Origin of the sequence: Sporosarcina siberiensis (assembly GCF_042681925.1) — a bacterium.
Lineage (GTDB): Bacteria > Bacillota > Bacilli > Bacillales_A > Planococcaceae > Sporosarcina > Sporosarcina siberiensis.
This window is the reverse complement of record NZ_JBHUGI010000014.1, coordinates 82,017-125,502: the sequence shown is the minus strand read 5'-3', so window position 1 is coordinate 125,502 and position 43,486 is coordinate 82,017. Positions and strand designations below refer to the sequence as shown.

38 protein-coding genes, 6 tRNA genes, 1 rRNA gene and 1 pseudogene are annotated in these 43,486 nt (G+C 39.5%); 7 read left to right on the top strand and 39 right to left on the bottom strand.

The window, feature by feature from the left end:
• From ACFSFY_RS06560 to acpS, 22 genes are all read right to left on the bottom strand, one after another.
• Window positions 1–102, bottom strand: a 16S ribosomal RNA gene (locus tag ACFSFY_RS06560); the annotation flags it as partial.
• Between the two features lie 380 nt (window positions 103–482).
• Window positions 483–556 (bottom strand) — tRNA-Gly (locus ACFSFY_RS06555).
• A gap of 7 nt (window positions 557–563) precedes the next feature.
• Window positions 564–640, bottom strand: a tRNA-Arg gene (locus ACFSFY_RS06550).
• A 29-nt stretch (window positions 641–669) separates the two neighbouring features.
• Window positions 670–756 (bottom strand) — tRNA-Leu (locus tag ACFSFY_RS06545).
• Window positions 757–821: 65 nt separating this feature from the next.
• Window positions 822–897 (bottom strand) — tRNA-Lys (locus ACFSFY_RS06540).
• A gap of 19 nt (window positions 898–916) precedes the next feature.
• Window positions 917–987: transfer RNA gene (locus tag ACFSFY_RS06535), tRNA-Gln, on the bottom strand.
• 260 nt (window positions 988–1,247) lie between these two features.
• Window positions 1,248–1,319, bottom strand: a tRNA-Glu gene (locus tag ACFSFY_RS06530).
• Window positions 1,320–1,497: 178 nt separating this feature from the next.
• Complete coding sequence (locus ACFSFY_RS06525; protein ID WP_381536417.1) at window positions 1,498–1,962, bottom strand: SprT family protein; 465 nt, start codon at window positions 1,960–1,962, stop codon at window positions 1,498–1,500.
• A gap of 25 nt (window positions 1,963–1,987) precedes the next feature.
• Window positions 1,988–4,147 (bottom strand): Tex family protein, encoded by a 2,160-nt coding sequence (locus tag ACFSFY_RS06520; protein ID WP_381536415.1) that lies wholly within the window; start codon window positions 4,145–4,147, stop codon window positions 1,988–1,990.
• Between the two features lie 104 nt (window positions 4,148–4,251).
• Window positions 4,252–4,848, bottom strand: a complete 597-nt coding sequence (locus tag ACFSFY_RS06515; protein WP_381536413.1) for a PP2C family serine/threonine-protein phosphatase — start codon at window positions 4,846–4,848, stop codon at window positions 4,252–4,254.
• Window positions 4,845–5,630 carry an RNA polymerase sigma factor SigB gene (gene sigB / locus ACFSFY_RS06510; protein WP_381536410.1) on the bottom strand — a complete coding sequence of 262 codons (786 nt, stop codon included), beginning with the start codon at window positions 5,628–5,630 and terminating at the stop codon, window positions 4,845–4,847. The genes ACFSFY_RS06515 and sigB overlap by 4 nt, the downstream gene beginning before the upstream one ends.
• A complete protein-coding gene (gene rsbW / locus ACFSFY_RS06505) occupies window positions 5,608–6,078 on the bottom strand; it encodes an anti-sigma B factor RsbW (protein WP_381536408.1) in 471 nt (156 codons plus the stop codon). Before rsbW ends, sigB begins: the two co-directional genes overlap by 23 nt.
• Window positions 6,065–6,406 (bottom strand): STAS domain-containing protein, encoded by a 342-nt coding sequence (locus tag ACFSFY_RS06500; protein WP_381536406.1) that lies wholly within the window; start codon window positions 6,404–6,406, stop codon window positions 6,065–6,067. Before ACFSFY_RS06500 ends, rsbW begins: the two co-directional genes overlap by 14 nt.
• 68 nt (window positions 6,407–6,474) lie before the next feature.
• Entirely contained in the window at window positions 6,475–7,485 is a 1,011-nt protein-coding gene (locus tag ACFSFY_RS06495) for a PP2C family protein-serine/threonine phosphatase (RefSeq protein ID WP_381536404.1), read from the bottom strand.
• A 14-nt stretch (window positions 7,486–7,499) separates the two neighbouring features.
• Window positions 7,500–7,901 carry an anti-sigma regulatory factor gene (locus ACFSFY_RS06490; protein WP_381536402.1) on the bottom strand — a complete coding sequence of 134 codons (402 nt, stop codon included), beginning with the start codon at window positions 7,899–7,901 and terminating at the stop codon, window positions 7,500–7,502.
• Between the two features lie 2 nt (window positions 7,902–7,903).
• The gene (locus tag ACFSFY_RS06485; RefSeq protein ID WP_381536400.1) at window positions 7,904–8,269 is read right to left on the bottom strand and encodes an STAS domain-containing protein; all 366 of its coding nucleotides are present in this window, start codon (window positions 8,267–8,269) and stop codon (window positions 7,904–7,906) included.
• Window positions 8,269–9,093, bottom strand: a complete 825-nt coding sequence (locus ACFSFY_RS06480; RefSeq protein WP_381536398.1) for an STAS domain-containing protein — start codon at window positions 9,091–9,093, stop codon at window positions 8,269–8,271. The genes ACFSFY_RS06485 and ACFSFY_RS06480 overlap by 1 nt, the downstream gene beginning before the upstream one ends.
• Before the next feature lie 137 nt (window positions 9,094–9,230).
• Complete coding sequence (locus ACFSFY_RS06475; protein ID WP_381536396.1) at window positions 9,231–9,581, bottom strand: type II toxin-antitoxin system PemK/MazF family toxin; 351 nt, start codon at window positions 9,579–9,581, stop codon at window positions 9,231–9,233.
• A 4-nt stretch (window positions 9,582–9,585) separates the two neighbouring features.
• Window positions 9,586–9,876, bottom strand: a complete 291-nt coding sequence (locus tag ACFSFY_RS06470) for a transcriptional regulator (RefSeq protein ID WP_381536426.1) — start codon at window positions 9,874–9,876, stop codon at window positions 9,586–9,588.
• 154 nt (window positions 9,877–10,030) lie between these two features.
• Complete coding sequence (gene alr / locus ACFSFY_RS06465) at window positions 10,031–11,149, bottom strand: alanine racemase (protein WP_381536394.1); 1,119 nt, start codon at window positions 11,147–11,149, stop codon at window positions 10,031–10,033.
• Window positions 11,150–11,214: 65 nt separating this feature from the next.
• Entirely contained in the window at window positions 11,215–12,225 is a 1,011-nt protein-coding gene (locus ACFSFY_RS06460) for a LolA family protein (protein ID WP_381536392.1), read from the bottom strand.
• Between the two features lie 58 nt (window positions 12,226–12,283).
• Complete coding sequence (gene acpS, locus ACFSFY_RS06455; protein WP_381536390.1) at window positions 12,284–12,637, bottom strand: holo-ACP synthase; 354 nt, start codon at window positions 12,635–12,637, stop codon at window positions 12,284–12,286.
• A gap of 64 nt (window positions 12,638–12,701) precedes the next feature.
• Between acpS and ACFSFY_RS06450 the strand changes: the two genes are divergently transcribed.
• A complete protein-coding gene (locus tag ACFSFY_RS06450; RefSeq protein ID WP_381536388.1) occupies window positions 12,702–13,316 on the top strand; it encodes a rhomboid family intramembrane serine protease in 615 nt (204 codons plus the stop codon).
• A gap of 609 nt (window positions 13,317–13,925) precedes the next feature.
• Here the strand turns inward: ACFSFY_RS06450 and ACFSFY_RS06445 are convergent.
• The 6 genes from ACFSFY_RS06445 to ACFSFY_RS06420 form a co-directional block, all read right to left on the bottom strand.
• Window positions 13,926–15,431, bottom strand: a complete 1,506-nt coding sequence (locus ACFSFY_RS06445; RefSeq protein WP_381536386.1) for a PH domain-containing protein — start codon at window positions 15,429–15,431, stop codon at window positions 13,926–13,928.
• A complete protein-coding gene (locus tag ACFSFY_RS06440; RefSeq protein ID WP_381536384.1) occupies window positions 15,424–15,903 on the bottom strand; it encodes a PH domain-containing protein in 480 nt (159 codons plus the stop codon). The genes ACFSFY_RS06445 and ACFSFY_RS06440 overlap by 8 nt, the downstream gene beginning before the upstream one ends.
• Window positions 15,904–16,064: 161 nt before the next feature.
• The gene (cshA, locus tag ACFSFY_RS06435; RefSeq protein ID WP_381536382.1) at window positions 16,065–17,609 is read right to left on the bottom strand and encodes a degradosome RNA helicase CshA; all 1,545 of its coding nucleotides are present in this window, start codon (window positions 17,607–17,609) and stop codon (window positions 16,065–16,067) included.
• Between the two features lie 341 nt (window positions 17,610–17,950).
• Window positions 17,951–18,643 carry an alpha/beta hydrolase gene (locus tag ACFSFY_RS06430; protein ID WP_381536380.1) on the bottom strand — a complete coding sequence of 231 codons (693 nt, stop codon included), beginning with the start codon at window positions 18,641–18,643 and terminating at the stop codon, window positions 17,951–17,953.
• Window positions 18,640–20,025, bottom strand: a complete 1,386-nt coding sequence (locus ACFSFY_RS06425; protein WP_381536378.1) for a UDP-N-acetylmuramoyl-tripeptide--D-alanyl-D-alanine ligase — start codon at window positions 20,023–20,025, stop codon at window positions 18,640–18,642. The genes ACFSFY_RS06430 and ACFSFY_RS06425 overlap by 4 nt, the downstream gene beginning before the upstream one ends.
• Before the next feature lie 12 nt (window positions 20,026–20,037).
• Window positions 20,038–21,108, bottom strand: coding sequence for a D-alanine--D-alanine ligase (locus tag ACFSFY_RS06420; RefSeq protein WP_381536376.1), 1,071 nt, complete (start codon window positions 21,106–21,108; stop codon window positions 20,038–20,040).
• 201 nt (window positions 21,109–21,309) lie between these two features.
• On the opposite strand from ACFSFY_RS06420, the gene ACFSFY_RS06415 reads away from it, so the two are divergent.
• Complete coding sequence (locus ACFSFY_RS06415) at window positions 21,310–22,494, top strand: FtsW/RodA/SpoVE family cell cycle protein (protein ID WP_381536374.1); 1,185 nt, start codon at window positions 21,310–21,312, stop codon at window positions 22,492–22,494.
• 161 nt (window positions 22,495–22,655) lie between these two features.
• On the opposite strand, the gene ACFSFY_RS06410 is transcribed toward ACFSFY_RS06415, so the two are convergent.
• The gene (locus tag ACFSFY_RS06410; RefSeq protein WP_381536372.1) at window positions 22,656–22,793 is read right to left on the bottom strand and encodes an Lmo0850 family protein; all 138 of its coding nucleotides are present in this window, start codon (window positions 22,791–22,793) and stop codon (window positions 22,656–22,658) included.
• 579 nt (window positions 22,794–23,372) lie between these two features.
• On the opposite strand from ACFSFY_RS06410, the gene ACFSFY_RS06405 reads away from it, so the two are divergent.
• Complete coding sequence (locus tag ACFSFY_RS06405; protein ID WP_381536370.1) at window positions 23,373–24,548, top strand: MFS transporter; 1,176 nt, start codon at window positions 23,373–23,375, stop codon at window positions 24,546–24,548.
• An 86-nt stretch (window positions 24,549–24,634) separates the two neighbouring features.
• Here ACFSFY_RS06405 and ACFSFY_RS06400 read toward each other — a convergent pair whose 3' ends face one another.
• The 4 genes from ACFSFY_RS06400 to ACFSFY_RS06385 form a co-directional block, all read right to left on the bottom strand.
• Entirely contained in the window at window positions 24,635–27,172 is a 2,538-nt protein-coding gene (locus ACFSFY_RS06400; RefSeq protein WP_381536368.1) for a winged helix-turn-helix domain-containing protein, read from the bottom strand.
• A 94-nt stretch (window positions 27,173–27,266) separates the two neighbouring features.
• Complete coding sequence (locus tag ACFSFY_RS06395) at window positions 27,267–29,816, bottom strand: winged helix-turn-helix domain-containing protein (protein ID WP_381536366.1); 2,550 nt, start codon at window positions 29,814–29,816, stop codon at window positions 27,267–27,269.
• 962 nt (window positions 29,817–30,778) lie between these two features.
• Complete coding sequence (locus ACFSFY_RS06390; protein ID WP_381536364.1) at window positions 30,779–32,056, bottom strand: S41 family peptidase; 1,278 nt, start codon at window positions 32,054–32,056, stop codon at window positions 30,779–30,781.
• 16 nt (window positions 32,057–32,072) lie between these two features.
• The gene (locus ACFSFY_RS06385) at window positions 32,073–33,359 is read right to left on the bottom strand and encodes an MFS transporter (protein WP_381536362.1); all 1,287 of its coding nucleotides are present in this window, start codon (window positions 33,357–33,359) and stop codon (window positions 32,073–32,075) included.
• A gap of 111 nt (window positions 33,360–33,470) precedes the next feature.
• Between ACFSFY_RS06385 and ACFSFY_RS06380 the strand changes: the two genes are divergently transcribed.
• Window positions 33,471–34,703 carry a helix-turn-helix domain-containing protein gene (locus ACFSFY_RS06380; RefSeq protein ID WP_381536360.1) on the top strand — a complete coding sequence of 411 codons (1,233 nt, stop codon included), beginning with the start codon at window positions 33,471–33,473 and terminating at the stop codon, window positions 34,701–34,703.
• A 55-nt stretch (window positions 34,704–34,758) separates the two neighbouring features.
• Here ACFSFY_RS06380 and ACFSFY_RS06375 read toward each other — a convergent pair whose 3' ends face one another.
• Complete coding sequence (locus ACFSFY_RS06375; RefSeq protein ID WP_381536358.1) at window positions 34,759–36,150, bottom strand: L-cystine transporter; 1,392 nt, start codon at window positions 36,148–36,150, stop codon at window positions 34,759–34,761.
• 162 nt (window positions 36,151–36,312) lie between these two features.
• Between ACFSFY_RS06375 and cls the strand changes: the two genes are divergently transcribed.
• Entirely contained in the window at window positions 36,313–37,764 is a 1,452-nt protein-coding gene (cls, locus tag ACFSFY_RS06370) for a cardiolipin synthase (protein WP_381536356.1), read from the top strand.
• A 55-nt stretch (window positions 37,765–37,819) separates the two neighbouring features.
• Here the strand turns inward: cls and ACFSFY_RS06365 are convergent, their stop codons facing one another.
• The gene (locus ACFSFY_RS06365) at window positions 37,820–38,707 is read right to left on the bottom strand and encodes a M15 family metallopeptidase (RefSeq protein WP_381536354.1); all 888 of its coding nucleotides are present in this window, start codon (window positions 38,705–38,707) and stop codon (window positions 37,820–37,822) included.
• A gap of 132 nt (window positions 38,708–38,839) precedes the next feature.
• Between ACFSFY_RS06365 and ACFSFY_RS06360 the strand changes: the two genes are divergently transcribed.
• The gene (locus tag ACFSFY_RS06360; RefSeq protein WP_381536351.1) at window positions 38,840–39,994 is read left to right on the top strand and encodes an MFS transporter; all 1,155 of its coding nucleotides are present in this window, start codon (window positions 38,840–38,842) and stop codon (window positions 39,992–39,994) included.
• Between the two features lie 99 nt (window positions 39,995–40,093).
• On the opposite strand, the gene yidC is transcribed toward ACFSFY_RS06360, so the two are convergent.
• From yidC to ACFSFY_RS06345, 3 genes are all read right to left on the bottom strand, one after another.
• On the bottom strand, window positions 40,094–40,978 hold the full coding sequence (gene yidC, locus ACFSFY_RS06355) for a membrane protein insertase YidC (RefSeq protein ID WP_381536350.1): 885 nt from the start codon (window positions 40,976–40,978) through the stop codon (window positions 40,094–40,096).
• Window positions 40,979–41,060: 82 nt separating this feature from the next.
• Window positions 41,061–41,846 (bottom strand): helix-turn-helix domain-containing protein, encoded by a 786-nt coding sequence (locus tag ACFSFY_RS06350; protein WP_381536348.1) that lies wholly within the window; start codon window positions 41,844–41,846, stop codon window positions 41,061–41,063.
• A gap of 164 nt (window positions 41,847–42,010) precedes the next feature.
• Window positions 42,011–42,343 (bottom strand): hypothetical protein, encoded by a 333-nt coding sequence (locus tag ACFSFY_RS06345; protein WP_381536346.1) that lies wholly within the window; start codon window positions 42,341–42,343, stop codon window positions 42,011–42,013.
• Between the two features lie 195 nt (window positions 42,344–42,538).
• On the opposite strand from ACFSFY_RS06345, the gene ACFSFY_RS06340 reads away from it, so the two are divergent.
• A complete protein-coding gene (locus ACFSFY_RS06340) occupies window positions 42,539–43,036 on the top strand; it encodes a GNAT family N-acetyltransferase (RefSeq protein ID WP_381536343.1) in 498 nt (165 codons plus the stop codon).
• Between the two features lie 260 nt (window positions 43,037–43,296).
• Here the strand turns inward: ACFSFY_RS06340 and ACFSFY_RS06335 are convergent.
• Window positions 43,297–43,486 (bottom strand): annotated as a pseudogene (locus ACFSFY_RS06335) (helix-turn-helix domain-containing protein); the annotation flags it as partial.

Sequence of the window (43,486 nt, the reverse complement as noted above, 5' to 3'; positions counted from 1 at the left end):
GCCGCTAATCTAAAGGAGCAAGCTCCAATAGATTCGCTCGACTTGCATGTATTAGGCATGCCGCCAGCGTTCGTCCTGAGCCAGGATCAAACTCTCCATAATACCAGCAATCGATAGACAGTAAACTGAATATCGATTGCTGGTGAATACAGAAACTTGAATAGCTCTAGTTTCTATGCTGGCATTAAAGAAGAATGTTGCCATTCTCCGATGATGTCATGTCGAAGGATTTAAATTCAATCCTTCTGGTTGTTTCTGTTCTTCTGACGGAAATCAGCTTACTTAGAAACGTTTATACTCTCTACACCGAAGTGTAACGAGTTTAAAAATTCTATCGACGTTTTGCTGTTCAGTTTTCAAGGTTCATTTCATAATTTGTTTTGTCGTTGCCGTAACAGCAACTTTATTAATATAACATCTTGTTTTGTAGAAGTCAACTCTTATTTTCAAAAGCTATTTCGACTAACAAGTTTGAAATAAAGTGGAGCGAGTGAAGGGAATCGAACCCTCATTATCAGCTTGGAAGGCTGAAGTTTTGCCATTAAACTACACTCGCGAAATATTGGCGCGCCCGGCAGAAGTCGAATCCACAACCTTCTGATCCGTAGTCAGACGCTCTATCCAATTGAGCTACGGGCGCTCTATAGTGTTACAAACGGAATATCTATTTGGTGCGGTAAAGAGGATTTGAACCTCCACGGGGTTAACCCCCACTAGGCCCTCAACCTAGCGCGTCTGCCGTTCCGCCACTACCGCGTGCTTTAAGCGACATACTTCAGTATACACGATTGTACTTATTTGTCAATGTGTTTCTGAAAAAGTGGTGAGCCATGCAGGATTCGAACCTGCGACCCTCTGATTAAAAGTCAGATGCTCTACCAACTGAGCTAATGGCTCGATATTTTATAAAATTAAGCTGGGGTAGCTGGATTCGAACCAACGATGACGGAGTCAAAGTCCGATGCCTTACCGCTTGGCTATACCCCAAAGTATGAATAACCCAATTGGTTTGACGTGATCGCCTTAGTAAATTGGTTACTATTTTGAAACTACTCGCTAAAGATTTATCCAACACAGGTGCCTGTTGAAAAATCTCCTTAAGTTCTAGAGATGTTATAGATAAAATATTGAAACTTCGCTTTAAAGATTTATCCAACACAAGTACCTGTTGGAAAATCTCCTTTAAGTTTTGGGCATGCTTTGCATGCTTGGTAACTATTTTGAAACTTCGTTTCAAAATAGTTTAATGACCCGTACGGGATTCGAACCCGTGATACCGCCGTGAAAGGGCGGTGTCTTAACCGCTTGACCAACGGGCCAAAGAAAGATGATTAAATCGCATGTAAAAACAACTGCTTGACCGTTTTTTTCATTTGTTTTAATCGACCTTTCTTATTATAGAGAGAAGTATACCATTCGTCAACACTTATTATTATTCTTTTTTCAAAACTCTCGTAAACGTTGTCGCAATTGATTTTATCCAATCAACATTTCTACTTATTCGTTACCAACCGGACAATACATAATCTTCCCCGCACATTTTCCGCACTTATACTTCCGTACATCCATTCTTCTTTTCCGATTATACTTTTGCTCACATGAAATGCATTTGTATATGTGATTCACTCTAACTTTTTCATTCCCTGTCGAAAGGGGTTGGCAAAACCTCGGTGAGGATGTTTGTTTCAGCAGTTTTCTAAAGTCAGCATCCCGATGTCGATATCCCTTTCCTTCTATATGAAGATGATAATGACAGAGCTCGTGCTTAATTACGCCAATAAGTTCTTCCATACCATGGACTTTAAGGATTAAAGGATTGATTTCGATGGAATGATCGACAAGCATATACCGTCCTCCCGTTGTTCGAAGTCTTCCGTTAAACCTCGCTTCATGTATGAATGGTTTATGAAAAAATTCGATTGAGGTTTTTTCGATAAGTAACTGTAGTTCATTGTCGATCATTGCCACCTCACCTCCGTTTAATACGTTATTTTTTTGCTGGCGATAACATAGTTAACGAAATCCGCCCTTTTGCTTTATCCACACCTTCAATCCAAACAGTAACGATATCACCCGAAGCAACAACGTCTAGGGGGTGTTTTACAAACCCCTTTTTCAGTTTAGATATATGAACAAGCCCATCCTCGGATACGCCTATATCGATAAAAGCACCAAAGTCTACAACGTTACGGACTGTTCCTTGCATCTCAAGGCCTTCATATAAATCTTTAATATCGAGTACATCTGCTTTTAGAAGCGGTTGTGGATAGTCGTCGCGTGGATCTCGGTTAGGTCTTTGCAAAGTTTCAATAATATCTCGCAGTGTTACTTCACCGACTTCTAATTTATTAGATAATGCTTTAATATCCAGAACGGATAGTGCATCGGTCGTTTCTTTTTTACCGAGCTCACTCTTTTTCAGTCCCGCTTCGCCCAGAATTAGTTCCGCGGTTTTATAGCTTTCCGGATGAATCCCGGTAGAATCAAATGGATCTGCAGCATTCGGTACGCGTAAAAACCCAATCGCTTGTTCATATGTTTTCGCGCCAAGACGTGGAACTTTTTTCAATTGGTTCCGTTTCGTGTATAAACCATTTTCTTCGCGTGTTTTAACAATATTTTCTGCTACAGTTTTCGAAAGTCCGGCAACATATTGAAGAAGTGATGAAGAAGCGGTGTTTACATTTACCCCTACTCTGTTTACTGCCGTCTCTACAACAAATGTTAAAGACTCAGACAGCCTCTTTTTCGCAACATCATGTTGGTATTGTCCAACCCCTACAGAACCCGGATCGATTTTAACAAGTTCAGACAAGGGATCCTGAAGTCTTCTTGCAATGGATACCGCACTTCTTTCTTCTACCAATAGATCCGGAAACTCTTCCCTTGCTTGTGCAGATGCTGAATAAACACTTGCTCCCGCCTCATTTACGATGACATAAGAAACATCGGTCTCTGCATCCTTAATGCAATCCACAATAAACAACTCGGTTTCACGGGATGCTGTACCATTTCCGATTGCAATAATGGAAACATCATATTCTTTTAGTAAGTGCAAAATCGCTTTTTTCGATTTTTCTTTTTCGGGTTTTGGTGGATGCGGATAGATCACAGATACTTCATGAAGTTTTCCTGTCTCGTCCACAATCGCCAATTTACAACCCGAACGGAAAGCCGGGTCAACGCCAAGAATCACATTTCCTTTTAATGGAGGTTGTAACAATAAGCTTTTCAGATTTTCCGAAAACACATGAATCGCTTGTTCCTCAGCTTTTTCGGATAGTTCATTTCGAATTTCTCGTTCAATAGAAGGCGCGATGAGTCGTTTAAAAGCATCCTCAATGGCTTCTTTTACTTGTACCGCGGACGGTGAGTGTGTTTTACGAATTAATTCACGTTCCATTCCACTAATGATGCGCTCTTCTGGAAAGTTAATTCCCACACGCAATACATCTTCTTTTTCTCCACGATTCAGCGCCAATGTTCGGTGTGGAACGATTCGTTTCAACGGCTCTTCGTATTCATAGTAATTACCAAACACTTTCTTATCGTCTTCCGCACCCTTTTTTATATTTGAAACTATAAAACCATCCGCCCATGCCAACTTTCTAATACTTCCACGTATTGCTGCATCGTCTGCAAATATTTCAGCGATGATGTCACGAGCACCTGCAAGTGCATCTTCAGTTGAATTAATTTCTAGTTCTTCATTTATATATGCTTCGGCGAGCGTTTCCGGAGTCTCTTGTGAAAACTCTAGCAAGGATAATGCAAGGGGTTCAAGTCCTTTTTCTTTCGCCATCATTGCGCGAGTTCTTCTTTTTTGCATGAATGGTCTGTATAAATCCTCTACACGTTGCAATACTGTCGCATTTACAATGGATTTTCGCAGCTCATCGTCGAGTTTACCTTGTTCTTCAATGATGCGCAGTACTTCTTCTTTTCTTTGCTCAAGACCCTTTACGTACCCGTATGCATCTTCTACCGCTTTTATCTGCACTTCATCTAACGAACCCGTTTCTTCTTTACGGTATCGCGCGATGAACGGAACTGTATTCCCTTGGTCAAGTAGAGCAATTACTTTCTCTGCTTGATGCACATTGACCTCAGCTCTTCCAGCTGTGGCTTTCAAAATTAGATTCGTCAAATGGACCATCCCTTTCTCTATTGACTCTATTTTAACATAAGCATAAGTTTCATTCATTGTGATGTCTATCTTCTATGAAATCAAACAAAAAACCTGCCATCCTATTAAGAGAGCAGGTTTCCAACTATAAATGTAGCATCGTCATCACTCGCAATCGACTCTTCGATTGCTTTATATAGTCCATATAGGCAACGACTATCTGTCAGTGCAGCTTTCGGACTTCGTATTACGACACCATCGGAATGCAATAAGAATGTATCGCCTTTTTTGTAAGGATATTCTTGCGTGTTAAGCTTCTGTGGTCTACCCGATAAATACCCCATAACAGGCAGGGGATAAATCATCTTGCTTCCATCATGAAGCATATAAAAACGAACATTACCCACACAACTGTATTGAATTGTTTTTGAAATGAAATCGACTTTAACAATTGCAACAGCTGCACCACGTTTTCCAACCATATACTCATTGCAGCGATATATAAGTTCGTCGATTGTCTCACTGTGATACTCTTGCAAAATCGTCTGGATAATCTGAGACGATTGACGCGCAATGGGACCGTTGCCTAGACCATCAGCTATTGCACATAAAAAGTACTTCTCTTCTAATAAAGAGAAATACGTATCTCCACATTCTTTATTTCCGCCTTTGGCCTGTTGAAAAATGCGTACTTCAATATCATCACTTACTGTTTCTTTCAAAGCGATGCACCACCAGCGGCAGTTATGGCTTCTTGTAATTTCTTTATTGCTTTACGCTGTAATCTCGATACATGCATTTGTGAAATACCTAAAAGATCGCCTGTTTCTTTCTGACTAAGCTGCTCAATGTATGTATATTGGATGATTTCTTTCTCACGTTCATTTAGAACAACAAGTGCGTCAGCAACAAGCATTCTTTGATCAGTAGCTTCATACCCTTCATCAGGCGCACCAACTAAATCAAAAAGGGTCACTGTTCCACCTTCGGAATCCGCGTTTAAAGTATGATCCATAGATAAAGCTTGATAACTTCTTCCCATTTCCATTGCTTCTAATACTGTTTCTTCTTCAACATCTAAATACTCCGCGATTTCCTTAACGTGTGGAGACCGCTGCAGCTCTTCCGTCAAAGTTTCAGCAGTAGCTCGGATTTTGGGTCCTAATTCCTTGATACGTCTCGGAACATGAATTGCCCATGTTTTATCACGCATAAAGCGTTTAATCTCACCAATAATCGTAGGTATTGCAAATGCTTCAAAGCTTCTTCCAAACTCAGCATCATATCTACGAATCGCACCGAGTAAACCAAGCATACCCACCTGCACAAGATCCTCATGGTAGGATTTACCATTCGAATATTTCCGAGCGATTGACTGCACAAGCCTTTCATAGTGTAAAACAAGATTCGTTTGTGCTTCGTCGTCCTCGTTTTCTTGATATTGCTTTATCCAAACCAAAACCTGGTCAACTGTTCCGGATTTAGGAGGAGATTGTTTCGGCATCCTTATCCACCCGCTCTCCTTCAAGGTATTTAGTCATCAAGACCGTTACACCCTCTTCATGGTAGACTTTTACTTCATCCATTAACGTTTCCATTAAATAAAGACCAAGACCGCCTTCACGCATAAACTCCACTTCTACCTTCCCTTTATAGGGTCCTACACTGTTTTTAGTTTCCTCGTAATTGAAACTAGCACCATTATCTGCAATCATTATTTCCATTTTATCGGCAAAAAGTGCACATCCTACTACGACTTCCCCTAATTCACCCTCGGCATACGCATGTTGAACGGCATTTGTAATCGCTTCACTTGATGCAATTTTTAAATCTTCAATGTCATCATAACTGAAGCCTATCCGACTCGCCAGACCAGAAATTGCAAGTCTCGCTACACCGATGTATTGCTCTTTTGCAGGAATTTTGACTTCAATATAATCATATGGTTGCATTTTGTGTACCACCTTTTTCTGATTCAATCTCCATGACTTCGTCTAGTCCAGTAATTTCAAACAAACGTTTCAGTCGTGCATTTAATCCTGTAATTTTCATATGACCTTCGCTCGCCGTTACACGCTTATAAAACCCGACAAATACACCGAGTCCCGTACTATCCATATATGAAACGCCAGAAAGATCAAGTTCAACTTGAATGCCTATTTCATCTTGAACTGATTCCAAACGTTCTTTAAGAGAAGGCGCTGTATATGCATCAATTTCACCAGTTACTTTAAAATACTGAATGCCGTTTTCTACTGTTAAATCAATTTCTAATTCCATTTCCACACCCCGAACTTTCTCATATGATCTATATACCTATAAGACTTATTACCACTTAGCAGTATTATTTAAACCTTTTCATCTTTTTTAAAAATCACTATCGTAAAGTCATCTCTTAACTCAAAGTTTTGCATTTGTTCGAGCTCTTTAAAAACCGAATCCACCATTTGCTGGGCAGTGTTGTCCTTAACTTTACTAAGAAGAGATTCGATTAAAAATTCATCTATAAATCCTTCTTCAGTTCGTACTTCAGTAACTCCATCCGTCATCATTGCAATGAAATCTCCCTCTTCTAAAACAACAGAGTTTTCTTCATAGATGACGTTCTTTTTCACGCCAAGAAGCAGCCCTTTCGCGTCCAGTTTGATGAATATACCTTTCGACGCCTTATAAAGAAGTGCAGGTTCATGACCTGCAGAGGAGTATAAAAACACAGAATTTCTAGCATCGTATTTCCCGTAAAACATCGAAATAAACATTGAATCGTCAACACTTTTTTCAACAATACGATTCACTACGTCAAGAACATTGTGCGGACAGGATTCACCGTTATGCAAACTATCCATTCCGAATTTTATCATCGACATACAAAGAGCTGCCGGAATACCTTTTCCAATCACATCTGCTACTGCGACACTTGCAAAATTTTCTTTTTCATCCATAAAGTAAATATAATCGCCACTTATTTTTTCCGCAGGGACCGATAAGAGTCCAATATCCAAACCTTTAATGTTCGGGATTTTTGTTTTCAGCAATGTATCTTGAACTTTTGCCGCTATCGTAAGTTCTGTCTCGTGTTCTTCTTGTTTCTTTAGAAGACTTTGATGCTCTTTTAGGGCAAGCCCGTAATGAATCATCATCTCTATTAAAAAATCAAACGAGTGCGGAACTTCAGTGGGCAAGTTTGCAACCATTTCCTCAACTGCAGTTTTATGAATACTAATAAGATCTTCTGGAGAGATTTCTTTTTCGATAAATTGCTTACTAAAATTTTGCCCTGCATACAAATCTACTTCACTTTGATTTGTGATGTATTTTTTTAGTATTTTTTTATATTGTTCTCCTACTTCACGAGGCACACCAGTTCAACTCCCTACCTAACCCATTTTGTAATTGTAATGGTTGTCCCTACACCCACTTCTGTTTCTAAACTAAATGCGTCCATGAGTCTTCTTACACCTGGCATACCTGCACCAAGACCACCAGAAGTTGTAAAACCATCTTCCATTACCTTTCGGACATCAGGGATTCCAGGACCATTGTCTCGAGCTATAATGACCAGTCCTTGTACACCGTTTTCAGAAACTTGTTCAATTTCAATTCTACCTGTCCCGGCATATAGATAAATGTTACGAGCCAACTCACTTATCGCCGTCGTTATTCGAGCCTGATCAACGATTCCAAAACCAATTTTCTTTGCTTCGTTTCTACCTAGCTGACGTGCTGCAACGATATCCCATTCCGTATATATATCTACAGAAGACCCTTGGTTCATAATCAGTCCTCCAATTCTTTGTTCAGTTTATCCAATCCGTTTTCAAGATCAAGTGCTGTTAACACATTTTCCAAACGTATCCCAAGTTCAATAAGTGTTATCGCAACAGCAGGTTGGATTCCAGTAATAACTACTTTAGCTCCCATTAAGCCTGACATACTGATGACGTCACCTATCACTTTAGCAATGAATGAATCTATAAAATCGATAGGGGTAAGGTCGATTACAACACCAATCGCAGTAGTTTCATGCATTTTATTGAGTAAATCTTCCTGAAATTGCAATGCTGTCTTGTCATCAAGCTCCCACTGAATTGAAACAATTAGAGTGTTATGAAGTTTTAATATCGGAATGCGCATATTCTTCATTATTCCACCTCCACTATTTTACGGTTTGTATATTCTAATGCCTGTTTCATTCCTCTTCTCAGTGTACTTGTAGTTGTAAATTCATTTAAATTGATACCTAATGTCACGATTGTTTGTGCAATTTCAGGTCGAATTCCAACAAGCATACATTTCGCACCGACGAGTCGCACTGCATCTGCCGCTTGAATGATATGATGAGCAACCATAGTGTCGACGATAGGAACTCCTGTAATATCCAAAAGAACAACTTCCGCACGATGCTTAACTACACCTTCCAGTAAATTTTCCATGATTAACTTTGCACGTTCGGTGTCAATCGTACCAACAAGAGGCATCACAGATATTTTGTCAAAAACCGGTATTAAAGATGCTGACAGTTCCTGCAATGCGGTTTTCTGTATGCTTACGGTACGTTCCCATTCAATGGCATAAGCTTCAATGATACTCTCCCTGAGTGGTGATATCCATTCATCAAAAGTCAGTATACTTGTTCTCGCTTCTAATTCACTCAGAACACCATGTTCATCCATAATTTCATAAGCAACTCTAGAGAAACTATCAATTGCTTTATTCACAAATTTAATAGACCAACCGAAACGCACAACTTTTTCCGTAAAATCATTTAATTGTTCTGCATCAATTATTTCTGATTTTTTAATATTAGAAGTCATTAATTCCGCAAATTCTCTACTTGTACTTTCAATAAGTTCTGTAGACATAAAGAGGAAAAACCTTTCGCCCTTCCCTTCTTTCATTCGCGCTTGCCATCTAACAATAATTTCATCCATATTTTCACGAATGCATTCTTCCATTTTTCTATTCAAAATTACGCCTCCTAATTAATAGACCCTAACTATACTGTATAGAGTCATTATAGCAAAACGTAGCTACAATCACATCATAATTATAAAATTGAAAAAACACTACAGAATTTACCTGTAGTGTTCCTTAATATGTATGCTCAGAATTTGACGAGCCCGAAACTCACTTCAAGAGCTTCATCAACTTGCTCCATCAAAAATTCGTCTAGGTGTGTAATTTTATCTGTTAGCCTCGACTTGTCGATGGTGCGGACCTGTTCAAGCAGGATGACTGAATCCCGCTCGAAATGGTATCGTTCCGCATCTATTTCAACATGTGTTGGCAATTTCGCTTTTTGTATTTGTGCAGTAATAGCTGCTATAATGACAGTCGGACTAAACCGGTTTCCAATATCGTTTTGGATAACTAAAACTGGTCTCGTGCCCCCCTGTTCAGAACCTACTACTGGTGACAGATCTGCAAAAAAGACGTCTCCACGTTTTATTGCCAAATTTTCATCCTCCACTTACGAGACGTTCCATCGTATGTTGAGCTTCAAACTCCAAATGCATGCATTCCTTGGCGATTTTCAGGTTAATTTGCGACATCTCGACGTAACCTTTCATCATTTCCGCCCTAATTGTCTCAGGTTTATAATCAGTTACATATCGTGTTGTCGAAATATATACGAAGTCACCGCGTTCTAGCTCCTGATGGACGACCGTATGTTCATTTTCGTTCAGCATCCGTTTTGGAATCTTAACAATAACTTCACGCATGTTTTTATTGACTTTCAACGTCAGCACCTCCAACAAACCAGATCCCGTATTTCATTACATCTCCATCTTACCACTCCAGCGCCACAAAGAGAAGACATGGAATGAATTATTATGACAAGATTCTGCAAGAATACGAGGTTTTTTGTCGAAAATGCATATAATGTAGGTTACCCACTCAGTTCTAGAGATATACTCTCGGAACTCGCTTTGCAATAGATACAGTTATTTCATATGGGATAGTGTCCAGTTTTTCTGCCCATTCTTCCATCGTAACTTCCTCCGTACCTTGATGCCCAATAAAAACCACTTGTTCACCAATAGGCATATTCCCCGGAAGTTTCACCATACACTGATCCATACAAATCGTACCTACAATCGGCACCCGTTTACCTCCAATTAACACTTCTTGGCCTTTCAGACCACGTCGTAAACCATCCGCATAGCCTATCGGAATCGTTCCAATCCATTCTTCACCCGTCGTTATATACGTCCCACCGTAACTAATTGCACTTCCTTTCGAAAGCAATTTAACATAGGCAAGTTCACTATGCAGTTCAAGCGACCTTTCTAAATTAAACGGCAACTTTTCACCTACATATTTCGATGGCGCCATTCCGTAAAGACTGATTCCAAAACGAATTGCATCCAGCGCGTACTGAGGGTAAAGAAGTGTTGCTGCAGAATTTGATGCATGAACGAGGCGTGGTTTTTCAGGTAAAGTGTTTACTAAATCCATAAACATCTTATACTGAAGTTCAGTTACCACTGAAGACTCCTCATCTGCACATGAAAAGTGAGTAAAGATTCCATCCAACGCAATTTGTTGTGATGACGAGACAACAGCCACTAGCGAGTGAAGTGTCTCCACATCCCTAAGACCAATTCTACCCATTCCACTGTCTATTTTTACATGAACCTTTAAAGTTTGGGCAAAACATTTATTTTCATGCAAAACCTCTTGTATCCACCCTACGTCAGAAACTGTAACTGTGATGGATAACTCTGCCGCTTTTTTCGCGAATGAAACAGGAGAAGGCCCCATGACGAGAATGTCCCCGCTAATGCCCGCCATTCGGAGCCTTACCGCCTCATCCGGTGTCGCAACAGACACCATCATTGCACCAGCTTCAAGTGCAGCGAGTGCTACTTCAACTTCACCGTGACCGTAACCATCCGCCTTAACCACCGCAATAATTGATGTCTTACTTCCAAGATAGCTATTCAAGTTTTTAACATTATTTCTAATCGCCTCGAGGTTGACGACCACTTTTGTCGGACGATAATTATCTAACTTTTGCATTTTAGCCCTCTTTTAACAGTAGTACATCCATTATCAAGGATTCGTCCATTAAACGTCAACTATAGTTATTTCATTTCCCCTGGAGACATAGATGCCGCTACTTCTATTAACTCGTCTTTAGTTAAATTTTCAGAGGCAATAAAAAATGAAATACCCCCGCTTTCCCAACGAATCGATCTATCTGTAACTGCAGCTACTGTAAATCCTAGATCTACAGGATCGCCCTCAATAGAAACAGGCATTTCATTGTCAGGCCTCTTTGCGGGCTCTTGTACAATAATAAAATCCTTGTCACCACCGTAGGTCATAAATGAGCGAGTTCCATTTTCAGTTTGTACACTTTCTTCAACTTGAAGTTTAACTCCTTCTCCCCAGTTTACAGTAGGATAGTAGGTAATAAACCCAGTTTCTTCATTTTTATTATCAGTTTCTTCTTCTGACTCAGTTGTCTTGTCTTCCATGTCCACTGCATAATCTGAAGCTTTCCGTTCAGTACCAAGTGTGATCTTTTTAAAAGTGATTCGGATTTTCTCTTCTTTATTCTCATCAAGAATTGAGACCGAACTTGGTAGAAGGGTTTTCTTATCAATATGGATAAGTTGGCTAGGCAAAACTTTTTTATGGTTGTTCGTTGTTGCCGTTTCAAAAGTATACATATTATCTTTTTCAGTCATAATCGCATTACTGTCCGCCTTGATGTCATCAGACAGAGCTCCTATTAAATACGCCTGGCTATTCTGCGCGGGCCAGTCACTCTGAAACTTATACGTCTTACCAAGAGAAGGTGTTACAACAAAAACGCCTTCATCATTTCGAACAATCATTTGAGAATCTTCTTTACCATCTTGAGTTACATGAACACGATAATAATCCTCTTTCGTGTGCCATACTTCAACGTTGTACATTCTCGGTTCTGAGCCGGTCTTTATTTCCATCGTGGCAAGCAGCTCATACCCTTTCGTATCATTCCACTTACCACTAAGCTTCTTTACAACATCCTCTTTAGATGGTGACCCACATGCCGCGACGGTAATCATTACTACAACAAGCAATAAAGCTACTATTCGGATACGCATTTAGTTCATCCTTTCTCATTTCAATCGGGTAAATCATCTTATGAGGAAGGAGTGACGTTTATGCGAGTAAGATTACTTGTGCAGCAGCAACATTTTTTGTGTGGGTAATGGAAATAAAACCGGAAACCGAATTTCCTTTAAAATAGAGTTCAGGTTTCCCATTCGTATCTGGTAAAATATTAATATCCGCAAAGTTGCACGCGGCACCAATTCCTGTACCTTTCGCTTTTGCAAACGCCTCTTTTCCTGCAAAGCGACCTGCAAGAAATTCAATTCGGCGATGCCCTTTCAGCGAGTCGTAAATTCTAGTCTCTTCTATCGTTAATATACGTCCACGGAACTTCATAGATTCTGCATCAATTTTTGAAATCCGATCGAGTTCAACTATATCTAAACCAATTCCTGTAATCATCATTGCTCTCCTTTCCACTTTGACACGAATGTATGTATAATAGACAAACAGATGAGGTGAAAGAATGTTTATACGTAGAGAAAGCTTTTCCCAATACATCCGACTTTATCCGATTGTAACTTTCTTACTAGCTGCGAACATTATTATTTTCATATTAACGATGTTGCCGTTTATTGGACCTGCCATTTATGGTGCAGGAATGGGAGTTAATGCATACATCGCTGCTGGTGAATGGTGGCGGTTCTTTACACCAATGTTCCTCCATGCCGGGTTTATGCATCTATTATTCAACATGTTTTTCCTTTTCGTTTTCGGCCCTGAACTCGAAAAACTAGCTGGCAAAACTCGGTTCTTAACAATTTACTTACTATCAGGGATTTTTGGTAATGTGGCAGTTTTCTTTTTAAAGGACTTAGGATACGCACATGTCGGTGCAAGTGGTGCAATTTATGGTATTCTCGGTGCATTTGGTGCATTGGTTTACTACACCAAAAAGATGTTACCCGAACTACGCCAAGTAATTCTTCCGATTATCGCAATTGGTGTTGTAATGACATTCTTACAAGACAATATTAACGTAACTGCACACATCGTCGGTCTAATCGTCGGATTTCTAATTGGTTTGAGTTATTTCCATCCCAAAAACATCGCCAGTTGGAAAAGAAAAAAGGTAAGGTAACAAATCAGATTTTTTATCAATCAAAGTATGAGAAAGATTTTATCCTGCTATAACTGAATTTGTTATTTTCTACAGGACTGTCCAGAAAGTCAGTGAAAACTGATTTTCTGGACAGTCTTATATATATATCAGTTTCCAAGTCCCACGTTGCTTTCCGTTCCAGGCGGACGCGTTCCACGGGGCGGGCGTTGAGCCTCCTCGGTCGCTATCGCTCCACTGCGGGGTCTCAACTGTCCCGCTTAATCCCGCTGGAGTCGCCGCCTTGCACTCCAAGCAAATAAGATTGCACATTAAAATAGAATTAAATATATAGAAATTGTTTCTCTCATGTTTTAAGCTTGTTCTCATATAATTCCTCTATAATACCAATCTCTAAACGGTGGCCGAATTGTGGTAGTGTTTACATTGATCTTATATTCACCACTTTTCCAGCTGATTGGAGTGCAGACCGGCGACTCCAATGGGATTAGCGTGACTTGCGAGACCCCGCAGGAGCGCGCTTTTCGCGACGAGGAGGCTCACAGCACGCCCCATGGAACGCGTCCGGTCGGAACGGAAATCAGCGGGCAGTAGTTTTTTCACCAACGCCAAAAACTGCATAACCACAAATCATCCCAAATCTTCCTTATTGGATGGTTCGTACCAAGACAAGATACGTTCTGCTTCGGCTTCATCCATATGACTCACCTGAGCGTTGAACATCGTTGCTCCTGATTTTATTCGGGCTGACAACGTTGCGACACTCTTTTTTTTATGAAAATAATTCTGCTTCATTTCCATCGACTGTATTCGCTTCTTCAACAAATAAGTCGTTTGCAAGCTAAGTCCTCTAAACTGCATTGTTAACTGATTTCCCGAGATGTCATACGCCGCTGAACGGTGCTGCCATAATCCGAATAAGACAAACACTGGTACCAGCAGAAGTGATAAAAGACCGTATGGAAAGAAAAAGTAGGTCAATGCCCCAATTACAGGAATCATCCAAAGGAAATCTATTCGGTAATAATATCTCTTTCCGCGAGAGGGTAGTTTATTGGTCGGCTTTTCGATTATTAGATCAGGAAATACTTCTTTTAAAGGACCGTCTATCTCGGATTTTTTCACAAGAGGAAACAAGTTGATCTTAGCCCCTTCTCCAAGTCCACCTCCGGCATTATCAATTACCACGGATGCATAACCAAAGAGTTGTCTAAATGGATTTTCAATAATCCGTACACCTTGCACACGGTTTAGTGGAACAGTCGCTCTTTTTTTCTCTATTAACCCTCTAGTAATCACAAGATCTTCTTTTTCAATCGTAACCGAAAAATTATAATACGATAGATACGTCATTGCCACGGATATCCCCCAGACAACTAAAAAGCCGATGAAAACTGCAATTACGATGAGTAAAGTGCCGAACTTCACAAAACCAGCAAGTTCTTTATACATTGTTTCATATGGGATAAATTCACTAAATTGAACGATGAATATGAGTACCCCAGACAAGATAAGGCCTATTCCACCGGATGTAGTTGCTAAAAGCAGTAAGTTTTTCATCGACATATTAAACACTGGTTTCGAAATCGGTGCGACTTCTCCTTGAATATCCTCTTGAAATTCTCCTTCATTAAGAACAACCGAAGTTTTCCTTCTTTTCGCTTCTGCCATTTTAGCTTCAATTACACTTGCCGCTTCTTTTGTAATTGCCGTTAGTTCAGCCTCCGACTTAAGAGACGACGTATTACCAGCTGTCTCTACTTTCACCTTGACAAGTTTCAACGGACGATGCAAAATGCCTTCCGTATAATCAAGACTCTGTATGCGATCAAATGGTATATAGCGTTTCTTTTTTACAAATAAACCATATTCAATTCGAAGTTCATCATCCTCAAACCAATAGACAAAACGCTTCCACTTAATAACTCCCGTAACTAAAAAAACGATAATGAGTACGCCGAAAATGATGAAAGTAAGGTAATCCAAATACCATTTCCCAGAATCCATATTTTCTTTAAATCCATTCGCAAATAGTAAAATAATTAAAGGGAATATCATATCCTTTAACGTCTTCAGTACCTCTATAATCGCTGTGATCCAGTGTAATTTATAACGAGTATTAGATGTATTAGACATCGTCTTCCGCCACCCTTGCAAGTGCAGATATTCGACTTCGAAGTTCGTCTGCTTCGTCTGTAACAAGCGCTGGAATTGTATGATTTGTAGCCGCTGTCGAAATCGTAATTCCCGCCAAATTGTATTTACGAAGTATTGGTCCTTGAGAAGTATCTACATGCTGAACACGCACCATTGGTATTAACGTCCTTTTAACAATAAAGAGACCATGTTGCAATTCAATTTCAGATTCACGCACTTCATAACGCCAACGCATCCACCTGATCTTCGGAAATAAAAATATAAATAAGTACGCATACAAAACGACTATGATTGCCGGGACTATGTATAACCACCAGTTCCCCTCAAATATGTACGCCAACACACCGATACCAATTGCTAATAACAACACAATTAGCGTTTGCATAATTCCATATAATCTCCAAACACGTAATCCTTTTACAGAGATTTGATTAGCGGGTTGCTCCCTCATTAGAACACCTCTTTTCTTATTATTCTATACGTATTGAACAACTAAACGTTTCAATTCTTTCATATTAACATTTTATATGTATGAAAATGCAGAAAAAAGAATACTTCCCATAAAAAAAAGCCAAGAATGCCGAGGCAGTTCTTGACTTTTTATATTTTAAATTATTCTGGTTTGCGTGAACGACTAGCGCCTCTGCTACCACCAGCACTGCTTCCGCCGCCTTCGCGACCTCGGCGTGATCCGCCACGAGCAGGTGATGATGATGACGATGATCCGCCACCGGTACGACTTCCGCCGCGTCCGCCAGTAGATGGACGACCGCCGCCTGAGCCACGATTACCTTTGTAACCGCCACGACCGCCTCCGCCGCCACCAGATCTTCTTGATGGTAAAGGACGTTCTTCTGAAAGTGAAATTGGAGTATCACTTGGTTCGCGCGTCATGTTTTTAAGAGCTGCCGCAACGATATCCGTAGCGTCATACTTTTTCAACATTTCAGCTGCAAGTTGTGTGTAATCATTTAGTCCGTTTTTATCAACTATTTCAGAAAGTTGCTCAACAGCTAAACGTTGTTGTCCAATAAGTGCCTCATCCGAAGATGGTGGAATAAGAGGTGTCATACGTTTTTTCGTTGTATCTTCAACGATGCGTAAGTATCCTAATTCTCTTGGAGTAACAAAAGTAACTGCTACACCACTTTTTCCTGCACGGCCTGTACGTCCAACACGGTGAACATAGCTTTCTGGGTCTTGAGGAATATCAAAGTTGTAAACGTGTGTAACTCCTGAAATATCCAAACCACGTGCCGCAACATCCGTTGCAACTAGAATGTCAATTTTACCTTCTTTAAATTGACGAAGAACAGACATACGCTTCGCTTGTGTTAAGTCGCCGTGAATTCCCTCAGCTGTATAACCGCGAATTGTAAGTGCATGTGAAACTTCATCCACACGACGTTTTGTCCGACCAAATACAATTGCAAGATCTGGTTGTTGAACATTCAAAATACGTGTTAGAACATCAAACTTCTCACGTTCTTGTGCTTTCACGAAATATTGATCGATATTTTCAACAGTCATAGCTTTAGACTGGATTTTAACAATTTCTGGGTTTTTCATGAATGTTTCTGCAATTTTACGGATTGGACCCGGCATTGTAGCAGAGAACAGAAGTGTTTGACGGCTATCCGGAACACTTGACATAATTGTGTTAATGTCTTCGATGAATCCCATATTCAACATTTCATCAGCTTCATCAAGTACTAGTGTTTGAACACCTTCAAGCTTCAATGTTTTACGCTTAATGTGGTCAAGTAGACGACCTGGAGTACCAACGACAATTTGTGGATTATTGCGTAATGCGCGAATTTGACGACCAATTTCTTGTCCGCCGTAAACCGCTAATACTTTTGCACGTTTGTCATTACCAATTCTATATATTTCTTCTGAAACTTGAATTGCTAACTCACGTGTAGGGGCAATAACAAGTGCTTGTACTGCCGGATTACTTGTATCAATCTTTTCAATGATTGGTATACCAAAAGCTGTTGTTTTACCTGTTCCTGTTTGTGCTTGTCCGATAATATCTTTGCCTTCCATTCCAAACTTAACTGTACCTTCTTGGATTGGTGTAGCTTCTTCAAATCCCATACGGGCTAAAGAACGTTGTATTGATTCACTGATTGGTAGTTCTGAAAACTTAGTCAAAATTTTTCAATCTCCTTTTTCCTCATTTGACAATTGGTTACATTTGCAAATGAAAGCGCGGCAAATTCGAGCCATGAAAGGGAACGTTTCCGATATTTTGCATTCTCTAAAAGTAGAGGTTATGGGTGAAAAGGAAAGCCCGGTTTTTGCCGAGCGGTTCGATCGATGAACAATCGTCCAAATTAGTATAATCAAACCGTTTTATTCAAAAAAAAGTACTCTTCTATTTTTGAAGAGTCCCGTGAAATGTATCCAATGCTTTTAATATTGTAACACGGATATTCGTTCCCTGCAATTATTATGCTTTAGTATTATTAATTTCTCGTTCGTTTACTGTCCATCTATTCCTTTTTTATGAATTCCAAGACCTTTGCAAACCATTCCTCGCTGTCATCGCTATAGCAAATATGGTGTTTTCCATGATCCGATGTGATTAACTCTTTTTCCGATGAACCTAAAACTTTAAAGAGATGGGCAGCTGTAGAAAATGGTACAATACCGTCTTTTGCACCTTGGACAATACAGACCGGCGCTGTAATGAGGCCATAATACGGTTCAACCATCTTAACAATCCGTAAAAACTCAATAGTTGCTTGCGGTGGTGTGTTTGTTAATTTATAAGCATACAAATGGTAAAACGTGTTTGGCGAATAGTTTTTTGTTATAGATTCTTTCAATATTATTCCCATATCACCAAGAAGATTGCGCGGACTTATGTATTTGGCCGCTGCACTTAACAAAACCAACTTGGCGACAGGGTAGCGAAGGGAAAGGTACATCGCAATAAGTCCACCCATCGAAAATCCGACCACAACAACGCGGTCGACTTCCGATTGTAACTTCCTCATTGCGAGTTCTGCTTCCATCATCCATGATTCAGCAGTTGCTCTCCCCAAGCTTAATGTAATGCCATGACCGGGTAATGTCGGCACTGCGATTTCCCAATCTGTTTCTCGTTTCATGAAATTCACAAATGGCTGAACTTCAAAGGGTGCGCCTGTAAAACCGTGAATAAATAACACGCCGGTTCTCATATGTTATCCACATTCCCCATCATTATTCCAAGCATATTTTCAAGCTCCAACCCGCGCGAACCTTTAAGCAATACAATGGATTTTTCATCCGTAAATTTATGGATAACGTCCGTAATTGGCTCGAAATCATCACTCGACCAAACAAGTTTCATTTTTGCGTCGCGTTTTTGCAGTTCATTATATAAAGACTCCATAAGCGGTCCGTATAACAAAACACCTTCAAGATTCATCGCTATCAATTTACCTGCAAATGATTCGTGATATTTTTGTTCGTTTTCCCCAAGTTCAAGCATATCTCCGAGAATTACCCACTTCTTACTTCGCAACTCTGTTTCATTCATGAAGTCTAGTGCTGCACTTAAAGAAGTTGGCGCGGAATTATAGGCATCATTTATGAAAAGAACGCCGCTTTCTGAAAGCAGTGGCTGCATTCGCATATCTGTAAGCGTCGCTTTGCTTAACGCTTTTTGAATATCCTCTACACTCAATCCTATTTGATCTGCCAATAAAATTGCCGCTAATGTATTTTTCACTTGATGTGAACCATATACCGGAATCATAAATTCGTCTTCAAGGATACCTACCGTCGTAAATAAACTTCCATTTTCAACCGATTGAACCGATTGATAAGACAATGCATTTTGATCATCCTTACCGAACGAAAAGAGGTCAATGCCGGTTGTTTGACTAACGAAATCTTTTAAAAGGACTTCATCTCCATCGTAGAACAGCTTTCCTCCCGGGATAAGTCCATCTACAATTTCAAACTTAGCCTTTGCAATTCCTTCACGTGAACCAAGATCTTGTAAATGTGCCTCACCGATGTTCGTAATGACGACATAATGAGGTCTTGCTAGTTTTGATAGAAATGAAATTTCACCGAAGTTACTCATCCCCATTTCGAGGACTGCAAATTCTGTATCTTCGTCTAATGAAAGTATTGTGAGCGGCAATCCAAGTTCATTGTTATAATTGCCGACGGTTTTCCGAACATTATAGTAAGGAGACAGTACACTCGCAATAAGATCTTTTGTCGATGTTTTTCCATTTGAGCCTGTAATTCCAATCACTTTACAATCTAGTAAACCTCTGTAAGTACGAGCTATTTCTTGTAATGCAAATTCAGGATCATCCACAAAAATTAAAGGCAGTTGTTCTGGTGGATTTGGTTCGTCTATCATCCATAGTGATGCGACAGCACCTTTTTCAATCGCTTGTTTTACGTATTTATGACCATTCACTTGTTCTCCACGGAACGGAATGAATAAGTCGCCTTCCTTTACCGTACGGGAATCAATTGAAGCGCCCTGTACGATAATACCGTCCATTTGTTGTCCATTAGCTTGTATCCAAGCCGCGATGTCCGTTAACTTTTGTTTCATTCTAGATCACACTCAATCCATTGTATATTGTATTTGCTGTTTTTCTGCATGTCGTTCCAATGCAAGCTCAATGAGTTCATCAATGAGTTCCGGATACGTAACACCTGTTTTCTGCCATAAAAGCGGGAACATACTCGTTGGTGTAAACCCTGGCATTGTATTCACTTCATTTATTAGTACTTCATCATTTGCGCCTACGAAAAAGTCTGACCTTACAAGTCCTGAACAATCCAACACTTTATAAGCTTTAATAGACATTTCCACCATCTTTTTTCTTACTTCTTCAGGCACTTTTGCCGGAATCACAAGAACTGTATTTCCATCGCTATACTTTGCTTCGTAATCGTAAAACTCAGTCACTGGCTTAATTTCACCTGCAACCGAACATTTCGGATGGTCATTACCCATTACGCCCATTTCAATTTCCCGCGCTGTAATGCCTTGCTCAACGATAATTCTACGGTCAAATTTAAGTGCCAATTCAATAGCTTTGGTTAAACTTTTTTCATCCACGGCTTTGCTAATGCCCACACTTGAACCAAGATTAGCCGGCTTTACGAACATTGGATATTCTAATTCCTTCTCCATTTGTTCAATGAGTTGGGCACTATTCGCATTCCACTCGCTGCGAATGAAATGAACGTACGCCACTTGACTCAGTCCAGCTTGTGCAAATAATTGTTTCATAACTACTTTATCCATTCCTGCCGATGATGCAAGAACTCCGTTTCCAACATAAGGAAGATTCATCACTTCCAAAAGACCCTGAACCGTTCCATCCTCACCATTTGTTCCGTGTAAAAGTGGGAAAACTACATCCAAGGCACCTGAACTTCCATTCAAAAAGTCGTGAATGCTATCTGGTTTATGAGTACCGTCACCTTTAAGACGAAGATCTTCAATATTCTCAATCGGACGTTCAAGTGACTGACCTTTTCTCCACTCCCCGTCGTATGTAATATAGACTGGGATGACTTCAAAACGATCAAAATCAACTGCCTGAGTAACCGCTCTTGCAGTCGATAAAGACACTTCATGTTCTGCTGACTTACCTCCATATATTAAACCCAACCGCTTTTTCATAATTTCCCCTCACTATCCATTATATTTTCAAGTACTTCAGTTTACCACGTGACAACCATTTACATGAATGAATACACGAAAAATAAATACTATGGCGCATATATAATAGCAACTTCTCCATAGGCAAGCACGTCTATGTTACGATATAATAAGTACTTATTGAAGATATCTACATATTAAATAAAAGGTGATTAGACTATTATGAAACTCCCAAATAAACCTGCTGACCGCTTCGATTGGACACTCGCTTTCATTCTATTACTATTTTGCATTATTAGCCTGTTCGCTATTGCATCCGGACAAACTTCTGACCAATACGGTACGAACTTTGTCATTAAACAACTTCGGTGGTATGGCGTAAGTATTTTCATCATTGCATTTACAATGTATTTCGAACCCGATCATTATAAAAAAATGGCTTGGTATTTATACGGTTTCGGTATTTTCCTTCTAGTCTTCCTATACTTCGCTCCAGGTGGAGAAGGTCAAATTGGTGAAATATCAAACAACGTAAAAAGATGGCTTAACTTACCTTATATAGGGAAAATTCAACCATCCGAATTCATTAAGACCTTCTTCATTCTTGGTATGGCAAGATTGGTTAGTAAGCATCACGAAAAATTTGAAATTAAGACGTTAAAAACAGATTTTGTTCTGCTTGGAAAAATTATGCTAGTGCTTATTGTACCGCTTGGTTTTATTGCAGAGCAACCAGATCTCGGAACTTCTATCGTCCTGATTGCAATAACAGCAGCCATCATTCTCGTTGCTGGAATTTCTTGGAGAATCATTCTGCCGTTGTTCTTCAGCGGTGCTGCAGTTGGAGCAACCTTGCTCTGGGCAGCGGTGTATGCACAAGACTTCATGCAAAACAAACTTGGATTTGACCCTTATCAATTTAAACGAATTTATTCTTGGCTGGATCCTTATTCCTATCCATCGAATGAGGGTTTGCATTTAATCACCTCACTTACAGCAATTGGTTCGGGCGGTATGACAGGCAAAGGTTTTCACGGTCGAGAAGTGTATGTACCTGAAAACCATACGGACTTTATTTTCAGCGTAATTGGTGAAGAATATGGCTTCATCGGTTCTAGTATTGTCATCAGCCTGTATTTCATCCTAATTTATCATTTAACGAAAGTCGCACTTGAACTGAAGGATCCCTTTAGTATGTATGTCTGTACTGGTGTCATCGCGATGATTACATTTCACGTATTCGAAAACATCGGAATGACGATTCAACTGCTTCCTATCACAGGTATTCCACTTCCGTTTATAAGTTACGGGGGAAGTTCCCTTATGAGTAATATGCTGGCCATCGGACTCATTTTCAGCATGAAATTCCACCACCGAACGTACATGTTTGGCGAAGACGACAACTAGTCTCAAAAGCGGAAGCACCTGTTCAGCCCCGACAGGCATAAGACAGTTCGCTGAAGTGGCGTACTTCAGACACATCAGAGAAATGGCTTATGACCCGAGGGGCTAGGGGCTGGAACATAAAAAGTCTCGAGCGTAAATGCGCTCGAGACTTTTTATTTATTTTATGATTGTAGATGCGGGTCATGTAAAGGCGGGGCAAGTGCTTTCAGCATTTCTAGACGTGACTTCGTCAATGTAGCCGAAACACCTAACTTCGCCAAGTTAGAGATGATGCTTTTCAAATCCACTTCTTTAGCCATCTTTTACACCTCGACCTTTCCTAAATCTTAAAAGGGAATTTAATAGTTGATAGTAGTTATACTTTTATTGATTGAACATGTAACATTTCTTATACTTTCTACTATACCACCTTTATCACGTTTCAAATCTTACATTTATGTTACAATATCGCCACCACATTTTCTTTTTATACAATTAAGCTGAAACCAACACCTCGTACATACCTCTGCAAGAGCATTCAGTTGCGTTTCAGACACGATGAACGTACTGCTTTCGCAAAGGGTGAAACGGAGAGATAAAGTTGGATGAAGTCGATTTTCCATATAGGGAATCGATTTTTTGGGTAGACGTTGCGAGGTTTTCGGATTACATTGCGAGGTTTATTGGTAGCATTGTGAGGTTTTGCATAAACGTTGCGAGGTTTCGTTGACGTTGCGAAGTTTTCGACTTATGTTGAGAAGTTTATTGAAAACGTTGTGAAGTTTGTCGTAAACGTTGCGAGGTTTTCACAATGCGTACGTCAAACTTTTATATTTTGTAGATTGTGGGTAAGAATAGTATTATGGAAACAGTACCAGTTTTTGAAAGTAGGTGTGATTGTGAAAAAAGTGATACTTCTTCTAATGTCGGTGCAATTTTTTGTATATCTAGGTTTCGGCATTGTTATACCCATTCTTCCAGAAGTCATACTAGAACAAGGTTTTTCAAAAGTTCACGTTGGTGGACTTTTAACTGTATATGCACTTTCTTCGTTTTTCACGGCACCGCTTTGGGGAGTTTTGTCTGATCGGACTGGTAGAAAAAAACTCATTCTCATCGGTCTTATCGGCTTTAGTCTCAGCTTCTTCCTTTTTGCTTTATTCATTGGAAATCTTCCGTTACTTTATGTATCACGGGTCGTTGGAGGCGTCTTTTCAGGTGCACTCTATACTGCGGTAACCGGGTTTGTTGCGGATATGACAGATGAAGAAAATCGCAACAAGTATATGGGGTTACTCGGTATGTCGATTGGTCTCGGCTTTATTTTCGGACCTGCAATCGGAGGCGTTTTAGGAGATTACAATCTTCAACTTCCATACTTGACGTCTGGTGTGTTGACCCTACTCCTTCTTTTATATGCGAGTATTATTTTGAAAGAACCTGAACGCCGTAATGAAGGAAACAAACGTGCCATCATTCCAAAAGGTGCTTCTACATTATGGAAGTACCGGATTCGTTATTTATTTATTTTTTCATTTATGGTGACCTTTCTTCTTGCAGGGCTTGAAGCTACATTCCAACTTTTCCAAATCGATCGAATTGAAATTACGCCTCTTCAGCTTGGTTATTTATTCATGGCGAGTGGTTTTGTCGATGCGGCCATTCAGGGTGGGGTCGTTCGTCGTGTAAAAAACGGAACAGAAACTAAATGGATTATCGGCGCACAGATTGTCACAGCAATCGGACTTCTACTCATTCCGTTTACCACAAGTCTTTTTTGGGCAGGTGTTGCACTTAGTGTTTTCACAGGTGGAAACGCGCTAGCTCGAACCGTCCTCGTTTCATTAACAACAAAAGAGTCCGGTGGAAAATACGGAACGGCTGCTGGGATGGCATACTCCATGGATAATATGGGACGCATTATCGGGCCTTTACTGTTTACATGGATTTTCACGCAAGAAGCTGGCAATATGTATTTCTTATCTGCGATTCTTGCGGTGTTATCGATTGGCTTGATAATTGCGTTTAGGAAATCCACAAAATCTTTGCGAACTGTTGAAATAGATTCTGATTAAGATTTCATAGTTCTATTCACTAAAAAATCCGCATCTCTATATATGAGATGCAGATTTTTCATGCCGAAATACTAGAACCAACTCTATTACTCTGTCGCTATTAAAATAGCGTTCGTTCGTGAATTCACACCAAGTTTTCTATAAACATTTGACAAATAAACACGAACAGTACCTTCTGAAAGACCTAATTGACTCGCAATTTCACTATTCGAAGCACCTTCTGCCAATAATTGAAGGATTTCACGTTCACGCGGGCTAAGTGTATCAATCACTTGATCGGCCTGACTATCAACTACAAATTGTTCGATATAAACAAGAGGTATATAACCCCAATGTTCGTAGGTGCCCTTCCGATGTACTTTCAAGTATTTTTTCAGCAAAGGCTCGAGGCCTACTTCATCAAGAAACGTTCTTTTATAATTATAAAGTTCACCTAGTTTCAATGCTCCGTGCAATGTCGCCAACGCTGCACCTTCGTTTAGTAACCTCATTTGACAAATCGCCTCAAGCATTCCAGCCTCTATAATTGTTAACGTTTGCCTTTCCTGAAGCGCTTTCTCCTTTATTCGCATCGTTATTTTTAACGCTTCTTCTACCTCTCCTTTCGCTAACAATAGCCGTACATACACCAACAGCCAGAGTTCTTGTTCCGACTTCGCTTCAAGGCGATTCAGTCCCGTCGATTTCGAAAGTTCCCATTCAGCCTGAGATATATCACCTTCAAGTAAACAACAATGCGCCTTCATCGCACGCAGCTGATTAGTCCAATGTCTCTCTTTCATAGTTTTCATTGCATAATCCAGAGTCCTATGCGCTTCCACAAATTGTTTTTTCATCGCATAAATACGACTTTTCAAGATGTACATCGGAATATATAAACCTGGATCTTGAAAACGATGACCATACTGAAGTGCAACCTCAAGTTCAATTAACGCTTCATCTATAGAATCATGTTCATATAATGTTTCCGCTTGCACACCATACCCATACCCCGTCATATTTTGTTCTTTAAATTCAGATTTACGAAACAATTCGAGAAAAGGCAGGACTACATCCCTCGGCCAAAGCTTGCCCCTCACTCCTATAGTCGTTCTTAATGTACGGGCTTCAAGCTGATTGTATTGCATTGGGATATGGTCCCACCTTGAACTTACACGCCCTGTAATTAATTGCGTGCTAATAAGCGCTTTCGCTTGTTCAATATCTCCACCGCTTGCGAATATGACAAATGCTTTAGCAGTCGCAAAAATACTAGCCATCCCGCGATACTCATCTTTGTCCATCCAATTTTCTACTTCATCTCTTTGCTCTAACTCATCAATAAGCCGTCTTGCTTCCTCTACTTCATAGATATTGGACAAAGCAATCACATACATGACCAACGTTTCTATATTTACGGCAAAATTATTATCCCGCAGAACTTTTACCCAACGAATGAATGTTGCTGTTTGTCCTAATGTAAAAATCTCAATTAAATAGGTAGTCATCCACTTATCCGCAACATCCCACAACTGTCCTCTAAATGTAAGTTCAATCGCGGAAATAAAATCGCCTTGTTCGATTAAAATCCTAGACACTTCTTCATGAAATGAAGCGATTTGTTTTTGTGAATACCGAAGTCGCATTTCTATTCTCAAAGCATCTTCGAATAAATGATGGTAGCGAAAAACAGGTTCGCTCGAATGTAAGCGAACGATGAATAATCCCTTCCGCTCAAGTTCCAATAATACAGAATAACTATCTGTTCGATTTGTAAGAGCATCACAAATCGCAGGTTCTAACTGTTTCAATATCGAAGTGCGTACAAGAAAATCTTGTACGGCTGGCGAAAGAGATGCTAGTATTTCTTGCAGCAGGAAATCCTTTATGAACGGAAACTTACTATCAAATTGAGCAACACCCCATTTATCCGGTGCAGACATCCCACCTGAGAGACCTACCAACTGAAGACCAGCTGCCCAACCTTCTGTCATTTGCAACACACGTTGAAGTGATTCAGTATCTTCATAACTAAATCTACGCTTCCTATACAAATGTTCCGTTTCTTCGTACGTAAAGCGTAACTGGTCCACACCGATTTCAGTAAGCGATTCTTGAACACGCCACTTTGCCAAAGGGAGTGGTAATTCCGTTCGACTGACCAAAAACAAGTAAATGTTATCCGGTAAATAATCGATAAATCGTGCCATCATTGTATGAATTACGGGGCTTTCTATTAAATGATAGTCATCGAAAACAATAAGAATCTCACGCGGAATCATCGCAATATCGTTCGAGAAAGAATCGATTAACAATTCCAACGGAGACTGTGAATGAAATTGAGGATTCACCAATGAATCTATGTTTTCTGTAACCACGTTCGAGACAGCACGAATAACATATGTCCAAAAACGAAGTGGATCATTGTCATTGGCATCTATGGACAACCAAGCAGCCAAACCATCAAACTCATTCATTGACTGACTTAAAAGCGTTGTCTTACCATAACCTGCCGGCGCTCGAACAATCGTCAATTTCCTAAGATTATGATATTGGAGCGTGTCAACTAAACGCGGTCGTCCTACTACTTCTAATGTAGCGCGAGGTGCAGTTATTTTCGAATGTAACCAAACGATAAGAATCACACTTCTTTCAACATTTATTGTATTTTTTATACAATTCAGGTCTGCTCATTTTTATTAATCTACATTTATTAACAATGATAAGTAAGTATGACTTTTAATTCTCTATATCTTTAGATACCAAAATCGCCTTTGTCCTAGAATTCACACCGAGTTTACTATAAACACTTGATAAGTAAACACGCACTGTTCCTTCAGACAGAACCAACTCTTGTGCAATTTCACTATTCGTAGCACCGTTTGCGAGCAAGTTCAAAACACTTCTTTCACGTGGCGTTAAACTATCCATTGCCGGGTTCTCAACTGAGTCTTTTTGACCTTCAGCAATCAATTGTTCCACATAAGTAATGGATACAGAATCCCATTTCGAACTGAAGGCGATTTTACGCATTATTAAATATTTTTTCAACAGCATAACGATAGTAATTTCATCAAGAAATAGTCTACTATAGCCGTATGGAGCGCCTTCTTTCAACGCACCATGTAATGTGATCATTGCCGCATCTACATTCCCCAAATCTACTTGACACAGTACTTCAAGAATTGTTGCTTCAACGATTGTAAGAACTTGCCTTTCTTTTATAGCACTTTCTTTCACTCTCATCGTCTTCTTTAACGCATCGGTCGCTTGTCCTTTTGCTAATAAAAGGCGGGCAGAAACCAACAACCAAAATTCTTGTTCAGATTCCGCACTTGGATTGTTCAGTCCAGTTGACACAAGAAGTTCCTGCTCTGCCTGCGTTGGATTGCCTTCAAGTAAGTACATGTACGCTTTCATCGTGCGCAATGAATCCAGCCACTGTCTTTCGTTCGTAGTTCCCATTGCATACTCTAAAACTGCATACGCTTCAACAAATTGTTGTTTGGATACATAGACCTTTGCCTTCAAAATATACATCGGTATAAATAATCCAGGATCTTTAAAATGATGACCGAACTGCAATGCAGCTTCCAATTCCACTAATGATTGGTCCAAAGCGTTTCTGTGGAAGGAGGTTTCCGCCGCAACACCGTAAGCAAATCCAGTCATGTTTTTCTCTTTCGTGTCAGGTTCTTGGAAAAACGCGAGCAAAGGAAGTATATCTTCAGGCCACAACAACTTACCCCTCGCTCCTATACTCGTCCTCAAAAGCGTCGGTTCAAGCCAATTATATTGCATCGGAATGTCATCCCACCTCGAGCTCGTCCGCCCTTTATCCATTTGTTCACCGATAATCTTCATGGATTGGTCAACATCTTTACCGCCTGCCAATAATACAAACGCACGCATCGTCTGTAAAATACTTGCCATCCCTCGATAATCTTCTGAATCCATCCATTGTTCTACTTCATGTCGCTGATCCAATTCAATGATGAGTTGACTCGCATCTTCCATTTCATAACTGTTCGCTAATGTAATCAAATATAAAACGAGCGTCTCAACATTTACCAAATAGTCATTAGCTCGCAAGGTTTGCATCCAACGATTGAAGGTTGAATTTTGCCCCCTCGTGATAATTTCTATTAAATCACTCGTGACCCAAGCATCCACTATTTCATATAAATGTCCTTTCAATGCAAGCTCAATCGCCGAATTAAAATCACCTTTCTCACGTAAATGCGTTGCCGCTTCTTTGTATAATAAAGAAACCTCTTCTGGTGAATAACGGTGCTTTAATTCCAATTGCAAGGCATCCGCGAACAGATGATGATATCGAAAAACCGGTTTATTCACATGTAAACGAATGATGAAAAGGCCCTTTTTCTCCAGTGCCAACAATGTCTGATAGCTATCTTCACGATTTGTTAGAGCATCACAAATCGGATATTCCAATTGATCCAATATCGATGTGCGTAAAAGAAAATCCTGTTCTATTGGCGGCAAGGATATTAGAATTTCTTTCAACAGAAATTCTGTTACAAACGGATGTGAACTATTAAATTCAGCATTTTCCCATTCTCCTTTTATAGCCTCCTGTCCCGCTAGTCCAGCCAATTGAAGACCTACAATCCAACCTTCCGTCTTGTCAAACAATCGCTTAAGTAATTCGGGATTCCCACTAGGATTTTCCTGTGTGGAATAATAACGCTCCACCTCATCATATGTGAAACGTAAATGATCAGCGTCAATTTCCGTAACCCATTCTTTAACACGCCATTTCCCCAAAGGAAGGGTGAGATCAGTTCGACTCGTTAAATATACGTAGGCATTTGTAGGTAAGTAATCGATAAATCGAGCCACTGAATGATGGATAACAGGACTTTCTATTAAATGATAGTCATCCATGACCATATGGATATTCCCACGAAACGACTCAATTTCATTCATAAAGGAATCAATGAGCACTTCTAACGGAGACTGCTCAGTGAATAAAGTCATTAGTCGCTTTTCAATTTCTTTCGGCACAATTCCAGAAACTGCACGTATGACGTATTTCCAAAAACGGATTGGATCGTTATCCGTTTCGTCTATCGAAAGCCATACAACTGGTTCTTCAAGTTGACTGATCCATTGAATAAGCATTGTTGACTTTCCGTATCCTGCAGGTGCACGTACAACCGTTAACCTTCTAGGACCGCTATTATGTAGCAACTCCATTAACCTAGTCCGTTCAACTGCTTGCAGTCTAGCTTGCGGCACCGTCGTTTTCATATCTAACCAAACCAAATTGATTTCCCCCCCTTTCGAACTTCCCTCTGTATTCATGACTTATTGGGTACTTTTGTTCACTAGATTTATATTTTGAAATTAGCTCAATCTGCTTTTCTATAATAAATTCAGTTACTCGTAAATGGCCTCAATCGCACCTTAACAATCTCCAATTAAATTAAATTATATTTACAGGCACTAGATGGCCAGGTTTTACACTATTCGCTGATTTCAGTCTTTAATTATCAATAACTATATTCTATCACTTCTATGTAATGAGTATTATAGTTTTTTTATTAAATTGAGTAAAATGTCTTATAAAATTTATTGATTTTCGATACTTCTTTTATCCATTCCACGAAATACTCAGAATCAAGAACCAGGATCATTCGGCTGGAAAGACATTCCTATGCAAAAGGACAGGCTTCGTCGGATTCAGGGGACATCCTGCCCGATTGCGAGGACATCGAGACCGATCGAGAGTGACATCCTATGCAAAAGGGAGGACATCGCCGGATTCAGGGGACATCCCGCGCGATTGAGAGGACATCGAGACCGATTGAGAGGACATCCTATGCAAAAGGGAGGACATCGCCGGATTCAGGGGACATCGAGACCAATTGAGAGGACATCCTATGCAATAGGGCGGACATCGTCGGATTCAGGGGACATCCCCCCGCGCGATTGCGAGGACATCTTATGCAAAAGGGAGGACATCAGCGGATTCAGGGGACATCCTGGGCGATTGCGAGGACATCGGGACCGATTGAGAGGACATCCTATGCAATTGGGAGGACATCAGCGGATTCAGGGGACATCCCGCGCGATTGCGAGGAGATCGAGACCGATTGAGGGGACATTCTACGCAATAGGGCGGACATCCCGCGCGATTCAGGGGACATCGCACTAAAAAAGGTTATCTCAATGAATCGAAAAGTCGATACATGAAATAACCATAGTTTTTTATGTTTCCTTCTGGTCTAGTTTCGCAAAGGGCTATTGGTTAAGGACAGTATTTTCAATGCCTGGTCCATATCAACATCTACTTCCAAATGTTCTGGCGTCCACGGAATATGTAGATGCGGTTCGATTCCAACTCCTGTCATTCCCTGTCCTTTATCGATTCGAGACAGTCTGGATGTTGGATACGCAAATTCAAATCCTTCATCCCATATCTTGCTCGTTAAATTCGCATAATCATTTAATCCCATTGTCGCTCGGCCAATTACAGTTACTTTCCTAGATTTCTTACAGTATTCAACGAAAGAATCACCTGAACTGCCACATTTAACATCCGCTAGCACAACAACAGACTTTGGAAGTTCTTTTCCCTTTATAAATGTGTCAGGCATAATATCACTGAAATCGAATTCTACAAAGCCCTTTCCTTTGTTCCTCTTCCATTCTCGCTGGAAAACTCCCAGAAAACGCTTGGCTTCTTCATCTGTTGTTGATTCAAGTTGATCAACCAACTCACTTTGGATTCTTTTTTCATTTGCAACAGTGCAGTTAAAGTATTGCTTCTCATCTTTATCCGAAAGTTCGACGCCCTCAATAGTCATTAGATAGGGCAGCAAAGGAAAATAACTTGAGTCACTTCCCCCGTAATTGATACGCACATCAATTACCCACTTCTCTGCCGAATCAAGGACTGCTTGATTTTCCGTTATCATCTTCATAATGGCATCAGGTTTTGCAAAATCCGTCATCGTAATGAGCACCGTATTCTCGGGTAGTTGCTGGACTGAATAAGTGGGCGAGTAAGGAATTTTATCGTAGTAAGCAAATGAAATCTCACTTCGAATTCCTTCGCTATTCTCTACATCCCCCTTTTCATAGATAGACAGGATTGATGTCCAATCTTCGCGTTCGGGATGATTTTCATTTAATAATCGATGATGTTTTCCTCTTAATTCAGCTATGCTATGCCCTCCAAGTGATACGAAATACATACCGGGCTTTAGCCTCTTTTCCGAATCAACATCCGTAACATAAAGACGGTCTTCAAAACGACGGACCCGAAATCCTCGGACTTTTTCCTTTTCAGCCTGTGAATCAGCTATCTTAAAGAAAATATGTTGGTCATTGAAATCCAATAAGTAGTCCTCGACAATTTCCTTAAACACTTCTTTTGAAAGTTGTTTTTCATCCCGTATCTTCTGAAGGAAGTATTCTGGATTGTCGCAACCTTTCTTATCTTCCCAACCCGCATAATCATGGTTCATAATGTAGACGATGTCTTCAAAAACTTTTTCCATTACTACACCTCCGTTACTATTGTTCAGATACCGCTTTCGCTTTCCCAAGCTCTGGATGCGCCTTCCGTACGACGGATGGTCTCGCCAACACGAGGACGACACCTATTAGCAATAAACCGGAAATGATTAGGATCCACTCTGCTGGGAATAGGTCATACAGGAATCCAAAGAGCACAATACCTAAGGGCATAAGTGCCATCGCCATCGTTTCCATAATTGAAAATACGCGTCCTTTGTAATCGTCATCGATTATCTTTTGCATCATGACCATGATTGGCGTATTGACGATAATCATCGTTGCGCCGAAACTGAACATAACCGCCAGATAAAAACCGAACATTACGCCGTACTCCATCTGCACCATTAACGGTAGTCCGATACTTCCCATTAGTACACCGAATACGAGAATTCCTCGCTTTGATACGAGAAAGGGATACTTTACTTCTTTTCGTACCGATAAATAAAACGATAGCAGTAACATTCCGACTGCAAATGCACCTTCAGTCAAACCAAAATGGTGTGAAGGCATTTTCAACTTTTCAATCAGGATGAATGAATACCCGACTTGAAATGCACCAAATAGGAAATTAATGAGCAAAGAAACCCAAAGGAGCGCCATAATAATCGGCTGTAGCTTCAGATAGGCAAAACCCGCTTTCATGCTATGCCACATCGATTCCCTTGCTTCCCCTTCCACTACTTTTTTTCGTTTTGCGAACAACTTGAAATTCATCGTCGATTCAAGAATCACCGCAATAATCGAAGCAATCATGTACATGATTAGGAATACAGGCATAGAAACAGTGCCATACAAAAGTCCTCCGACAGCTGGACCACCAATTGCTGCAACTGAAATGGACATTTGATTCATTGACATCGCTTTTTGTATTCTTTTTTCATCAATCAATCCTGTAATCGAGGAACTGAATGCAACGCCTGAAAAGGTCGAGGTGATCGATAACACTACGGTTGTCGTATAAATCGCGATTAGTGAGATTCCGGAAGTTAAACTAACTGTTAGAAGACCTGCAATTGCAAATGTCGAAGCAACTTGTGCCGTAATGACAATGGTCTTCCTTGAATAGTTATCCGCAACATAACCTGCAAATGGCGCCACAAGCGCTCTTGGTAATATGCTGCAAAGAAGATTTGTTGCAAAACTTGTCGCAGATCCGGTTTGTTGTAAAATATAAAAACTGATGGCAAATACATATACTTGCGCGCCAAATGAAGAGATGAGCTTACTCGTCACGAACGTCCACAAATTATAAGTCGCCCTTTTCAGCTTCAAAACATCTTCCATAAAACCACTTCCCCCTCAAAAGTTTAATTATATTAAACTAAAGATAACATGCTTTATGCTTCCATTGCAAGCCGAAGTTTAATATAATTAAACCAGATGCGGAAAATGGGGGTGTATCCTATCGAAACGTTAGGTGAACGAATACGCAAATTAAGAAAACAACAAAAACTAACATTAGAAACACTTGCTGGTAATGCGTTAACGAAAGGCATGCTCAGCCTAATTGAAAACAATAAAGCAAATCCTTCAATGGAAAGCCTGAACTATATAGCGAAGCGACTCGGTGTTGAAGTATCGGAACTACTCGAAGAAGTGAGCACACAGGAATTGCGAAAGATTTTGGAAAGCGCAGAATTACTTTCTAACACAGAACATAATCAAGTGACAGATGAATACGTCCAACTTATTACTTTGGTCGAACCTTTTGTTCCAAAACTAACCCAAGGATATGAATCCGCGCGCTTACTGGAAATGTATAGCAAATGCCTCTATATCGAAAAAAGAGATGGGTGGGAGACTTTTTCTAATCGAGCTGCACAACTCTATGATCAGATGAACATTCTACCTAGGCGTGCCAAAATTGGAATATTTCGCGCATCAGTCAAGTTCGTTGAACACGACTACGCCGAGGCACTCAAAATCATGCTACAGGAACGCCTGGAAATCGAAAGAAATCACGCATTTATTGATCCAATGACAAGAATCGACCTCGACTATCATGAAGCCGTTCTTTATTACGCTGTAGGGGATGCAGAATCGGCAATACGAGTCATGGATAATGCCATTGAATTTTCCAAGAAGCAGGGAGTGTTTTATAATATCGATAGCTTATATCGACTGGCTGCAACACATGCTATTACAACACTTGACTTGGAGAAGGCAAAGTTTTATTCAAAAAAACTTGAACTCTACGGCGAGTTTGCTGAAGATGAAGAAGCTATCTATTTCACTCGGCTTTTGGAAGTGCATTATTTAAATGCACATAAGCAATCTTATCGAGAAGCACTACGTCTCGCACGCTTAAATAACGAGGATTATAAAAAATCCAAAGTGTATAGTCCTTACTTTGATCTTGAAATAGGAAAATCTCTTTTTGGTTTAAATCAATATAAAGAATCACTCGAATCCCTTGAAAAAGTGGAGATTGCAGATTATATCCATCACCCAATCGACCTCTCCCAACTATATGAAAGAGACGCCTATATCGCACGTTGCCATTTGAAATTAGGAAGCAATGAAGATGCACTATATTATGCAAAAAAAGCATTCGATAATATTTCATCGATGCCTCATTCACCACATAAAGATTTTATTACTACAACATATGAATTCATTACCAAATAAAAAATCAGCAAAAGACGATGACGTCTCTTGCTGATTTTTTATTTATGATTATCGATTAGACTTCAACTGTTTGTTTTTCAATCGTGCCGTTGTACATTTCGGTATCCAGTTCCCCTGTCAGGCGAGCTGTTGTCACACCTGCCGTCATTGCCCCACTAACGTTTACTGCGGTACGACCCATATCAATTAACGGTTCAACTGAAATAAGAAGTCCAGCGAGTGCGACCGGAAGATTCAAAGCTGAAAGAACAAGAATTGCAGCGAACGTCGCCCCCCCACCAACTCCAGCAACTCCAAATGAACTGATTGCAACAATCACTATTAACGTAAGGAGAAATGTTGGTTCAAGTGGATTTTGACCAACTGTTGGCGCAATCATCACCGCCAGCATTGCCGGATAGATTCCCGCACAACCATTTTGACCAATCGTTAATCCAAATGATCCCGCGAAATTTGCAATGCCCTCCGGAACACCTAAACGGTTCGTCTGTGCGTCAATGTTCAACGGAAGCGTTCCTGCACTTGAACGCGATGAGAAAGCAAATAGAAGCGCTTCTCCCGCTTTTTTCACATACGTAATTGGGTTCAAACCTGAAAGTGTGATGATGATTAAGTGAATTCCGAACATCACAGCGAGCGCAACATAAGAAGCAAGAACGAACTTCCCTAAATTATAAATTGCCCCAAAGTCGGATGTCGCGACCGTCTGTGCAATGATCGCCAAAATTCCATAAGGCGTTAAACGTAAAACAATTCGCACAATCCCCATTATTAGCGAATAAATTGCGTCGATTCCCTTTTTCACAGTTGCTGCATTTTCGGGTTCCTTACGTGTAATCGCAAGATATGCGAAACCAAGAAATGCCGCAAAAATAACAACTCCGATTGTTGAAGTTGGACGCGCTCCTGTAAAATCTAAAAACGGATTCGCTGGAAGAAGGTCGATCAGTTGCTCGGGAAGAGCTTTATCTGCAACCCCCACTGAACGTTCTTCAATGGATATCCCCCGTGATAATTCGGCTTCGCCTTGTACGATATCTGATGCATTAAGTCCAAAAAGGAGCGAGGCAGCTATCCCAACAATTGCAGCAATTGCCGTTGTTCCAACAAGCATGCCTAAAATGATTCCAGCCATTTTTCCAAAGTTCTTACCAATTGTCACTTTTGTAAATGCCGCAAGAATTGAAATGAATACAAGTGGCATAACAATCATCTGAAGAAGTTTAACGTAACCAACACCAATCAAATTAAACCAAGGCATTGACTCTTTTAACACAGCAGATTCTGTTCCGTAAGCATAATGTAAAATAAGACCATAAATAATTCCAAGCCCCAGACCCGTAAATACCCGTTTCGAAAACGCGACTTTTTTTCGGTGCAGCAAAAATAGAACACTAATAAGTAGAAGCAATCCTGCGATATTTAATAAGACCAATGGTGAACTCACACTCTTTTCCTCCTCTGAGCATATATATAAACACATTCTTTATTTTATACCCTCAATCCCTATCGGTCAAGTAGGTATTAAAGTTAAGAATAAGTGAAAACACCATTATCCCCTTAGTAATAAGGTATACTAGCGTATAGATGATTATTATAGGAGGCGACCATGACAACTTTAATCAGTTTCACTATTACAGGCATTTTAATTTTAAATATATTCCTTGCAATTGCACTAATTTTTCTTGAACGACGGGATGCTACATCTACTTGGTCATGGCTTCTCGTCTTATTCTTCATCCCCGTATTTGGTTTTATTATTTACCTTCTATTTGGGCGACGTTTAAGACAAAAGCATTTGTTTAGGTGGGAAGGCCGGAGCCGGATAGGGATCAATCAGCTCATCGATTACCAGATTGAGGCGATTGAGAACGATACGTTGGATTTCCAACTGGACGATACGGAACACTATAAAGATATGATTTATCTTCATTTAAGGAATAACCATGCTGTTTTAACGCAGGACAATGACGTTCAAATCTTTAATGACGGAAAGGCCAAATTTGACGCACTCATTGACGATTTAGAATCAGCAAAGGATCATATACATTTCCAATACTATATTATTAGGCTGGACACACTTGGTAATCGCATTTTAGACGTTCTTATTCGAAAAGCAAAAGCAGGTGTAAAAGTCCGTGTTTTATTCGACGATATTGGTTCTAGAACTCTTTACAAACGTCATTTCAAAGAACTTATCGAACACGGGGGTGAAGTGGAATCGTTTTTCCCATCCATTTTACCGCTTATTAATACCCGATTGAATTATAGAAATCACCGAAAAATCGTTGTGATTGATGGTCGAATTGGTTACATCGGCGGTTTTAATGTTGGCGACGAATATTTAGGACACAATAAAAAATTTGGTTATTGGCGTGATACACACTTAAGAATAGAAGGAAGTGCACTGCATCCGTTACAGACACGATTCATCCTCGATTGGAACCAAGCATCTGTAGATCATGATATTGAGTATGCGGATCGTTATTTTCCGGTTATCCCTAGAAAAGGGGAAGTCGGTATGCAGATTGTTTCAAGCGGTCCTGATTCAGAATGGGAACAAATTAAGGACGGCTATTTAAAGATGATTTTTATTGCAAGAAAATATATTTACATTCAGACTCCATACTTTATCCCAGACGTTAGTTTTTTGGACGCACTTCGAATCGCTTGCCTATCCGGTGTCGATGTACGAATAATGATTCCAAACAAGCCTGACCACATGTTTGTTTACTGGGCCACGTATTCCAATATTGGTTACTTACTAAAAGCAGGAGCTAAAGTTTACATTTACGAGAATGGTTTTCTTCATACAAAGCAAATTGTTGTCGATGATGAATTATCGACAGTTGGAACTGCAAATATTGATGTTAGAAGTTTCAAGTTGAATTTTGAAATCAACGCCTTCATATATGACCGAGAAAAGTCACACGAGTTAGCAGAGCTTTTCGAGCAAGATATGCGCCTTTCTTCGGAATTAACACTTGAAATGTATAATGAGCGTTCACGTATGATTAAAATAAAGGAATCGATTTCTCGCCTTGTTTCACCAATTCTATAAATGAAAAAGAAAAGGAACGTCTCAGCACTAGAGACATTCCTTTTCTTTTATTTAGTCAACTTTCTAAGTACTCTTCAAGTGTACCTTTTTCGGCATATATTTCACTTGCAATACTTTCCCCTACATAGCGAAAATGCCAGGATTCATACATATATCCTGTAATGTCCTCTTTACCCAAAGGATAACGCATAATGAAACCATATCTGTGCGCATTTTCCGCAAGCCATTTACCGGCTGCTGACTCCCCAAACTCTGCTGTTAACCAAAGCTTTTCTTGATTCACTTCCCCAATATCAAATGCAAGACCTGTCTGATGTTCTGAGTAACCCGGCCGTGCGCTATACCGATCTGCTTTTTCAGGACCTTCTTTATCGACATATCGGTTATAAAGACCGGTTTGGTATTCAAAAGACCGATACGTACTAAATGCCGATAATTTATATCCCGACAGCGCTGCTTCTGCTGCCATTTTATCAAACATTTCACGTGCTTCTTTACTTTCACCTGGGGCAAATGTTGCCGGAAGTGGATATTTTTTATTGGCAATTAAAATGTTTTTTATATACGTTGGTTGTAAGGGCAATTCCTGTCCTTCGATATAACCTCCGCCATCCACAACAGGTGCAGGCTTAGAATCTTCCCCATTCTCATCAGAGATACTTGGTTCTTCTACGGGTAGGTCTTCATCTAAATCTCCAGCATTATCATCGTCGACTAAAGGGATTTCCACTTCCGGTTCCGGTTCGACTGCCTTATTTTCAATAAGACCTAACTGTATACCGATGTCACCAAAACTTTTTTCAATATCCCAATCGTTTATCGCTACCCAAACAACAAGACCCGTCATTAGTAAAGCCGTTATAAAAAGGACTATTGTTAGTTTTTTACTACTTTTCTTTTTAGTTGATCGGAATTTATGTTTGTTTTTTCGTTTTCTCTTCAAATTGTTTCATTCCTTTTCACAAATGGTCTATTTAAGTAACCATCTTTTAGTCTATCATCATTTTTCTTTACAGTCTTGCTGTGCTATCATTTAATTTTATAATACTATTCTATGATTGCGGGGATGCAAAAGATGAATAACCAACGATGGCTATCCGTTAGCTTTCTCGCCTTTTTCTTTACATGGGGAATCTTTCTCCCTTACTGGACAGGCTGGTTAACAATTGAAAAAGGATTATCTGTAACACAGGCAAGCATAGTTATGGGTGCCGGAATGATTATAAGGTCATTTTCCACATTTCTTCTTTTTCCTTTTCTTACAAAACGTATGTCACTAATTCGCATCATGAAGTGGTTGTCCTTTATTTCACTTGGGCTTACGATATTCTATATTCCCAGTTCATCATTCATTGCCCTACTATTACTAACAATGCTGTTCAGTACTTTTTATCCCATCATTCTTCCTACAGTAGAAAGCGGCGCTTCCATTCTTATGCAAACTGATCGTATCCATTATGGGCGTAGTCGTTCTTTTGGATCCATAGGATATACTGTGGCTCTTCTTACTGTCGGTGCTGCAACCGCTCTCTGGGATGAACGAGCCATTCTCTATCTAATGATTTTAGGTTTGATGGCCACAACGTTGTTCTCAACAAGACCATCACCAGATTCATTGAATAAAGAACCTTTAAAAATTAAAACACCAAAACGAGGAGCAGAATTCAAAGAACTTTTTTCAAAAAAACCGTTTGTGGTAGTCATGATTCTAGCTATTTTACTTCAAGGAGCACATGCTTCATATTATAATTATGGGTACATCTTTTTAGATGATCTAGATGTGAATAGCTTCTACATAGGAATCATTTTAAATGTTGCGGTTTTGCTTGAAATTGTGTTTTTCACGCAAGCTGATCGTTTCTTAGTAAATGTTAAAGTTTCCACAATGTTTTTAATTGCTGGAATCGGTTCAACAGTCCGTTGGATACTTATCTTTTTGTTTCCTTTTACATCTGTTTTCATTGCAAGTCAGTTATTACACGCTGTATCGTTCGGTGTAGCCCACTTCGCATTCATACGATTCATTTCCGATAAGTTGCCTAGCAATCTCATACCGGCTGCACAAGGGATGTACGCAGCCTTTGCAATGAGCCTAAGCATTGCTGTATTAACATTTGTCGGCGGTAGATTGTATGATATTTCACCACAATTGGCGTTTCTCGGTATGATTTCTTGCACCATCCCAGCAATCATTATTGTACTCATGACTCGGAAACGTTTTTCGTATTAGATAAAAAGGACACTAAAGAAAACCCAGAAAAATTAAATTCTCATTAAAATTATCATCAAAAAAACTAGAGATTTCTCTCTAGTTTTTTTGATAATTATTTTATTTCGTTTTCGGACCTTTTTTATCAGTCTTTTTTTGAAGATCCGGAGTAGATTTTGACTCTTTTATGTCTTTTGTTTCTATTACTTCTTTTGAATCTATTACTTCAGCACCTTCAACTACAGGTTCTGGCTCTTTGTAATACAGCTTTCTTCCAAGATATGTCTGGATGATTAGTAAGAATCCACCAACCGCCCAATAAAGAGGTAAAGCTGCCATTGCTTTAAACGAGATAAACATAATCATAATTGGAGATAAGTAGATGAACATTTTCATCTGCTTCTTTTGCTGTTCCGGCATTGTCCATAAAGATACACGTGCCTGGACAAAATAGACAGCACCCGCTATTAGCATCATGATCATATCGGGTTCGCCAAGTTTAAACCACAGAAACTGATAATCTTTTACAGCATCTGGTGAATAAAGGATTGCAAAATACAAACCCATAATAATCGGCATTTGAATAATGAGTGGTAGACATCCCATATTGACAGGATTGACTCCGTGCTTCTTATAAAGCCCCATCATTTCTTGTTGAAGTCTCATTTGCTCTTCTTTTTCGCCTGATTCCTTAGCTTCTTTAACTCGCTTTTGAATGTCTTCCATTTCTGGACGAAGAGCATCCATTTTGATTTTCATCGTTTGTTGTGACTTATAATTTTTCAGCATAAACGGCATTAGAAGCAACCGTATTAAGACTGTAATAATTATTATGGAAAGTCCGTAACTTCCGTTAAATTGATCACTAAAATACTTCAGTAACCACTCCATCGGACTCACGAAGAAATCGTAAAACTTACCTTCTTTATTCTGAACACCAGCACAACCACTTAAAAATATAGTCATTGTCATTAACAGTGTTACTAAGCCAATTCTCTTCTTCAATTATATTCACCTTCACCCATTCAAACTACTGAAAAGTATACATCAAACAGGTATGACTTTACAATCATTGTCTGTCGAAGAATCACATTTCTTCTCCTGGCAACAAAAAGCGGAAGTATTCTACCGACAGATTACTACGAAACTTTTTAGGCGTTTCTCCTGAATACTTCTTAAATGTACGAGTGAAATAGCTTTGATTACAAAAGTGGAATTGGTCTGATACTTCGGAAATCTTTTTCTCAGTAAATCGTAAATAATACTGTGATTCTTCTACCTTTCTTATACTTATGTATTCTACAAGTGTTATTTTAGTATGCTCACGAAATACACGTGAGAGATGACTTGTACTTATGTTTAAATGCTTTGCGATACCCTCAACTGTTAACAAGGATTCCACTTCCGAGTTGACATATTGAATCACTTTATTGACTATGTGATGTTTCACCTGTGGGCTCTTTTTTTCAGTGAGAATGTACATATAATACTCAATTAGTTCGTCAGCAAATTCCATAACAATATTTGGTTTAAGTCTTTTTTCAATTAGTACAATACACGTACTGTTAAAATCGAAAGCTTCACTAGGTGTTAGTATCGTTTTGCCTAAACGTCTTGCTACAATCGATGAAAGTGCTATGCAGTAATATTTTATATGTGAAAATACTTCTACCTTGGGGTATTCCATCAAATTAGCAACTTGCGTTCGCAAATGCTTTTGCGCTTCTGACTTTTCCAGTTTAAATAAATGTTCCAGCAATCTTTCTTCCGTTGTAAAAAAGCTTTCTTTATTTAAAATGTTTATTCGACGTTCATTTAGACTTTTTAATTCATTTGTTGAAATAGATTTCTCTGTAACTTCATTTTTCTCCATGAATATGACCCCTGTTCAACGTAAACGTATATTTGGAATTGAATTTTCAATACCAATCACTATACCCAATAATCACTACTTTATAAACCCGTAATAAAATAAGATGCCCTTTACAAAGGCATCTTATTTACTTTATTCATATTTTATGAATCTTGACTGTCGTTTTATTTTGGTAATTCTTCTGTTTCTATTTTAGTGTAAAGACCATCTATTTTTTCTGTATGTTCATCTTCTACTTCTTGATTATAATAGTGAACACTCGTCTGAGCACCTTCACTTACCATATTATTATCGCTTGAATCATATGGATCTGGATGTCCAGTATTCGTTTCAGATGAACGATTTAATTGTTGTGACTTAATAAACGAATCCACTTTTGTTTTCATATTACCAAAAGCAACCTGCGCCTTATCACGATTCTCTTTTTTACTAAAATACGCATATGCACCAGCAGCCAACGTTGCAACTAAGATACTATTATTCTTTTTACGAGCCATGAAAAATTACCTCCTGATTTTTTAAATTGCTTTCGTGTTGTCTAAGTATACCCCATCAAGGTCATTTAGAAACTTCTTAGCTTCAACCAGTATTTTAAACAAACTCTCTTCTATCATTCCCCCTAGAACTTGGTAGTAGTTTTCACTTGATTTATTTGTTATGATGACAAAAAGAAACGTTGGGGTGACGGGATAATGATTCGACGAATGACATCCAATGATATCCGCCACATACAGCATATCTTACACAATACATGGAGTGAGACGTATCGTGGCGTTATTCCTGAAAACATACAGACCGCATTTATTGACCGAGCTTATTCGGATGCCATGATGCTCATGCGTATGGAAAAAACAATCGTTCTAGTTGCTGAGTGTGAAGGTGTACCTATCGGCTTTGCAAATTTCACTAAAAAGGATACAGACGGTGACTCTGAACTTACCGCAATGTATGTCTTGCCGACTTACCAAAAAGAAGGCTATGGACAGAAGCTTTTCGAGTGCACTCTCTCACTTTTACCAGATGTAGAGCAACTCTTCGTTTACGTCGATGGACAAAATCACATTGGGCGATCTTTTTATGAGAAACAAGGTTTTGAACTGCTTGATCTATTCGATGAATTATTCGAAGGTCATCCAGTAACGACTGCCCAGTATGTTCTTAAACTAACTAATAATGCGCTTTCCTATTAAGTAATATAAAAAATGCTTTCCCAGCCTAACCCATTCAGTTCACTAGTACAAAAATGCAATTAAATAACCAAAACGAAGATCCCAAATTCGCATATGAATTTGGGATCTTCGTTTTTTCTTTTCAACTATATATTAGTTAAAGTCGTATTAATTGTTTCACATATAAATAAAAGCGACCTAATTAATTAGGCCCCTTCAAATTTCTTATGCCACAATCGCGCCCGATTACGATATATACCTAAAAGGGTTAATTCAAAACATTATTTGCCTGATAACTTTGGTGTCCTCCACACTGGTATAAAAAACTTGATATTTATGATACTCAAAATCACAATAGCAAAAAGTAAAGTAATCAATGTATTTATACTTTTTTCAAAAGGTAACATCTCATAAAAAAAGAAAGAAAAAACAAATAACAAGTCAAACCATATAATGTTTTTCGGTCCAAAT

What these genes read in the sequence shown, in the direction of transcription:
- sigB (WP_381536410.1), bottom strand. Translation starts at nt 5,630, where the DNA reads ATGCCGAAACAATCTCCTCCTAAATCCGGAACAGTTGACCAGGTTTTG.
- ACFSFY_RS06430 (WP_381536380.1), bottom strand. Translation starts at nt 18,643, where the DNA reads ATGAGAACCGGCGTGTTATTTATTCACGGTTTTACAGGCGCACCCTTT.
- rsbW (WP_381536408.1), bottom strand. Translation starts at nt 6,078, where the DNA reads ATGCAACCATATGATTATATTGAAGTCAAAATTCCTGCAAAAGAGCAA.
- ACFSFY_RS06385 (WP_381536362.1), bottom strand. Translation starts at nt 33,359, where the DNA reads ATGGAAGATGTTTTGAAGCTGAAAAGGGCGACTTATAATTTGTGGACG.
- ACFSFY_RS06460 (WP_381536392.1), bottom strand. Translation starts at nt 12,225, where the DNA reads ATGCGTATCCGAATAGTAGCTTTATTGCTTGTTGTAGTAATGATTACC.
- ACFSFY_RS06390 (WP_381536364.1), bottom strand. Translation starts at nt 32,056, where the DNA reads ATGGAAAAAGTTTTTGAAGACATCGTCTACATTATGAACCATGATTAT.
- ACFSFY_RS06425 (WP_381536378.1), bottom strand. Translation starts at nt 20,025, where the DNA reads ATGAAACAAAAGTTAACGGACATCGCGGCTTGGATACAAGCTAATGGA.
- ACFSFY_RS06340 (WP_381536343.1), top strand. Translation starts at nt 42,539, where the DNA reads ATGATTCGACGAATGACATCCAATGATATCCGCCACATACAGCATATC.
- acpS (WP_381536390.1), bottom strand. Translation starts at nt 12,637, where the DNA reads ATGATTACAGGAATTGGTTTAGATATAGTTGAACTCGATCGGATTTCA.
- alr (WP_381536394.1), bottom strand. Translation starts at nt 11,149, where the DNA reads ATGCAAAAGTTAGATAATTATCGTCCGACAAAAGTGGTCGTCAACCTC.
- ACFSFY_RS06440 (WP_381536384.1), bottom strand. Translation starts at nt 15,903, where the DNA reads ATGAGGGAGCAACCCGCTAATCAAATCTCTGTAAAAGGATTACGTGTT.
- ACFSFY_RS06410 (WP_381536372.1), bottom strand. Translation starts at nt 22,793, where the DNA reads ATGGCTAAAGAAGTGGATTTGAAAAGCATCATCTCTAACTTGGCGAAG.
- ACFSFY_RS06525 (WP_381536417.1), bottom strand. Translation starts at nt 1,962, where the DNA reads ATGATCGACAATGAACTACAGTTACTTATCGAAAAAACCTCAATCGAA.
- ACFSFY_RS06420 (WP_381536376.1), bottom strand. Translation starts at nt 21,108, where the DNA reads ATGAAAAAGCGGTTGGGTTTAATATATGGAGGTAAGTCAGCAGAACAT.
- ACFSFY_RS06350 (WP_381536348.1), bottom strand. Translation starts at nt 41,846, where the DNA reads ATGGAGAAAAATGAAGTTACAGAGAAATCTATTTCAACAAATGAATTA.
- ACFSFY_RS06360 (WP_381536351.1), top strand. Translation starts at nt 38,840, where the DNA reads ATGAATAACCAACGATGGCTATCCGTTAGCTTTCTCGCCTTTTTCTTT.
- ACFSFY_RS06445 (WP_381536386.1), bottom strand. Translation starts at nt 15,431, where the DNA reads ATGTCTAATACATCTAATACTCGTTATAAATTACACTGGATCACAGCG.
- ACFSFY_RS06485 (WP_381536400.1), bottom strand. Translation starts at nt 8,269, where the DNA reads ATGAAGAATATGCGCATTCCGATATTAAAACTTCATAACACTCTAATT.
- ACFSFY_RS06500 (WP_381536406.1), bottom strand. Translation starts at nt 6,406, where the DNA reads ATGGAATTAGAAATTGATTTAACAGTAGAAAACGGCATTCAGTATTTT.
- ACFSFY_RS06415 (WP_381536374.1), top strand. Translation starts at nt 21,310, where the DNA reads ATGAAACTCCCAAATAAACCTGCTGACCGCTTCGATTGGACACTCGCT.
- ACFSFY_RS06490 (WP_381536402.1), bottom strand. Translation starts at nt 7,901, where the DNA reads ATGAACCAAGGGTCTTCTGTAGATATATATACGGAATGGGATATCGTT.
- cls (WP_381536356.1), top strand. Translation starts at nt 36,313, where the DNA reads ATGACAACTTTAATCAGTTTCACTATTACAGGCATTTTAATTTTAAAT.
- ACFSFY_RS06345 (WP_381536346.1), bottom strand. Translation starts at nt 42,343, where the DNA reads ATGGCTCGTAAAAAGAATAATAGTATCTTAGTTGCAACGTTGGCTGCT.
- ACFSFY_RS06450 (WP_381536388.1), top strand. Translation starts at nt 12,702, where the DNA reads ATGTTTATACGTAGAGAAAGCTTTTCCCAATACATCCGACTTTATCCG.